This is a genomic window from Streptomyces sp. NPDC021096 (genome assembly GCF_040641275.1).
GTDB lineage: Bacteria > Actinomycetota > Actinomycetes > Streptomycetales > Streptomycetaceae > Streptomyces.
In genome coordinates, this window is sequence record NZ_JBFADG010000034.1 from 1 (window position 1) to 55,309 (window position 55,309).

Below are 55,309 nucleotides of genomic sequence, written 5' to 3' on the forward strand. Positions count from 1 at the left end.
ACGGGCTGCCTTTGCAGCCCGTCCGGCGATTGAGGACCGGGGTCCGGGGCGGCTTCCAGGTCCAGTAGTTCCACCGCCTGGCGGCTCACCCGCTCCACGAGCGGGGCCGGGAGCCAGCCCGGGCCCAGCAGTGCGCTCGCGCCGTCCGGGGCGGCGAGGCGGTGGGCCAGCTCCGCCGGGGCCGGTCTCGCCTCCGGGGCCTTGGCCAGGCAGGACGTCACCAGCTCGCGCAGGGGGCCCGTGAGGGCCGGGCCCAGCACCGGGTCCTCGTGCACGACCTTGTAGAGCAGCGCGGCCGAGCTGTCGCCGGGGAAGGGCGGCTCGCCCGTGGCCGCGTACGCCAGGACCGCGCCCAGGGAGAAGACGTCCGCCGCCCCGGTGACCGGCCGGCCCAGGATCTGCTCGGGGGCCATGTAGCCCGGGGAGCCGATCGAGACGCCGGTGGAGGTCAGGGAGGCCGTGCCCTCGACGGCCCGGGCGATGCCGAAGTCGATGAGGCGGGGGCCGTCGAGGGCCAGCAGGACGTTCGACGGCTTGACGTCGCGGTGCACCAGCCCCAGTCCGTGCACCGCCGCCAGCGCCTCCGCCAGGCCCGCGCCCAGCGCCCGTACCGTCCGCCGCGGCAGCGGGCCCACCTCGGCGACGGCCTGGGTGAGCGAGGGCCCGGCCACATAGCCCGTCGCCACCCACGGCACCGCGGCCTCCGGATCGGCGTCCAGCACGGGCGCCGTCCAGGCCCCGCCCACCCGCCGGGCGGACTCGACCTCCCTGCGGAAGCGCGCACGGAACTGCTCATCGAGGGCGAAATGGGGATGGACCACCTTGACGGCGACCGTGCGCCCGCCCGCGCTGCGCCCGAGGTACACCCGGCCCATGCCGCCCGCGCCCAATCGGCCCAGCAGCCGATATGCGCCTATGACCTGCGGATCTTCCACCGACAACGACTGCATAGGGCCCTTCGCCTCCCCCTGGAAGGGGCCCTTCGCCCCCGAATTCGAGCCTATGACTCAATTCACGGATCGTCCCAGGAACCCCGACCCCTGATTTGCCCATCCCCTAGGACGGAACAAACCGTCATGTCCTTCGGGGCAGCAGCATCATCCGGAGCGACGCGATGACGCACTCACCCAACGGGGGCTACCAGCCCAACGGGGGATACCAGCAGCCGGGCGGCTACCCGCCGCCCCCCAACGGATACCGGCAGCCCCACCAGGGTGGCGGCTACGGCGACCAGGGGGGCCACGGGGACTACGGCGACTACCCGCCCAACGGCTCGTACCAGTCCCAGGGCCGCCAGCGTGCTTCGCGCGCCAAGAAGTGGATGATCGTGGTGGCTTCCATAGCCGTCCTCGGTCTGATCGCCGGCGGCGTCATGAAGTACCTCGAGTTCGGTCCCTTCTCCAAGAAGGGCGACCCGGTCAGCTTCGGCCAGGACAAGAACGCCGGCCAGGCGGGCGGGGCCTCGGGTGAGAAGTCCTCCGACTCCAAGACGCTGATGCCGACGGGGCCGGCCGCCCAGTTCAAGAACGCCAACACCCTCGGTGACGGCACGGAGATCGGCGTCGTCACCCTCGACGGCCCGAAGTCCGGCTTCAAGGGCAAGGTCTGGGTCTGGGCGCCCAAGCAGTACAAGGACCCGAAGTACGCCAAGAGCGGCTTCCCGGTCATGATCGCGCTGCCCGGTGGCCCCGGCTACCCGAACAACTACTGGATGGGCACCGACCTCGGCCTCCAGCAGAGCATCAGCAAGTGGTCCCAGGAGGGCAAGAGCCTGCCCTTCATCCTGGCGATGCCGGTGCTGAACCCGGACGACAAGCACTACTACGACGGCAGTGACATCCCCGGCCAGGCCAAGATGGGCACCTGGCTGACGGAGGACGTGCCGGAACTGGTGAAGCAGAACTTCCGCACCCTGAAGTCGCGTGACGGCTGGGCGTTCATGGGCTCCTCCTCCGGTGGCTTCGCGGGCTTCAAGGCCGTGCTGAAGCACCCGGACAAGTTCAAGGCCGTCATCGCCTCCGGTCCCGACATCGTGCCCGACTCCCCGCTGTGGAAGGGCCACGAGAAGGAGATGGCGGAGAACAACCCCGAGGTCCTGGCCAAGCGGCTGATCGACACCAAGGGCCCGGACGTCTACGTCGCCTTCCAGGTGGGCACGGCGGAGCCGCCCATCGTGATGAGCCAGGTCAAGAAGTTCCAGGCACAGTACGGCAAGGGCCCCGTGCACACGATGCTGCGGGAGATACCCGGCGGCAAGCACAACGCCAAGACCTACGTGCCGAACATGGGCGAAGGCCTGATCCAGTACATCAGTCAGCACATGGAAGGCCCCACGCCCTCCTCCTGACCCGCGCGGCCGGGCCCCGGTGGTTCCACGGGAGCCCGGCGCCGCACTCGCGCAGCCGAAGCCCTGATCCCTCCCCGGGGGTCAGGGCTTCAGCAGTTCCACCCGCACGTCGGCGGGGAAGCCGGTCGTCGGACCGGTGCGGCGGGCGAACTCCGCCACCCCGGCCAGCTGGTCGGGGCCGAAGCGGAAGTCCAGCGTGGTGAAGTAGCGCTCCAGCAGCTCCGCGTCGAACGACTCCCAGCGCGCGGCCTGCTCGGCGACCTTGTCGACCTCCTGCAGGGACAGGTCGCGGGAGGCCAGGAACGCCTCGTGCACCTCGGCGACGATGCGCGGCTCACGGGCCAGGTAGTCGCGGCGGGCGGCCCACACGGCGAAGACGAACGGCAGCCCCGTCCAGTCCTTCCACATCTGCCCGAGGTCGTGGACCTCCAGGCCCAGCCGGGGCGCGTCGTGCAGGGAGGCCCGCAGGGCGGCGTCCCCGATGAGGACGGCGGCGTCCGCCTCCTGCATCATCGCGCCGAGGTCCGGCGGGCAGCTGTAGTAGTCGGGCTCGACGCCGTAGCGCTCGGCGAGCAGGAGCTGCGCCAGCCGCACGGAGGTGCGCGAGGTGGAGCCGAGGGCGACCTTGGCACCGTCCAGCTTCTCCAGCGGCAGCTGCGAGACGATCACGCACGACATGACGGGCCCGTCGCAGCCCACGGCGATGTCCGGCAGCGCGACGAGCTCGTCGGCGTTCTTCAGGAACTCCACCAGGGTCACCGGGGCGATGTCGAGCTCACCCCGTACGAGCCGCTCGCTGAGCTTCTCGGGGGTGTCCTTGGTCAGATCCAGATCGAGCAGCGTGCCGGTCCGGGCCAGGCCCCAGTAGAGGGGCAGGCAGTTGAGGAACTGGATGTGGCCGACGCGCGGGCGGGCACGGAGCGGCTGCGGCACGTCGACGGCGGTCGCTGCGTCTGAGGCTGAATTGTCCACATCCGGAGGCTAGCCCCGGGCTGTGCGGGCCGCCGGGCCGGGGGTCCGCTCGACGGGTGCCCGACCAGCGATCTTTTCCCGTGCGAAGGGTCGGAAAACCCGTCTTCGGCGTGATCTTTGACTCCTTCCGCACGAGAACATCGCGTGCTAGGCTCGCCGCAAGTTGCAGTTTGGTTTCCCTTGCAGTACAGAGCCTGCGGAGCATGTGACCCGCAGGCTTTTGTAGTTTTCAGACTTCTCGCAGGTTCTGGAGCAGGGCAACCCTTTGGGCCCAAGGAGGGCTTTATGGCTACCGGAACCGTGAAGTGGTTCAACGCTGAAAAGGGCTTTGGCTTCATCGCCCAGGACGGCGGGGGCCCCGACGTCTTCGTTCACTACTCCGCGATCAACGCCTCTGGCTTCCGCTCCCTCGAGGAGAACCAGCAGGTCAACTTCGACGTCACGCAGGGCCCGAAGGGTCCGCAGGCGGAGAACGTCACCCCGGTCTGATCCTCGGATCCTTCCGGTACGACGGCTCGACCGATCGCGGTCGACGTGCTGTACCCAAGGTGCCCTGCCTCCCGCTTCGGCGGAAGGCAGGGCTCCTGCCTTTCCCCGGCCATTCCCGTGCCCGGGACCCCGATTCTTAACCTCATTCACTGAGGTCACTTCTTTCACACTGGCACCATTTACCGCTCCCGTTCGTAGAGCGCGTCGATTTCCGCCGCAAAGCGATCACAGATCGCCGCGCGCCGGACTTTGAGGGTGGGTGTCAGCGCCCCGCTCGCGACGCTGAAGTCCTCGTCCAGGACCGTGAACGCACGGATCCGCGAGGGCCGGGAGACCTGCTCGTTGGCCGCGTCCACCGCCTCCTGGCAGAGCGCGCGCACGGCCGGGTGCCGGGCGGCCGGGGCGTCCCCGAGGTCCACGCCCTCCCGGGCGGCCCAGGCGGCGACCTCCTCCCCGTCCAGGGTCAGCAGCGCCACCGGGTACGGGCGACGGTCGCCGACCATGACGGCGCGGGATATCCAGCGGGACTGCTGCAGCGCGAACTCCACCAGCGAGGGCGTGAGGTTCTTGCCGCTCGAGGTGATGATCAGGTCCTTCTTGCGGCCGGTGATGGAGAGGTAGCCGTCCGCGTCCAGCGTGCCGATGTCCCCGGTGCGCAGCCAGCCGTCGGCGTCCACCGCCTCCGCGCTGGCGGCCGGGTTGCCGTGGTAGCCGGCGAAGACGCCGGGGCCCCGGACCAGGACCTCGCCGTCCCCCGCTATCCGCACCTCGTACCCCGCCACCGCCTGCCCGACCGTTCCGGGGCGCACCGCGCCCCGCCGGTTGAGGGAGAGCGCGCCCGAGGTCTCGGTCATGCCGTACCCCTCGTAGACGGCGATGCCGCAGGCGCGCAGGAAGTCCAGGGTCTGCGGCGCGATGGGCGCGGCCCCGGTCAGGGCCCAGCGCAGCCGGCCGCCGAAGACCGCCCGGACCGGCGCGAACACGCTCTCCTCCGCCGCCTCCCACGCCGTGCGCAGCTCCCCGGTGAGCTCCTCGCCCCGTTCGCGCGCCCCGGCCGCCGCCAGCCCGGTCCGTACGGCCGCCGCCAGCCGGCCGGGGCCGTCCGGGCCCCGGGACTCGGCGAGGGAGACGACGCTCGCGTGCACCTTCTCGAACAGCCGTGGCACGGACGGCAGGTGCGTGGGCCTGACCTCGGCCAGCTCGGCGACGACGTTCTCGACCCGGCCCCCGAAGTAGCACAGCGCGCCGCCGCGGCGCAGCGAGGTCAGCTCGATGAGCTGGCCGAGGACGTGGGCGAGCGGGAGGTAGAGGTAGGTGGTGTCGCCCGGGCCGCCCTCGGAGAGGTGGGCGGTGGCGTCCTGGTTGGCGACCATGTTGCCGTGCGTGAGCCGGCAGCCCTTGGGCAGGCCCGTGGTGCCGGAGGTGTAGATGATCGTGCACAGGTCCTCGGCCCTGCGGGCCGCGCCGCGCGCCAGGAACTCCTCCGGCGACGCCAGCGCCGGCAGCCGCCCCAGCACCGGGGCGGTGGAGCCGTCCCCGTCGACGAGCACCACGTGCCGCAGCTCCGGCAGCTTCTCCCGCACCTGCTCCACGCGCGCCGCCTGGGCGGCGTTCTCGCAGATGACGACCGAGGCCCCCGAGTCGCCCAGCACCCAGGCCAGTTCGCCCTCGCCGGCCGTCGGGTAGACCGGCACCACGACCGCCCCGGCGGCCAGCACCGCGAAGTGGGCGTGGGTCCACTCCGGCCGGGTCTCCGACAGGATCGCCACCCGGTCGTCGGGGCGCACCCCGAGGGTGATCAGGCCGCGCCCGACGGTCCGTACGATCTCGCGCAGCCGGTCGTAGCCGGTCTCCGTCCAGCCCTCCCCGGGGCTCCCGCCGGCCCGTGGGCGGTGGCGCAGCGCGGGCAGGTCCCCGTACCGGTCGGCCGTCCATTCGACGAACTGCGCCAGTGTGTCCGGTCGTTGCCGTTCCTGCTGCCGCACGACGCCTCCCTGGTCGGTGCACGGACGAACCGATGACGTACACCGCCGACGCTATGAAGCCCACCCGTCCCGCGGGGATGACCGGAATCGTCAGCCCCACTGACCTGGACGCTCAACGGGAGTTACCGTGCAGGACATGGGCAGGCGGACGATCACCGTGCACTACGTACGGGCCGCGCTCGGTGGCGCGCGCCGGCTCGGCATCGACACCGTGCCGCTGCTGCAGCGGGCGGGCATCCCTCCGCTGCTGCTCGGCGACGACCGGGCGAAGGTGACGCCCGAGCAGTTCGCCCGTCTGGTGCGGGAGCTGCACCGGGCGACGGGGGACGAGTTCATGGGGCTGAGCCCGTCGCCCAGCAGGCCGGGGACGTTCGCGATGATGTGCTACGCCTGCGTGGGCTGCCGTGACCTGGGCGCGGTGCTCGAGCGGGCGGTGCGCTTCTACGGCCTCTTCCCCGACGGCCCGGACCTCGTACTCGAACGCCGGGGCGGCGAGGCGGTGTTCGCGGTCCGCAACGACCTGCGCGGTCATGCGGAGGGACGTTTCCTCGCCGAGTGCATGATGCTCATCTGGCACCGGCTGGCGAGCTGGTTGATCGGCCGCCGCATCCCGCTGCGCTGGGCCGGCTTCGCCTACCCCGCGCCGCCCTACGCCGCCGAGTACGGGCTGATGTTCGGCTGCCCCGTGCGGTTCGGGGCGGGGCCCGCCCCCATGGCGGCCGCCGGGTTCGACGCGCGCTGGCTGGCGGCGCCCGTGGTGCGGGACGAGGACGCTCTGCGGGAGCTGCTGCGGCGGGCCCCGGCGGAGCTGCTGAGCCGGCACGAGTACGGCACGACGGTGGCCGAGCAGGTGCGGCGGGCGTTCCTGCGGGCGCTGGGCGAGGGCCGGCCGGCGCGGCTGCCGGAGGTGGCGCAGCTGGCGGCGCGGCTGGCGGTGAGCCCGGCGACGCTGCGGCGGCGGCTGCAGGAGGAGGGGACGTCCTACCGGCGGCTCAAGGACCAGGTGCGGCGCGAGGTGGCGATCACGGGGCTCGCGGAGGGGCGGGAGCCGATCGCCCAGCTGGCGGCCCGGCTGGGGTTCTCCGAGGACACCGCCTTCCACCGGGCGTTCCGCCGCTGGACGGGCACCACGCCGGGGGCGTACCGGCTCGCCGGCGTGCGGGCCCTGCCCGGCGGAGCGGGGCCCCGTGGCGGCGACGCTCCCGGTCAGGAAAGCTGAGCGTCCCGGCCAACGCCCCCTTACCGGCGGGTCACTACGGTCGGCCCCAGTGCTTCACCTCCATCTGCTTCATCCGGAACAGCTGGGAGAGCCGCATGCACCTGCGCACCAGAGCCCTCGCCGCCGTCGCCGCACTGGCCGTCTCCTTCGGCCTGGCGGGCGGGACCGCCGCCGCCGACGGGCCGGCCGGGGCACCCGGCGACATCGTCAGCTCAGCCCCCACCTCCTTCCACCCCCTGCCGGGCCAGCCCACCCACACCAAGGCCTGGCACATCACCTACCGCTCCACCACCGCCAAGGGCGCCCCGAACGTCGTCTCGGGCACGGTGATCGTTCCCCAGGACGGCCGGACGGGCCCGCGCCCCCTGGTCACCTACGCCGTCGGCACCGTCGGCCTCGCCGACCACTGCGCCCCCTCCGCCGGCTTCCCGCGCGGCACCACCATGGAGGCCAACCTCATCCAGCTGCTGACCGCGCGCGGCTGGGCCGTGGCGGTCACCGACTACGAGGGCCTGGGCACCCCGGGCGACCACACCTACGCCGTCGGCCGCGCCGAGGGGCACGCCGTCCTCGACGCCGCCCGCGCCGCCCAGCGGCTGCCCCAGGCCGGGCTGGGGAAGAAGTCCCCGGTCGGCATCATGGGCTACTCCCAGGGCGGCCAGGCGAGCAGCTGGGCCGCCGAGCTCCACGACTCGTACGCCCCCGAACTGGACCTGCGCGGCACGGCCACCGGCGGCGTGCCCGCCGACCTGCTGAAGACCGCCGACTACAACAACGGCGGCATCGGGGCGGGCCTGGTCCTCATGGCCGCCACCGGCCAGGACGCGGCCTATCCCGAACTGAAACTCGACGGCTACCTCAACGCCAGGGGCCGCTCGTACGTCGACTTCCTCAAGAAGCACTGCGTGGTCGTCGACACCGTCGCGGGGCTCTTCAAGCGCATCGAGGACGTGACGGTCAAGAACCCGCTGTACGAGAGCGACTGGCAGCGCGTGCTGCGCTCCTCGCGCCTGGGCTCGCACGCCCCGGACCGCCCCGTGTACCTCTACCACGGGGTCATCGACGAGCTGATCCCCTACGCGGTCGGCAAGCAGCTGCGTGCGGACTGGTGCGCCGCGGGGGCCACGGTGCAGTGGAAGTCGCTGCCGCTGGGGGAGCACGTCCTGGGCGTGATCAGCGAGTCGGTGCCGGCCGCGAACTGGCTCGCGGACCGCTTCGCGGGCAGGGCGACGGGCGGCAACTGCTAGGTTCCGCCGTGCCGGAGGCGGGTCCCGGGAGCGTCCCGGGGCCCGCCCCTACGCCCGGTACAGCTCGTCGATCTCGGCCGCGAAGTCCCGCTCGACGGCGGCCCGCTTGAGCTTCATCGACGGCGTCAGATGCCCGCTCTCCTCCGTGAACTCCACCGCCAGCACCGCGAACCGGCGGATCGACTCCGCCCGGGACACGGTCCTGTTGGCGTCGTCCACCGCCTCCTGCACACAGGCCAGCAGCGCCTTGTCGCCGACGAGCTCCTGGACGGGCACGTCGTCCAGGCCGTGCATCCCCTGCCAGTGCCCGAGCCCGTCGGGGTCCAGGGTGATCAGGGCGGTCAGGTACGGGCGGTTGTCGCCGATGACCGCGCACTGGGCGACGAGGGGGTGGGCGCGCAGCCGGTCCTCCAGCGGGGCCGGGGCGACGTTCTTGCCGCCGGAGGTGACGATCAGCTCCTTCTTGCGGCCGGTGATGGTGAGGTAGCCGTCCTCGTCGAGGGTGCCCAGGTCGCCGGTGGCGAACCACTCCCCCGGCGCACCTCCACCGTCCGCGGGGAACTCCGCCTCCTGCCGGCCAGCGTCCCAGTAGCCGGCGAAGACGTGGCCGCCGCGCAGCAGCACCTCGCCGTCCGCGGCGATGCGCACCGCGCTGCCGGGCAGCGGCCAGCCGACCGTGCCGGGCCGGGGGCGCAGCGGCGGGGTGAGAGTGCTGGCGGCGGTGGTCTCGGTCAGGCCGTAGCCCTCGAAGACCTCGACGCCGGCGCCGGTGTAGAAGGTGGTGAGCCGTCTGCCGAGCGGGGAGCCGCCGCTGATGACGTAGCGGACCCGGCCGCCGAGGGCGGCGCGGATGCGGCGGTAGACGAGCGCGTCGTACAGAGCGTGGGCGGCGCGCAGGCGGGGGCCGGGGCCGCGGCCGGCGCCGTGCGCGCGGGCCGCGTTCGCCTCGGCGTAGCGGCGGGCGACGTCGGCGGCGCGGTCGAAGGCGGGGGCGCGGCCGAGCTGTTCGGCGGTGGCCCGGGCGGTGTTGTGGATCCGCTCCAGGACGTAGGGGATGGCGAGCAGGAACGTGGGCCGGAATCCGGCGAGGTCCGCGCGGAGTTCGTCGGCCCGCAGGGACGGCGCGTGCCCGAGCCGTACGCGCGCCCGCAGGCAGCCGACGGCGACCATGCGGCCGAAGACGTGCGAGAGCGGCAGGAACAGGAGCGTGGCGGCGGGTTCCCTGCTGACGGCGTGGAAGACGGGGTGCAGCAGTTCGGTCGCGTTGTCGACTTCGGCGAAGAAGTTGGCGTGGGTGAGGACGCAGCCCTTGGGGCGGCCGGTGGTGCCGGAGGTGTAGATGAGGGTGGCGATGTCGTCGGGGGCGCGGGCGGCGCGGCGCTGCGCGACCGCCTCGTCCGGCAGGTCCCGTCCGGCGGCGACGAGCAGGGCGACCGCCCCGGCGTCGATCTGCCAGACGTGGGCGAGGCCGGGTAACGCCGCGCGCTCGGCGCCGACCAGCTTCATCTGCCCGGCGGTCTCGACGACGCAGGCGGCCGCCCGGGAGTCCTCGAGGATCCAGCGGACCTGGGGGGCGGCGGAGGTGGGGTAGACGGGGACGGTGACCAGGCCGGCCGCCCAGGCCGCGAAGTCCAGCAGCGTCCATTCGTAGCGGGTGCGGGCCATGAGGGCGAGCCGGTCGCCGGGGCCCAGGCCGTGGGCGATCAGGCCCTTGGCGACGGCCAGCACCTCGGCGGCGAAGCGGGCGGCGGTGACGTCGCGCCAGAGGCCGTCGGGCTGCTTGCGGCTGAGGACGGTGTCGGCGGGGGCGACGGCGGCGTTGTCGAACGGCAGGTCGCCGAGCGAGCCGTCGTGGACGGGCGGTGCCAGCGGGGGCACGGACGCCTCGCGCACGACGCCGGCGACGGCCGTCGTGCGGGGCGGGACGAGGAGGGAGAGGGCTTCGCTGCGCGGTACGGACACGGTGCGGCTCCTGTTCCAGACCCACAAGAGACCGATAAGTAACCTACTCGGCGGTAAAACTATGGCCGTAAAGGTACGCCTCCGGGCCCCCTCCGGCCAGAGCGCCTCCGCCGTTCACGGCCCCTCCGGTGCCGCCGGCTCCCGACGGCACCGGCGCCCCCGTCGCCCGCCGCACGGCCAGGGGTCATGAACGGGCGTCGGGTGCCCAGCGGTGCCCGTTCATGAGGTTCTCCAGCCCCGTCCAGGCGATGTTCATCAGCGTCGCCGCCGTCTCCTGGGCCGAGGAGACGGCGTCCCCGCGGGCGTTGGCCCAGCAGGCGAGCGACTCGGCGGCGCCCACGAGCGCGTGTGCCAGGCCGGAGGCCTCGTGCCCGGCCGGCGGGTCGGTGCGGCCGGCCGCGGCGGCGGTGGCCGCGATCAGCCCGGTGACGAGACGGATGATCTCCTGCCGCAGCTCCGCGACCACGACCGCGAACGGCTCCCCGTGCGTACGGGCCTGGCAGCTGAGCACGGCCCAGCCCGAGGGGTGCTCGGCGGTGTGCGCGAAGAAGGCGCGCAGCCCGTTCCACAGCCGGGCGTCCGCGGGGGCGTCCGGCTCGCTCGCGACCTCGAGCGCCGCCATCAGCGCCTCGGCCTCGCGCCGGATGCAGGCGCTGAAGAGGTCTTCCTTGGAGTTCAGATAGAGGTAGACCAGCGGCTTCGACGCCCCGGCAAGCTCCGCGATCTCGTCCATGGACGCCGCGCTGTAGCCGCGCCGGGCGAAGACCTCCACGGCGGCGTCGAGCATCTGCCGCTCGCGCACCTCCCGCGGCATGCGCCTGATCTTGCCGCTGCCGCCCCTCCGCTTCCCCTTCGGCTCCGGCGCGGTCCCCATGGTTGGTATCACCTGTGCGTCATCTACGACATTCACGACAAAAATCCCTCCCCCCCGTCACATTACCGGCAGGTAACATCACGGGGAGGAGGGACGTCAAGGGTACCGATCAAGCCGTCACGCGGCGGCGGGCTGCGGCTGCGCCTCCAGGTGCGAGCCGTCCGCGCTCTCGTAGGCCTCCCGGTCGAGGATGTCCTCCCGGGCGGCGACGAGGATCGGAACGACCGACTGGCCGGCCACGTTGGTCGCCGTGCGCATCATGTCGACGATCGGGTCGATGGCCAGCAGCAGGCCCACGCCCGCCATCGGCAGGCCCAGCGTCGACAGCGTCAGGGTCAGCATCACGGTCGCGCCGGTCAGGCCGGCGGTGGCCGCCGAGCCGATGACCGAGACGAAGGCGATCAGGACGTAGTCCTTGATCTCCAGCGGCACGTCGAAGACCTGGGCCACGAAGATCGCGGCGATGGCCGGGTAGATCGAGGCGCAGCCGTCCATCTTCGTCGTCGAGCCGAACGGCACCGCGAAGGAGGCGTACTCCTTCGGCACGCCGAGCCGCTCGGTGACCTTCTGCGTCAGCGGCATCGTGCCCACGGAGGAGCGGGAGACGAAGGCCAGCTGGATGGCGGGCCAGGCGCCCTTGAAGAAGCGCAGCGGGTTGACCTTGGCGACCGTGGCCAGCAGCAGCGGGTAGACACCGAACAGCACGATGGCGCAGCCCACGTAGATGTCGGCCGTGAACGTCGCGTACTTGCTGATCAGGCCCCAGCCGTAGGTGTAGATGGCCTTGCCGACCAGGCCGAGGCTGCCCAGCGGGGCGAGCCGGATGACCCACCACAGGACCTTCTGCAGCAGCTCCAGCACGGACTCGCTGAAGGCGAGCAGCGGCTGGGCCTTCTCGCCGACCTGGAGGACGGCGATGCCGGCGACGGCGGCCATGAAGACGATCTGCAGCACGTTCAGTTCGGTGAACGGCGTGATGACGTCGGTGGGGACGATTCCGGTGAGGAAGTCCAGCCAGGAGCCGTGCTTCTTGGGCTCGGCGCCGTCGGCGGCGGTGAGGCCGGTGCCGGAGCCCGGGTCGGTGAGCAGGCCGATGGCGAGGCCGATGACGACCGCGATCAGCGACGTGATCATGAACCAGAGCAGGGTCCGGGTGGCCAGCCGGGCGGCGTTGGAGACGTTCCGCAGGTTGGTGATCGAGACCAGGATGGCGAAGAAGACCAGGGGGGCGACCACGACCATCAGCAGCTGGACGAAGATGCCACCGATCTTGTCGAGGGTGGTCTGCAGCCAGCCGATGTCACCGCTCTTGGCGGCCCAGCCCAGCAGGGCGCCCAGCACGAGGCCGAGCAGGATCTGGGCCCAGAAGGGGACATTGAGGATGCGCGATATGCGCCCGCGCTGAGCGGACGCCGGGTTGGACGGGGGCGTCGACATGCCGAACACGGTAACACCGATGCTTTGGGGCACTCAAAGGAAATCTTTGAGGCGCACGAGCCCGGAAACGCGCCGACGCCCTGACGCGGAACAGGTGTTCCACGCCAGGGCGTCGGGGGAGTATGAGGGGGCGTGTGAGGAGACTTACACGGCTTGCTCGTGATTGGGGTGATTTACACCCCGTCCTCCTGGCCGGCGTTCGCGTTGATCCGCGCCTTCGCCCGGTCCACGCGCTCCACGATCTGCTCGGACATGGCGTCGCGCTGCTTGCGCAGCAGGACCCAGCTGAGCGGCGCGGAGAGGATGAGCGCGAGCAGCACCATCCACACGAGGTTCGAGCTGCCCACGCCGAGCGGGATGATCCGCGCGTAGCAGAGCACCCATACGAAGGCGAAGCAGGCGATGAGCAGTCCGACACGCGAAGCGGTGTAGCGGAGCGAGGCGTACTTCTGGCTACTCACGGACGGGACCTTCTTCTCAACGGCGACCAGAGGGGGTCTGTTCAGTACAGCACGACCCGAAGTGGATCTCAGAGGCGCATCGGCTGCGGCGACTCCCGCAGCGAGGCGTCCGGGCCCGGGTACTCGCGGATGATCTCGTAGCGCGTGTTGCGCTCGACCGGCCGGAAGCCCGCCTCGCGGATGAGGTCCAGCAGGTCGTCGCGGGTCAGCTTGTTCGGCGTGCCGTAGTTGTCGGCGTCGTGCGTGATCTTGTACTCGACGACCGAGCCGTCCATGTCGTCCGCGCCGTGCTGCAGGGCGAGCTGGGCGGTCTGGACGCCGTGCATGACCCAGAACACCTTCACGTGCGGCACGTTGTCGAACAGCAGCCGCGAGACGGCGAAGGTCTTCAGCGCCTCGGCCCCGGTGGCCATGCTGGTCCGGGCCTGGAGGCGGTTGCGGACCTTGCCGTCCTTCATGTCCACGAAGTCGTGCTGGTAGCGCAGCGGGATGAAGACGTGGAAGCCGCCGGTCTCGTCCTGCAGCTCCCGCAGGCGCAGCACGTGGTCCACGCGGTGCCGCGGCTCCTCGATGTGCCCGTAGAGCATCGTGCACGGGCCCTTGAGGCCCTTGGAGTGCGCCAGGCGGTGGATGCGCGACCAGTCCTCCCAGTGGGTGTCGTGGTCGACGATGTGCTGGCGGACCTCCCAGTCGAAGATCTCCGCGCCGCCGCCGGTCAGCGACTCCAGACCCGCGTCGATCAGCTCGTCGAGGATCTCGTCGGCCGGCAGGCCGGAGATCTTCTCGAAGTGCTGGATCTCGGTGGCGGTGAAGGCCTTCAGGGAGACGTTCGGCAGCGCCTCCTTGAGCGCCTTCAGCGACCGCGGGTAGTAGCGCCAGGGCAGGGTGGGGTGGAGGCCGTTGACGATGTGCAGCTCGGTGAGGTTCTCGTTCTCCATCGCCTTGGCCAGGCGGACGGCCTCCTCGATGCGCATCGTGTACGCGTCCTTCTCGCCCGGCTTGCGCTGGAACGAGCAGTACGCGCACGACGCCGTGCACACGTTGGTCATGTTCAGGTGGCGGTTGACGTTGAAGTGGACGACGTCGCCGTTCTTCCGCGTCCGCACGTGGTGCGCCAGTCCGCCCAGCCAGGCCAGGTCGTCGGACTCGTAGAGCGCGATACCGTCCTCGCGGGTGAGCCGCTCCCCGGCGAAGACCTTCTCCTCCAGCTCGCGCTTGAGCCCAGCGTCCATGGGTGCGCCCGCCTCTCCTGATACTCCAGATGACCGCTTCGAGCGTACTCCCCCGCTTTTACGCGTCCTCGGGCAGCTCGCCCACCCGGTTCTCCCACTTGGTGGAGAGCACGATCGTGGTGCGGGTGCGGCTGACGCCCTTGGTGCCGGACAGACGGCGGATGGTGCGCTCCAGCCCGTCGACGTCGCCCACGCGGACCTTGAGCATGTACGAGTCGTCGCCGGCGATGAACCAGCAGTCCTCGATCTCCTCGAGGTCGCGCAGCCGGCGTGCCACGTCCTCGTGGTCGGCGGCGTCCGAGAGCTGGATGCCGATCAGGGCCGTGACCCCGAGGCCGAGCGACGCGGAGTTGACGGTCGCCCGGTAACCGGTGATGACGCCCGCCGCTTCCAGGCGGTTGATCCGGTCCGTGACGCTCGGCCCGGACAGGCCGACGAGCCTGCCCAGCTCCGCGTACGAGGCCCGGCCGTTCTCCCGCAGGGCCTGGATGAGCTGCCTGTCCACCGCGTCCATTGCCTGGCACCTTTCAATAATCAGCGAACTCGCCGGTTTACGTGTAGAATCTAAGGCATACGGGGTCTCGAACCCCGCAAATCTTTCACCAGATCAGCGAATCAACGACGATCCTTCGATCCTCAGGAGTGAAGCACCCGTGTACTCGATCGAGATGGCCTACGCCCGTATGCGCGAGCTGCAGGACCTGGCCAACCGCTCGCGTGCCCACCAGTCCCCCGACCCGCGCGCCGCCCTGGCGAAGCTCCGCCTGCCGCGCGCGAAGAAGCGCTAGGTCGCATCGCGAGCCCCGCTCGCACTCGCTCCACCGAGCTCTCCTTCCCAACGGCGGTACAGCCGGTGCGGCACTCCTGCCGCGTCCAGCACCCGCCCGGCGACGAAGTCCACCAGATCCTGGATGTGCGTCGCCCCCGCGTAGAACGCCGGCGAGGCGGGCAGCACCACGGCTCCCGCTTCGTCGAGCGCCACGAGCTGCTTGAGCGTCGATCCGCTGAGCGGCGTCTCCCGCACCGCGACGATCAACGGCCGACGCTCCTTGAGCGTCACGCTCGCCACCCGCTGCAGCAGATCCTTCGACAGGCCGAGGGCCACTCCGGCCACGCTCGCCGTGCTCGCCGGCACGATGAGCATCCCCCGCACGGGGTACGAGCCCGACGACGGACCCGCCGCCAGATCGCCCGCCGGCCAGTACCGCACGCCCGAGACGTCGGGGTCGAAGTGCGGCTTGCCGTCCGCCCCCAGCGCCAGCCAGGCCCGCAGGTCCTCCTGCCAGTGCGCGTCCCGGAAGCGGATCCCGGTCTCGTCCAGCAGCGTCAGCCGCGCGGCCCGGCTGACCACGAGGTCCACCGCCTCACCGGCTGCCAGCAGTCCGCGCACCACGGCGGCGGCGTACGGCGTCCCGGACGCACCGGAGACGCCGACCACCCAGGGTCGGCGGGAGGCTCTGTCTTCATACGGCTCCACGCCCCGAGCCTATCCGCAGGCATTCGTCGTCAAGATGTCGCGAAAGCCCTTTGACATGATCGATCGACTTGCACTTAAGTGATCTTTTGTCAAGGACCGTCAAACGGGGAGCGCATCATCCACACCACCCGAAAAGCTCTTGCCGCCGCCGGTGTCGTGGCGCTCGTCGCCGCGGGTTCCACCGCCTGCGACCCGAGCAACAAGCTCAGCACGGCCGCCAAGGTCAAGCAGGCGTTCGACAAGCTCGGCGAGCAGAAGTCGCTCACCACGGAGATAGGCTTCGACGGCGGAGCCGAGAAGATCTTCGCGGCGATGAAGGACGCGGACGACTTCACCCGCCAGGACGCGGACATGCTCGCCGCCATGCGGCTGACCTACGCGTTCGGCGCCGACAAGCCGCTCAAGGACGCCAAGGCCGACGACAAGGCGTTCACCTACGACGTCCGGCTGGCCCGCAAGGACACCAAGCCGGTGTTCGAGGCCCGCCAGGTCGACGGCAAGAGCTACATACGCCTCGACCTCAAGGCGGTCGCCGGCTTCGCCGAGAAGCACGGCAAGGACAAGGGCAAGTCCCGCGGCCCGCAGGCCATGGAGAAGCTGCTCAAGCAGGCCGACGAGCTCCCCCCGTCCCTGGCGAGCGTCAAGAACGCGCTCAAGGGCGACTGGATCAGCATCGATCCCAAGTCCTTCGAAGAGTTCGCCAAGTCCATGGACAAGAGCGGCTCCGGCAAGAGCCCCGCGCCGGACCCGGAGACGCAGAAGAAGGCCTTCGAGGTCCTGCAGCGCGCGCTGACCGACAACGCCCAGGTCAAGGACGCCGGCAAGAAGGACGGCGCCGACCACGTCACGGCCACCCTCCCCGCGAAGAAGATCGCCAAGGACTTCGCCGAGGGCCTCAAGCCGCTGAAGGACAAGCTCGGCGACAAGGCCGGCAAGCTCGACAAGCTCACCCGCGACCTCGACAAGGCCCCGGACAAGGACGTCACCGTCGACCTGGCCATCAAGGACGGCATGCTCGCCGGGATGACCTTCGACATCGCGCAGTTCGACGACGGCAAGGACAAGGACGGGCCCAAGGGCCCGCTGCCCGTCAGCATCGGCTTCAAGAAGGGCGGCGGCGACAACCTCAAGGTTCCCTCCGGCGCGCAGGAGCTCAAGCCGCAGGACCTGATGGGCGCGGCCATGTTCGCCATGGGCGGCGGCCGGGCCGGCGGTGCCGGCGCCGACGGCCCGTTCAAGAGCGCCGACCCGTTCAAGGACGACTCCGCGTCCACGGACGACCCGTTCAAGGGCATCTGAGCACACCCCCGTACGCCGAAGGGCGGCCCCCCCTCCCGGGGTGGCCGCCCTTCGGCGTACCTACGGCGGACGGCCCGTCAGACCGTCAGACCGCGGACCAGCAGATCGAGCAGCGCGCACACGAACAGCGCGATGCCGATGAAGCCGTTGACCGAGAAGAACGCCCGGTTCAGCCGCGAGAGGTCACCCGGCTTGACGATCGAGTGCTCGTACAGGAACGCCGCCGCGACCACCACCAGGCCGCCCCAGAAGAACACCCCGGCGTCGGTGGCCAGCGCGTACCAGACCAGCAGCCCCGTCGTGACGACGTGGCAGCCGCGCGCGCCGTACAGCGCCGCCGCGATGCCGAAGCGGGCCGGGGTGGACTTCACCCCATGGGCACGGTCCGCCGCCACGTCCTGGCAGGCGAAGATCAGGTCGAAGCCGCCGATCCACACGCCGACCGCCAGCCCCAGGATCACTGCGTCCCAGGACCACTCCCCCGTGATCGCCAGCCATGCGCCGACCGGGCCCATGGCCTGGGCCAGGCCCAGGATCGCGTGCGGGAAGTTCGTGAACCGCTTGCCGTAGGGGTAGACGACCATCGGGACGACGGCGATGGGGGCGAGCGCCAGGCACAGGGGGTTCAGCAGCGCGGCGGCCCCGAGGAAGAACACCACGGCCACCCCCGCCCCGGTCCACGCCGAGCGCACCGACACCGCGCCCGTCACCAGCTCACGGCCGGCCGTGCGCGGGTTCCGGGCGTCGATCTCGCGGTCGATGATGCGGTTGCAGGCCATCGCGAACGTCCGCAGGCCCACCATGGCGACGGTGACGAGCAGCAGCCTGACCCAGTGGATGTTCCGGTCCAGCTGGAACATGGCGGTGAGCGCGGCGATGTAGGCGAAGGGCAGCGCGAAGACGGAGTGCTCGATGAGCACCATGCGCAGGAACGACCGGGTCCGCCCCGGCTGCGGCATCGCGGCGGCAGAGGCGCTCACAGCCCGTACTCCGGTTCATCCCCACATGCGTGGGGAGCAGACGCTGCCCCCGCGCTACCCACGAACACCATGCCACGGACACTCACAGCCCGTACTCCTTCCACCGCTTCGTCACCCGATCGGCGACTTCCGGATCCGACTCGACCATCTGCGGCCAGCCCCCGTCGCGCGTGTAGCCCTCCTCGGGCCACTTCGCGGTCGCGTCGATGCCCGCCTTGCCGCCCCAGAACTGCTGGTACGAGGCGTGGTCGAGGTGGTCGACCGGGCCCTCGACGACGGTGAGGTCGCGCGCGTAGTCGGTGTTGCCCAGGGCCCGCCAGGACACCTCGTGCAGGTCGTGGACGTCGCAGTCGGAGTCGACCACGATGATCAGCTTGGTCAGCGACATCATGTGCGCGCCCCAGACGGCGTGCATGACCTTCTGCGCGTGCTTGGGGTACTTCTTGTCGATCGAGACGATCGCGCAGTTGTGGAAGCCGCCGGACTCCGGCAGGTGGTAGTCCACGATGTCGGGGACGATCACCTTCAGCAGCGGCAGGAAGAAGCGCTCGGTGGCGCGGCCCAGCGGCCCGTCCTCCGTCGGCGGCCGGCCCACGACGATCGACTGGAGCAGCGGGCGCCGCCGCATCGTCACGCAGTCGATCGTCAGCGCGGGGAACGGCTCCTGCGGCGTGTAGAAGCCGGTGTGGTCGCCGAAGGGCCCCTCGGGCAGCATCTCGCCGGGCTCGAGCCAGCCCTCGATGACGACCTCGGCGTTGGCCGGGACCTGCAGCGGCACGGTCTTGCAGTCGACCATCTCGATGCGCTTGCCCTGGATGAAGCCGGCGAAGAGGTACTCGTCGATGTCGCCGGGCAGCGGCGCGGTGGAGGCGTACGTGACCGCGGGCGGGCAGCCGAAGGCGATGGCGACCGGCAGCTTCTCGCCACGCTTGGCGGCCACCTGGTAGTGGTTGCGGCTGTCCTTGTGGATCTGCCAGTGCATGCCGATGGTGCGCTTGTCGTGGCGCTGCAGGCGGTAGAGGCCGAGGTTGCGGACGCCGGTCTCGGGGTGCTTGGTGTGGGTGAGACCGAGGTTGAAGAAGGAGCCGCCGTCCTCGGGCCAGGTGAACAGCGCCGGAAGCTGCTCGAGGTCGACGTCGTCGCCGGTGAGCACGACTTCCTGGACGGGCGCGTCCTTGACCTTCTTCGGCGGCACGTGGGCCATCGCGCCCAGCTTGCCGAAGGCCTCGCGCATGCCGATGAAGCCCTGCGGCAGCTCGGGCTTGAGCAGCCCGCCGATCTTCTCGCTGATGTCCTCGTAGGACTTCAGGCCGAGCGCCTTGAGCAGGCGGCGGTCGGTGCCGAAGACGTTCATGGCGAGCGGCATCGCCGCGCCCTTGACGTTCTCGAAGAGCAGCGCGGGCCCGCCCGCCTTGTTCACTCTGTCGACGATCTCCCCGATTTCCAGGTATGGGTCGACTTCCGCCTTGATGCGCTTGAGATCGCCATCGCGCTCCAGCGACCGGAGGAACGAGCGAAGATCGTCGTAAGCCATGCGTTCCAGTATCGAGCACGCACTACCCTGGACACGTCACGGGGGCCGCCGAGCGGCCCGTAGCACCGCACTCCGGGGGCCGCCACCATGCTCAGGTATCTGCCGTTCCTGCTGATCCTGGCATTGTGGATCTACGCCTTCATCGACTGCCTCAACACGCCGGAGAACGAGGTGCGGGGCCTGCCGAAGCTGGCATGGGTGTTCATCATCCTGCTGTTCGGCGAGGTGCTGGTGGGCCCGGTGGCCTGGCTGGTGGCGGGCCGGCCGCGCGCCGCGGCCCGGCGCCCGGGCGGACGGCAGCGCTGGGTGGCGCCCGACGACAACCCCGAGTTCCTGCGGTCGCTGAAGAAGGACGACGAGAAGGACCCGGGCGCCGACGGCCCGAAGGGCTAGCGGAGGTCCCCTCGCTCGTACCGCTCCCGCAGTTCGCGCCAGCGGTCCATCGTCCACCGCGACCAGTCGGCCGGATTCCCGGCGAGGGCCTGCAGCAGGTACTCGAAGTGGTGGTGCCAGCCCGCCAGGCAGTCCAGGCGTACGTCCTCGGGACCGGCCATCTCGTTGGTGAAGTGCAGCAGCGTCCCGCCGACGCCCAGCGGCCCAGCCTCCAGCTCGAAGCGGACGCGCCCGTGGATGTCGACGGTGTACTCCGCCAGCCGCGGCGGATCCCACGCGGTCACCTGTCCGGGCGCGACCGTGGCGTGCCCCTGGGCGTCGGTGTTCTGCCACCGCAGCGTGATCGCCCCGCCCTCGCGCTGCTCGAAGGGATCGGCGACGGCCAGCCACGCCGGCAGGCCCTCGGGCGTGGCCACGGCGGCCCACACCTCGTCGACGGGGTACGGGATCGACAGCTCGTACCGCAGGGTGTGGGTGTCGCCCTTGCTCTCGGACGCGCCGTAGGGGGAGGGGATCTCCATGACTCCACGTCTAGCACGCCGGCCCGCGTCCCGCGCGCCGGAGGCGACGGGACGCGGGCCGTGGGCCGCGGGTCCTGGTGGGCTCACACCCCCGCGTAGGAGTGCTTGCCGCTCAGCAGGATGTTCACGCCGTAGTAGTTGAACAGGTAGCAGGCGAAGGCCAGCAGGGCCAGGTAGGCGGCCTTGCGGCCCTTCCAGCCGGCCGTGGCGCGGGCGTGGAGGTAGCAGGCGTAGGCGACCCAGGTGATGAAGGACCAGACCTCCTTGGGGTCCCAGCCCCAGTAGCGGCCCCAGGCGGCCTCGGCCCAGATCGCGCCCGCGATGATCGTGAACGTCCACAGCGGGAAGACGGTCGCGTTGATGCGGTAGGCGAACTTGTCCAGCGTGGCCGCCGCGGGCAGCCGGGACATGACGTTGCTCCAGGCGCCGCCGCTGTCGCGGCCCTCCGCCAGCCGGGCCTCGTAGCCGTCGCGGAAGAGGTAGAACAGGCTCGAGCACGCGCCCACCCACAGCGCCGCGCCCGAGATGATGGCGCAGGAGACGTGGATCCACAGCCAGTAGGAGTGCAGGGCCGGCACCAGCTGGTCGCTGTCGGTGTAGAGCACCGAGACGGCCAGGCCCAGGTCGAGCAGGATCGAGGTGACCAGCGGCAGGCCCAGCCAGCGGACGTTCTTCTTGGCGGCGAGCAGGCCCAGGTAGACGGCGACGGCGGTCATGCCGAAGGTCGTGGAGAACTCGTACATGTTGCCCCACGGCGCCCGCTCCACGGACAGCGCGCGGGTGAGGACGCCGCCTGCGTGGAGGGCGAAGGCCAGGACCGTCAGCGAGACGGCGATGCGGCCGTACAGGTCGCCCTTCTCGCTGGTGCCGGCGGCGCCGGGGCCGTCGGGGACGTCGCGGCTGCCGGGGGCGGAGCGCGTGACCACCTTCGGGCGGTCCAGGACGGCGGTGCCGCCGCCCTGCGCGGCCTTCTCGGCACCCTTGACCGTGACGGTCACGGCGGGGGCCTCGGCGGTGAGCGCGGCCGCCGTACGGCCGACAGTGCTACGGCTGCCGAAGACCCACTCGGCGATGTGCGCGAGGAAGGCGAGGGTATAGACAGCCATGGCCGAATAGATCAGCACATTGCTGACATGGGCCAGGTTCTCGTTGGCTGCGGCGGCGAGGATCACGCGCGCGCTCCTTCGGACGGTTCGGCTGGGGCTTCGGAGTCGGTCTCCGCCGCGGGTGCGGCGACGGGCGGGGCGTCGGGCTGCAGGGCCACGGCGAGGGAGGCGAGCTCCTCGGGCAGCCGGGCGGACTCGCTGCGGCCGAGGCCGGCCAGCTCCACGACCGTACGCCCCTGGCCGTCCGCCACGGCGCGCACCCAGACCCGGCGGCGCTGGATGAACAGCGAGCCGGCCAGGCCGACCAGCGCGCCGACGGCGCCGGCGAGCGCCAGCTCGTTGCCGGGCTTCTGGGAGACCTGGAAGGTCGCCCACTGCTTGATGCCCTCGAACTTCAGCTCGCCCGCGCCGTCCGGCAGCGTCATGGTCTGGCCGACCGTGAGGAGCTTGGCGAACTTCTGGCCCTTGTCGTCCTTGAACTGCGTCATCTTGGACGTGTTGAGCTGGTAGATGCTCTGCGGCATGCCCGAGTCCAGGCCGAGGCTGCCGCGGTAGGCGGTCAGCACCAGCGCCGGATTGTCCAGGGCGGGGAAGCGGGACAGCATGGTGCCCGACTTCAGGTCCAAGGTCGGCACGAAGTTGCCCTGGAAGCCGAGGTCGCCTTCCTTGCCGTCCTTGTCGCGGTAGTCCGGCACCTTGAGCACGCTGGTCTCGGTGACGTTGTTGTCCAGTGGCAGCGAGGGGATCGGGCCCTTGAAGGCGATGTTGCCCTTGCCGTCGCGGACGGTGACGATCGGGGCGTAGCCGTGGCCGATGAGGTAGACCTTCGAGCCGGCCGTCTCCAGCGGCTCGTTCACCTTGACGGTGGCCTTGCGGGGCGTGCCGTCCGCGCCGTCCCAGTACGTGATGTGGGCGGCGTAGTCGCGCGGGGTGCCCCGCTCGGGCCCGGTGCGCTCGTACGTCCCGGAGAAGCTGTCGAGGGTGAAGCGGAAGGCGTCGAGGTCGTCGGCGCTGAAGAGGGAGCCGGCCTTGAAGTCGTCGTACTGGGTGAGCGTGTTCGCGAAGCTCTCCCCCTCGACGACCAGCTTGCCGCCCTCGGACTTCCACAGCTGCCCGGAGGCGAACGCCACCAGCATGACGATCAGGGAGACGTGGAAGAGGAGGTTGCCGGCCTCGCGGAGGTAGCCCTTCTCGGAGCCGATCGCGTCCCCGGCCCGCTCGGTGCGGAAGCGCCTGCCCTTCAGCAGCTTCTCCGCGGCGTCCAGCACCCGCTCCGGCTCGGCGTCCGTGTGCCAGGTGGCGTGCGCGGGCATCCGGGTCAGCAGGCGGGGGGCGCCCGGCGGGCGGCCGCGCAGCTGGCCGACGAACTGCCAGGTGCGCGGGATGATGCAGCCGATGAGGGAGACGAACAGCAGGATGTAGATCGCGGAGAACCACACCGAGCTGTAGACGTGGAAGAGGCCGAGCTTCTCGTAGATCGGCGCGAGCGTCTCGTGCTGGCTCTTCCAGGTGTCGGCCTTGAGCGGGTCGACCGAGGTCTGCGGCACGAGGGAGCCGGGGACCGTGGCGAGGGAGAGCAGGAACAGCAGGATCAGCGCGACCCGCATCGAGGTCAGCTGGCGCCAGGTCCAGCGCACCCAGCCGGTGATCTCACGGGCCGTCCAGGCCAGCGCCCCGAGGGCGCCGGGCTTGCGCACACCGCCGAAGGAGCCGGGCACGGCCCGGCCGTCGTCGCCCTGGGCGGGGGCCGTGGACAGGGCCGATCCCGCCGCTTCGTCCATCACGGCGGTATCGGTGGAGTCGTTCGTATTGGCCATTGATCAGATCCCGGGGGTGTATCGCGACGACCACGTCTGAAGGTCCTGGACCATGCTGTCCCACATTCCTGTGACCAGGAGCAGGCCGACCACGACGAGCATGCCGCCGCCGACGCGCATGACCCACGCGTAGTGCTTCTTGACCCAGCCGAAGGCGCCGAGCGCGCGCCGGAAGGCGAGCGCGGCGAGGACGAAGGGCAGGCCCAGGCCCGCGCAGTAGGCGACGGTGAGCAGCGCGCCACGGCCGGCGCTGGCCTGGTTGAGCGCCAGCGACTGCACGGCCGCCAGCGTCGGCCCGATGCACGGGGTCCAGCCCAGACCGAAGAGCACCCCGAGCAGGGGTGCTCCGGCCAGGCCCATCGCGGGCCGGGTGTGGAAGCGGAACTCGCGCTGGCCGAAGAGGTTGAAGGCGCCCATGAAGCCCAGGCCGAGCACGATCGTCAGCACCCCGAAGACGAGGTTGATCGTTTCTTTGTAGTTCTGCAGCGTCGTGCCGAAGTAGCCGAACAGTGCGCCGGTGGAGACGAAGACGGCCGAGAAGCCCAGCACGAACAGCGAGGCCCCGGCGAGCATCCGGCCCCGCCGGGCCTCGGCCAGGTCCGCGCCGCTGACGCCCGTGACGTAGGAGAGGTAGCCGGGTACGAGCGGCAGCACGCACGGCGAGAAGAAGGAGACGAGGCCGCCGAGCACCGCCACCGGCAGGGCCAGCAGCAGTGCGCCGGTCAGGACCGTCTGGTTCATGTCGCCCGCGGCGGCCAGCGTGGTGGCCGCGGTCGCGTGCGTGAGGTCGGCCGCGGGGATCACGGGATTCACTTCTCCGCGACCAGCGGGTCGAGGGCCTCGCGCAGCTCGTCCTCGCCCAGCGGCTTGATCGCCCGGGCGGCGATCTTCCCGTCCCGGTCGATGAAGACGGTCGAGGGGATCGCCTGCGGGTTCAGGCTGCCCTTGGGGAAGCGCAGCAGGAGCTTGCCGGAGGAGTCGTACAGGCTCGGGTAGGGAACCTTGAACTCCTTCTCGAAGGCCAGGGCCGGGGCGGGGTCGGGGTCGCGGGTGTTGAGGCCGACGAACTCCACGCCCTTGTCCTTGTAGGCGTTCGCCACGGCGACGAGGTTCTTGGCCTCGGCCCGGCAGGGCGCGCACCACGAGCCCCAGACGTTAAGGACGACGATCTTGCCCTTGTGGGCCTCGGCGACGTCGAGGTCCTTGCCGTCGAGCGTCTTGCCGGAGAGGTCCGGGGCGCTCTTGCGGCCGCCCTTGTCCTTGACCACGTCGACGCCGCCCGCGCCCTGGACGAAGCCGGTCTGGCCGCCTCCGCCGGAGGTGTTACCGGAACCGCACGCGGTCAGCGTCAGTGCCGCGAGGGCGGCTCCGGCGGCCAGCACGGTGGTACGACGGCGGGAATGGGGGCGTCGAAGGGCGCGGCAGGCACTCATGTGAAAAGTTTCGCATGCGCAGTTTAGGGATCTTCTTCACCCCCCTCGCTGTCGTCCTCGGTCTGCCGGGCGGGCTTCGCGGGCCGGGGCGGTGCTTTCGGCGGCGTTTTCGATCCCGCCTTCTGCTGCCACTTCTCGCCCACGTCGAGACCGCGCAGCTGCGCGAGGACATCCGGGGACTGCACGTCCAGCCAGTCGACGAACTGCCGGAACGACACCAGGCGCACGTCCTTGCGCTTGTCGTCGCCCATGTATTTCAGCGCCTCCTCGACGGCGTCCATATAGATCCCCCCGTTCCATTCCTCGAAGTGGTTGCCCACGAAGAACGGCGCCCTGTTCGTCTCATAGGCGCGGTCGAAGCCGGCGATGTACGACTCGGTGGCCTGCCGACGCCACGCCGAGTAGTTGTAGGAGGGGCCGCGGGTGGTGTTCTTCGACTGATTGGCGAGGATGTTGTAGTCCATGGAAAGGACCTCGAACGAGTGACCCGGGAAGGGCATCTGCTGCAGCGGCAGATCCCACACCCCGTGTTTCTTCTTCGGCCACACCTGCAGCCCGCCGGCGGAACTCGCGTCGTACCGCCAGCCGAGTTTCGCGGCGACCGGCAGCAGATTGTCCTGGTTGAGCAGACAGGGGGTGCGGCCGCCGACGAGTTCCTTGCGGTAGTCGAAGGGCAGCGGGTCCAGATCGGTGAATCCGGTGTGGGTGCGCCAGCGGGTGACGAACGAGACCGCCTGCTCGATCTCCGATTCCCAGTCCTGCTGCGTCCAGTGCGCGACCGAGCCGCTCCCCTGGCAGAAGTGCCCGTTGAAGTGCGTGCCGACCTCGTGGCCCTCCAGCCAGGCCGCCCGCATATTGCGCAGCGTCTCCTTGATGTGGGCGTCCGTGAGGTAGCCGATGTCGGAGGCGCCGACGGGATTGTTCGGCGGATCGTAGAGCCGCTTCTTCGACTCGGGCACGAGGTAGATCCCGGACAGGAAGAACGTCATCCGGGCGCCGTGGTCCCGGGCGAGCTTGCGGAAACGGGGGAAGAGGCCGTTGCCGACCTCGCCCGCCCCGTCCCAGGAGAAGATCACGAACTGCGGGGGCTTCTCGCCCATCTCCAGCGGTACCGGCTTCGGAGGCTGGTTGGGCTGGTGCCCGTAGTCGGCCGTCGATCCGTCACCGATCAGCCGGGGCTTGACGGGGGCGTTGGCCTTCGCGCCCGGATCGCCGCCCCGCTCCGGCCCCGCGGTGGCCGAGGAGCACCCGACGGCTCCGCCCAGCGCGGCCGCCACCCCCACCCCCATTCCGAGCAGGCCCCTTCGGGTGATGTCACGACTGTCGCGCATGTCGGCTCCGTCCGTATCGATGCGCCCCCGTACCATATGCCGTCCATATAAATGGACATTAGGTACGAGGGCGCGTCGAACTACGACGGTTGCGCTCTTTTCAGTGCCTTCACGACACTTTCGGTTGCGACCCCGCGGCTCGCTCGCGCGGGCGTACGACCCCCTAGGCGCCGAACGCCTTGGCGCCGCCCTTCACCGGCTTCGCGCCCGCCAGCAGATGAGCCGGCACCAGATCCCGCGCGGGCTCGCTGTAACCCACCGAAACGATCCTGTCCCCCCGGTAGGTGAACGTCGTCAGGCTCGCCAGCGTGCACTGCCGCTTGCGCGGGTCGTGCCACAGCCGCCGCTTCTCCACGAAGCTGCGCACGATCCAGATCGGCAGCTGATGGCTCACCAGCACGGCCTCATGACCGCGCGCCGCGTCCTTCGCCGCGTCCAGCGCACCCATCATCCGCACCACCTGCTCGACGTACGGCTCACCCCAGGAGGGGCGGAACGGATTCGTCAGGTGCTTCCAGTTGGCCGGCTTGCGCAGCGCACCGTCACCGACCCCGAAGGTCTTGCCCTCGAAGACGTTCGCCGCCTCGATCAGCCGCTCGTCCGTCGCCAGGTCCAGCCCGTGCGACTTCGCGATCGGCGTGGCCGTCTCCTGCGCCCGCTCCAGCGGCGAGGCCACGACATGCGTCACGTCCCGCTCCGCCAGATGCTCCGCCACCCGGTCCGCCATCCGCCGGCCCAGGTCCGACAGGTGATAGCCCGACCGGCGCCCGTACAGGACGCCATCCGGGTTGTGCACCTCGCCGTGGCGCATCAGATGGACGACCGTGATGTCGTCCTGCTTCTTCTCCGCGCTCACTTGGTCCCCTCCTCCGTCGCCGCGGCCGCCGCCCGCGCCGCGGCCGGCAGCGCCGCCGCGACCCGCTCGATCGCCGCCGCGTCATGCGCCGTCGAGACGAACCACGACTCGAACGCCGACGGCGGCAGGTACACGCCCTGCGCCAGCATCGAGTGGAAGAAGGCGTTGAAGCGGAACGACTCCTGCGCCTTGGCCCTGTCGTAGTCCGTCACCTGCGCCTCGGTGAAGAACACCGAGAACATGTTGCTCGCCGTCTGCAGCCGGTGCGCCACGCCCTCCTTGGCCAGCGCCTCGGTCACCAGGGAGCCGATCTCCGCCGCGACCGCGTCCACCTTCTCGTACGCCGCGTCGTCCAGCAGCCGCAGCTGCGCCAGGCCCGCCGCCGTGGCGACCGGGTTACCCGAGAGCGTGCCCGCCTGGTAGACCGGGCCCGCCGGGGCCAGGTGCGCCATCACATCGGCGCGGCCGCCGAACGCCGCCGCCGGGAAGCCGCCGCCCATGACCTTGCCGAAGGTCATCAGGTCCGGCTTCACGCCGTCGACGCCGTACCAGCCGGCCTTGCTCGTACGGAAGCCCGTCATCACCTCGTCGGAGATGAACAGCGCGCCGTTCTGCGCACAGGCCGCCTTGAGCCCCGCGTTGAAGCCCGGCAGCGGCGGCACCACGCCCATGTTGCCCGGCGACGCCTCCGTGATCACACACGCGATCTCACCCGGGTGGGCGTGGAAGGCGGCGTGCACGGCCTCCAGGTCGTTGTACGGCAGGACGATCGTGTCCCCGGCCTGGGCGCCCGTGACCCCGGGGGTGTCGGGAAGGCCGAACGTCGCCAGGCCGGAGCCGGCCGCGGCCAGCAGGGCGTCCACGTGGCCGTGGTAGCAACCCGCGAACTTGATCACCTTGGCGCGGCCGGTGAAACCACGGGCCAGCCGGATCGCCGACATCGTCGCCTCGGTACCGGACGAGACCAGGCGCACCTGCTCCACCGGCTCGATCCGCGCGACGATCTCCTCCGCCAGCGCGACCTCGCCCTCACCGGGCGTACCGAAGGACGTGCCGCGCGCGACGGCTTCCTGTACGGCCGCGATCACTTCCGGGTGGGAATGGCCGAGAATCATCGGCCCCCATGAACACACGAGGTCCACATATTCCCGGCCATCGGCGTCGGTCAGGTACGGACCGGAACCGGAGACCATGAACCGGGGCGTACCGCCCACGGCTCGGAAGGCGCGCACCGGAGAGTTCACGCCACCGGGGGTCACGACCGACGCGCGGTCGAATAGCGTCTGCGAGACTGGGGCTTCATATGGGTAGCTCACGCTAGCCATGGTCTCAGAGCCCTCCGGCGAGTCGCGGCCGGGCGTTTCGCACGCTGCCCACGGGGGAGGTCTCTGAGACGATGATCGGGTTGCGCGGCGGGGGCTGTGCCGCCTAGAAATGCGGTCGGGTGGAGATATGCATCGCGGTGGCGGATTGGGCGAGGGCACCGATGACCTGGGGCCCGAGCGCGCCGAGCGGGCCCACAGGGGACGACACCGGCGCGAGGAACAACCCGAGGAATACAGCGCGAGCAGGAGTGGCCGGGTGGGGGTGACCTACAAATACTTCGGGGCACCGAATGGCGCCACCGCCGCCCGCGTGCCCATTTCCATGCGCCCCGAAGAGCTCGGCGGTGATGAGCTGGGCATGGGCGGCATGTTTACGAAGATCAAACCGGAGACGGTGGCCGCGATGGTCCTCACCGGCATCGAAGGCATACCCCTGCACAAGGTTCCCCCTCTCGAGCTGGTCGTTCTCCACCCCGACTACGCCGTCGTCAAGCTCCCCATGACCGTGGTCGACCCGCTGCGCGGCATTGGCGAGGAATCGGTGGGCGCAGCCGCTTTCATCTGGTCCACGGTTCCCGACCGGGGCGGCCCGAGCGACGCGTTCTCCGTCTACCAGCTGCTGCACGAATGGCAGGACTTCTCCCATCGCCTGCACGAGGCCGGCCACCAGCCGTACTGCCTCGTGTGGCCGTAGAAATCCCCCCGGAACGCCCCGGGCCGTAGCCTGCGGCCATGCTCATCGCCCGCTCCACCGCCCTCTTCCTCCTCGCCGCCCTCCTGGAGATCGGCGGCGCCTGGCTCGTCTGGCAAGGCGTGCGCGAGCATCGGGGCTGGGCCTGGATCGGCGCCGGCATCCTCGCCCTGGGCGCCTACGGCTTCGTCGCCACCCTCCAGCCGGACGCCCATTTCGGCCGGATCCTCGCCGCCTACGGCGGCGTCTTCGTCGCCGGCTCCCTGGCCTGGGGCATGGTCGCCGACGGCTACCGCCCGGACCGCTACGACGTGGCCGGCGCCCTGATCTGCCTCGCCGGCGTAGCGGTGATCATGTACGCGCCCCGCAGCCGCTGACCCGGCGCCGCGCGCGGCCTATGCTGCGGCTAGACCACTCCAGCCACAGGAGGCCCAGCATGAGCACCCGCACCGCAGTCATCACCGGCGCGAGCAGCGGCATCGGCGCCGCCACCGCACGTCGGCTGGCCTCCGCCGGATACCGCGTGGTGCTCACCGCCCGCCGCGAGGACCGCATCAACGCCCTGGCCGGAGAGCTGACGGCCGCGGGCCACACGGCCATCCCCTACGTCCTCGACGTCACCGACCGCCCCGCCGTCGACGCCTTCGCCGCCTTCCTCGAGGACCACGGCCCCGTCGAGGTCCTGGTCAACAACGCCGGCGGCGCCATCGGCACCGAGACCGTCGCCACCGCCGACCCCGCCGACTGGCGCACCATGTACGACGTCAACGTCCTGGGCACCCTGCACATGACCCAGGCCCTGCTCCCCCGCCTCGTCGACGCCGAGGGCACCGTGATCGTCCTGTCCTCCACGGCGGGCCTGGCCACCTACGAGGGAGGCGGCGGCTACGTCGCCGCCAAGCACGGCGCCCACGTCATCGCCGAGACCCTGCGCCTGGAACTGTGCGGCGAGCCCGTACGCATCGTCGAGATCGCCCCCGGCATGGTGCGCACCGAGGAGTTCGCCCTCACCCGCTTCCGTGGCGACAAGGACAAGGCCGCGGCCGTCTACAACGGCGTCGCCGAGCCCCTGACCGCCGACGACGTCGCCGACACCATCTCCTGGGCCGTCACCCGCCCCCCGCACGTCAACATCGACCTGCTCGTCGTCCGCCCGCGCGCCCAGGCCTCGAACTACAAGGTGCACCGGGAGAGCTGAGCCACCACCCGGACCGCGGTCGCAGGACCGGCGACCGATGCGCAAACGATCAAGAAACGCTAGTTTCGTCCTTGCAACCGCCCACCAGCGGACCGTAACCAGGGGGGATCCCATGCGCGTCATCGACTTCGACCACCTCGTCCTCAACGTCTCCGACATCGAGCGCTCGCTCGCCTTCTACACCGACGCCCTCGGCCTGGAGCCGGTCCGCGTGGACGAATGGCGCGCGGGCAAGGTCTCCTTCCCCTCGGTCCGGGTCTCCCCCGGCACGATCATCGACCTGTTCGCCCGCGAGCGCGGCGAGTCCAACGTCGACCACATCTGCCTCGTCGTCGAGCCCCTGGACTGGCAGGAGGTCATCGCCTCCGGCACCTTCACCGTCGTCGACGGCCCCGGCCCCCGCTTCGGCGCCCGCGGCACCGCCGAGTCGCTCTACGTCCTCGACCCGGACGGCAACACCGTCGAGCTGCGCTGGTACCCGCAGGGCGCGTAACGCCAACCGGAAGCGGCGCCTACGCGCGTTGCGCGCTCGCGAGTTCGAGTGACGCCCGGTTGTTCAGAACAACCGGGCGTCTGCGGCGGCTGACGATCGAGCCATGACCTTCATGGACCTCGAAGATCCGCGGTACGCGTACATGTTCGGCTTCCTGCAGGCGGATGGGCATTTATCTGCAGGGACGCGCCAGAGAGGGCGGCTGAGCGTCGAGCTCAGCTATCGCGACATCGACATCCTGCGCGCCTTTCAGGAACTGTGCCCCTACAACAGCACGATCACGGAACGCACCCGGGCCACGAACTTCTCGGAGAGCCACCGGTCCGCAATCTGGAACGTGTATTCGCTGGAGGCCAGAAACCGCCTCGTGGAGCTCGGCCTCCCCTACGGCAAGAAATCCACCGGCATCACGCCGCCCCGCGTCCCGTTCTCCCGATCGGACTACCTGCGGGGAGTCATCGACGCGGACGGCGCCGTGGGCTTCACGGCCCAGGGGTTGCCCTTCGTCAGCCTCGCCACAACGAGCACCGCGATCGCCACCTACCTGTGCCGCTACACCAAGCTGACGCTCGGCATCCACAAGCTGACCAGCCGGAACGCTCGCGACCGTGCGTACAACATCATGTACATGCGAGAGGCAGGCGTGGCAGTGGCGGATCACCTGTACCACCCAGGGGGCCTGGCTCTGGAGCGCAAGCGTTCGGCTGCGGCGGAAGTGAGCGCCTGGGTCCGCCCGGCGCACATGGGCGCGTCTCGGCCGACCCGCAGATGGACGCTGACGGAAGACCGCGTCCTGCTCGATGCGCCGACCATCGCAGAAGCCGCTGAGAAGCTGGGCAGATCGGAGCAGTCCTGCAATCTCCGGCGCTGGCGCCTGCGCAAGAAAGCACAAGACCAGGCCGACTGAACGGATCAAGGGGCAGGCGCCCAGCGCCTGCCCCTTGACCGTGTCAGCCCTTTACACAAACGACCTGCTTGAGCTTCGCCACGACCTCGACGAGGTCCCGCTGCTGCTCCATGACCTGCTCGATCGGCTTGTAAGCAGCCGGGATCTCGTCGACCACTCCGGAGTCCTTACGGCACTCCACACCCCGCGTCTGCTCCACCAGATCCTGTGTGGAGAAGCGCTTCTTGGCAGCGTTGCGGCTCATCCGGCGGCCCGCACCGTGCGAGGCGGAGTTGAACGAGTCCGCGTTGCCCAGCCCGCGCACGATGTACGAGCCGGTGCCCATCGAGCCCGGGATGATGCCGTACTCGCCGCCGCCCGCGCGGATCGCGCCCTTGCGGGTGACGAGAAGATCCATGCCCTCGTACCGCTCCTCTGCCACATAGTTGTGGTGACAAGAGATGACCTGGTCAAAGGTGACCTTGGCCTTGCGGAACTCCCTGCGCAGCACATCCTGCGACAGGGCCATCATGATCTCGCGATTGTGCTTCGCGTACTCCTGCGCCCAGAACAGATCGTGCCGGTAGGCCGCCATCTGTGGCGTGTCCGCGACGAAGACCGCAAGGTCGCGATCGATCAGCCCCTGGTTGTGCGGCAGTTTCTGGGCCTGGCCGATGTGGTACTCGGCCAACTCCTTGCCGATGTTTCGGGAGCCGGAGTGCAGCATCACCCAGACCGAATTGTCCGAATCGAGGCATAGTTCCCAAAAGTGGTTGCCCGATCCAAGTGTTCCCATTTGTTTCATGGCCCGCTCATGACGGAACTTGACCGCATCCGCGACCCCGTCGAACCGCCCCCAGAAGTCGTCCCAGCCGGCAGTCGGCAGCCCGTGCAGCCGCCCCGGATCGACCGCGACGTCGTGCATCCCCCGGCCGACCGGGATCGCCTCCTCGATCTTCGACCGCAGCCGCGACAGATCACCCGGCAGGTCGTTGGCCGTCAGCGAGGTCTTCACCGCCGACATGCCGCAGCCGATGTCGACGCCGACCGCCGCCGGGCACACCGCGCCCCGCATGGCGATCACGGAGCCGACCGTGGCGCCCTTGCCGAAATGGACGTCCGGCATCACCGCGAGGCCCTGGATCCACGGCAGCGTGGAGACGTTCCGCAGCTGCTGCATCGCTACGGGCTCGACCGTGGCGGGGTCCGCCCACATACGGATCGGTACCCGGGCGCCGGGCACCTCGGTGTAGGACATACCTTCCTCATTCCCCCGAAAAACATGGATAACGCAAAAGCCGGAACTATCAGCTCATCCACGACAGCGGGACGGCAGACGCGGCAGCGCGTGCGGTACACATTGTGTCCAGTCGCCACCGGGCGACCGCAAAAGGTTTTCGCGCGAAGGGAGCCACGGACAGTGCAGCGAAGGGCGTACGCACCGGCAGCCGCACTGGCCGCGGCGGTGCTCGCGACGGGCCTCGCCGGGTGCGGCGGAGGGAGCGGCGACGGCGGCGGGATCGACGCCAAGGCCGGGCAGTCCGGCTCCTCGGCCCCCGCGGGGCCGCCCGGCAAGTACCACAGCCTCCCCGAGCCGTGCGGCTACGTCAGCCCCGCCACCCTGCGCCGCATGCTGCCCGGCGCCGGCGACGGCGACGAGGAGGAGGCCAAGCGGCTCCTGCGCGGGCAGGCGGCCATCACCTACGACACCGACCGCCGCGTCGGCTGCCGCTGGAAGCTGGAGACGCCCAACGGCACCCGGCACCTGTCGGTGGACTTCGAGCGCGTCGTCTCCTACCAGCCGGGCGTCAGCGACGAGGCCCGGGCGCAGCAGCTCTACGAGCGCCAGGCGACGGCCGCGCACATCCCGAGCGCCACGCCCTCCTCGTCGTCCGCCAAGCCCTCGGCCAAGCCCTCGACCGCCGCCTCGCCGGGCGCGAGCGCGGGGGCGGGCGCGAGCCCGCGCGCCGAGGGTCCGGTGCCGCAGCTCGGTGACGAGTCGGCGGCGCCCTCGGCCCCGTCGTCGCCGCCGGCGTCCGCGTCCTCGGACCCCCGTCTGGCGCCCCGGGTGCTGGACGATCTGGGCGACGACGCGTTCGTGAACGACAAGCTGGCGACGACGGGCACGGGTGTGCACCGGGACGTCACGGTCGTCTTCCGGTCCTCGAACGTGCTGGTGACGATCGCGTACGACCAGTGGACGACGGACAAGCAGCACGTGCCCAGCAGCCAGGATCTGCAGGGCAAGGCCCATGGCCTGGCCCGTGAGCTCGATGCGGGGCACTTCGGCAATTAGCCCGGCGAGTAACGGCCCGCTTCGACCGCGGCCGGGCGCGGGCCGCGTACCGTGCCCGTAGGCACGACCCCATGTCTGACCAAGGCACGACAAGGCGCGGGTGTGTGGGACAGCCGCCACGCCCCGCGACACATACTCCGAATGAGCGAAGGACCCATGCACCGACGAACCGCCCCGCGACTCGCCCGAATCCTCGCCTGCGCCGCAGTACCGGTGATGCTCGTCGCCACCGGCTGCTCGGACGACTCCGGGTCCGAGAAGGAGACGGCCAAGCCCACGAAGTCGGCGGCGCCCAGCGCCGCGCCCACGGTCAAGGCGGCGACGTACGCCAAGCTGCCGGAGGTCTGCAAGACGGTCACCGAGAAGACCGTCGAGAACCTGGTGCCGAAGGCGGACAAGAAGGAGGGCAAGGCCCTGCCCGCCGCCGACACCAATGACTCGGCGAGCTGCTTCTGGAGCGGCCTGAACGACGAGGACGTCAAGAATCTGCAGTTCCGGTCGCTGACCGTGTCGCTGAAGCGATTCGCCTCGGACCCGACGCTGGGTTCGGGCGAGAAGCGTGCGGAGGCGTTCGCCGAGCAGCAGGTCTCGAAGGCGGCGACGGCTGACGGCGCGAAGAACGCGAAGACGGAGAAGGCCGGGGGGATCGGCGACAGTGCGAGCGTGGTGAGCACCGAGTCGAAGAAGGACGACAACGACTTCAAGAACCAGACCGTGGTGGCCCGCACCGCGAACGTCGTGGTGACGGTGAAGTACAGCGGGGCTGGTTACGAGGGTGCGAAGTCGCCGGACGTGGACGACATGAAGAAGGGCGCGCAGGAAGCGACCAAGGAGGCCGTGAACGCGGTCGCCGCGGCGAACAAGTAAGGCGCGGACGACGAAAAGGGCCGCCGCCCGGTGGGTTTCACCGGGCGGCGGCCCTTTCGTGTGCCGGGTGCTTACGCGCCGAGCAGCTTGCGGACGCGGTCGGCACCGACCGCGAGCAGCAGCGTGGGCAGGCGCGGTCCGGTGTCGCGGCTGACCAGCAGCTGGTAGAGCAGGGCGAAGAACTCGCGCTGCGCGACCTTGAGCTCCGGGGTGGGCTTGGCGTCGGGCTCGAGGCCGGCCTGGACCTTGGGGACGCCGTAGACCAGGGTGGTGAGGCCGTCGAGGGACCAGTGCTCGTCCAGGCCCTCCAGGAGGAGGCGCAGGGATTCGCGGCCCTGCTCGTCCAGGGAGGACAGGAGCTCGGTGTCGGGCTCGGCGCGCACGACGGTGCGGGACTCGGCCGGGACCTGGGTGTTGATCCAGTGCTCGGCGCGGTCCAGGCGCGGGCGGGTCTCGTCGAGGGACTTGACCGGGTTGGCCGGGTCGAGGTCGCCGAGGATGCGCAGGGTCTGCTCGTCGTGGCCGGCGGTGATGTCGACGACGGAGGCGAGCGTGCGGTACGGCAGCGGGCGCGGGGTCGTCGGCAGTTCACCGGCGGCGGTGCGGACGGCGCGGCTGTGGGCGGCGGCGTCGGCGGGCAGGACGGTGCCGTCGGCGACCTTGGCGTTCAGCTTGTCCCACTCGTCGTAGAGACGCTGGATCTCCTGGTCGAAGGCGATCTTGAAGGACTGGTTGGGCCTGCGGCGGGCGTAGAGCCAGCGCAGCAGGGGCGCCTCCATGATCTTCAGGGCGTCGCCGGGGGTGGGGACGCCGCCCTTGGAGGAGGACATCTTGGCCATGCCGCTGATGCCGACGAAGGCGTACATGGGGCCGATGGGCTGCTCGCCGCCGAAGATCGGGCCGACGATCTGGCCGCCGACCTGGAAGGAGGAGCCGGGCGAGGAGTGGTCGACGCCGCTGGGCTCGAAGACGACGCCTTCGTAGGCCCAGCGCATGGGCCAGTCGACCTTCCAGACGAGCTTGCCGTGGTCGAACTCGCTGAGGAGGACGGTCTCGCCGTGGCCGCAGGCGCAGGTGTAGGTGAGCTCGGTGCTCTCCTCGTCGTACGCCGTGACCGTGGTGAGGTCCTTGTTGCAGACGGTGCAGTAGGGCTTGTACGGGAAGTAGCCCGCGCCGCCCGCGCTGCCGTCGTCCTCGGCCGCGGCGCCGGAGCCCTCGGCAGCTTCGAGCTCGGCCTCGTCGAGGGGCTTCTGCTGCTGCTTCTTGGCCGGCTTCTGCTTGGTGCGGTACTGGTCGAGGATGGCGTCGATGTCACCGCGGTGCTTCATGGCGTGCAGGATCTGCTCGCGGTAGGCGCCGGCGGTGTACTGCTCGGTCTGGCTGATGCCGCGGTACTCGATGCCGAGCTCGTCCAGGGCCTCGATCATGGCGGCCTTGAAGTGCTCGGCCCAGCTGCCGTAGGGGCTGCCGGGGGGAGCCGGGACGGCGGTCAGCGGCTTGCCGATGTGCTCCGCCCAGGAGGGGTCGATGCCGGCCGGGACCTTGCGGTACCGGTCGTAGTCGTCCCAGGAGAGGACGTGGACGCATTCGTGGCCACGGCGGCGGATCTCGTCGGCGACCAGGTGCGGGGTCATGACCTCGCGGAGGTTGCCCAGGTGGATCGGGCCGGAGGGCGACAGGCCGGAGGCGACGACGATCGGTTTGCCCGGGGCGCGGCGCTCCCCTTCGGCGATGACCTCGTCGGCGAAACGGGAGACCCAGTCGGCCTCGGTGCTCTGAGCCTGAGCCACGGCACTTCCTTCCTTACGGTCCTGGCATGACCATTGTCCCAGACGGAAGGGGTGGCTCGGGGGTTGCCCGTGGCGGGGGAATTCCCCGGGGGCCGTGATAGGCGCATGGGATACTCGGGGTGTCGAAAATGCCGCCTACCGGAATGGCAACCACCTCATGGCTTCGGTTCCCTCCCTCGCTTCCACGCTCCACCAGCGCATCGCGGACGCTCTCTCGGCTGCCCTGCCGGAGGCCGGCGCCGCCGACCCGCTGCTGCGACGAAGCGACCGGGCGGATTTCCAGGCCAACGGCATGCTGGCGCTGGCCAAGAAGCTGAAGGGCAACCCGCGCGAGCTGGCGGCGAAGGTCGTCGAGGGGCTGCCGGCCGGCGATCTGATCCAGGACGTCGAGGTGTCGGGCCCCGGCTTCCTCAACATCACCGTGGCCGACAAGGCGATCACCGAAACGCTGGCGGCCCGTGCGGCCGACGACCGGCTGGGCGTGCCGCTCGCGGAGCGGCCGGGCACGACGGTCATCGACTACGCCCAGCCGAACGTGGCGAAGGAGATGCACGTCGGTCACCTGCGTAACTCGGTGATCGGTGATGCGGTCGTGCGGATCCTGGAGTTCTCCGGCGAGAAGGTCGTGCGCCGTCACCACATCGGCGACTGGGGCACGCAGTTCGGCATGCTCATCCAGTTCCTGATCGAGCACCCGCACGAGCTGGACCACGAGGGCGAGGTCTCCGGTGAGGAGGCCATGTCGTCGCTGAACCGGCTGTACAAGGCGTCGCGGACGCTCTTCGACTCGGACGAGGAGTTCAAGGCCCGTGCCCGGCGCCGGGTGGTGGACCTGCAGGCCGGTGACGAGGAGACCCTCGCGCTGTGGCAGCGGTTCGTCGACGAGTCGAAGATCTACTTCCACTCGGTCTTCGACAAGCTGGACGTGGAGATCCGCGACGAGGACATCGTCGGCGAGTCGGGTTACAACGACATGCTGGCCGAGACCTGCCGCCTCCTGGAGGAGTCGGGTGTCGCGGTGCGTTCCAACGGTGCGCTGTGCGTCTTCTTCGACGACGTCAAGGGCCCGGACGGCAAGCCGTCGCCGCTGATCGTCCAGAAGTCGGACGGCGGCTTCGGCTACGCGGCGACCGACCTGTCCGCGATCCGCGACCGGGTGGGGAACCTGAAGGCCGACACCCTGCTGTACGTGGTGGACGCCCGTCAGTCGCTGCACTTCAAGATGGTCTTCGAGACCGCGCGCCGGGCCGGTTGGCTGACCGAGGGCGTGAAGGCCGTCCAGCTCGGTTTCGGCACGGTGCTGGGCAAGGACGGCAAGCCGTTCAAGACCCGTGAGGGCGAGACGGTGCGTCTGGTCGACCTGCTCGACGAGGCGATCGACCGTGCGACGGCCGTCGTGCGGGAGAAGGCCCAGGACCTGACGGAGGAGCAGATCGCCGAGCGTGGTGCGCAGGTGGGCATCGGCGCGGTGAAGTACGCGGACCTGTCGACGTCGGTCTCCCGCGACTACAAGTTCGACCTGGACCAGATGGTGTCCCTCAACGGCGACACCAGCGTCTACCTCCAGTACGCCTTCGCCCGGATCCAGTCGATCCTGCGCAAGGCGGGCGAGGCCCGGCCGGTCGCGCACCCGGAGCTCGCGCTGGCCCCGGCCGAGCGCGCGCTGGGCATGCACCTGGACCAGTTCGGGGAGAACCTCGCCGAGGTCACGGCCTCCTACGAGCCGCACAAGCTGGCCGGGTACCTCTACCAGCTGGCCTCGCTCTACACGTCGTTCTACGCCGAGTGCCCGGTGCTCAAGGCGGAGACGCCGCAGCAGGTGGAGAACCGCCTCTTCCTGTGCGACCTGACGGCCCGCACCCTGCGTCTGGGCATGTCGCTGCTGGGCATCCGGACGCCCGAGCAGCTGTAGGGCGCGGCGGCGGGCGCCTCATCCGGTGCCCGCCCCGAGTTCGAACCAGATGAGCTTGCCGACCAGTCCCTGGGGCTGGTCGCGCAGCGCGAAGCCGCCCCAGCTGTCGGCGCACCACTGGACGAGTCCGAGGCCGCGGCCCTGTTCGGCGGCTTCGGTCTCGGCGTCGGGCAGGGTGACGCGGTCGAGGGCGGGCAGCCGGGGGTTGGTGTCCCAGACGGCGACGCGCACACGGTTGCCCTCGCGTTTGACGCGCACGGAGGCGGGGCCGTCGGAGTAGCGGTAGGCGTTGGTGACCAGCTCCGAGGTGAGCAGCTCGGCGGTGTCGGCGAGCTCGAGGAAGCCGTGCTCCTCGAAGATGGTGCGGAGCGTGCGTCGCGCGATGCACGGCGCCATGGGGTCGGAGGGGACCTGAAGCGTGTACTCCCAGTCGTCCGTCAGTTCCGGTTCATGGCTCATGCACGCCTCCGTAGCGTAAGCGTCCCTGTACACACGGTAGTCATGGTCCGAGTGCATACCCCGCCCCTCGGTCGTTTCCACGAGAGTCGACCTGTGTGGGTGACGATCGTGAACTATGCGCCCCGTCTTGCGTGAGCTGCGCAAACGCGACGGGCTCGCACAACCGCATACGCCGATGGCGGCGTTCCGGGGCCCAGGGGCCTTGGGAACGCCGCCATCGCGCTGTGTCACGGTCGCGGTCGGGACGCCGTGGGGCGTCAAGCCGGCTTTACAGCTGCCGGGCGACCTCCGTCGCCCAGTAGGTGAGGATCATGTTGGCGCCGGCGCGCTTGATGCCGGTGAGCGTCTCCATGATCGCGCGGTCGCGGTCGATCCAGCCGTTGGCGGCGGCGGCCTCGACCATCGCGTACTCACCGGAGATCTGGTAGGCGGCGACGGGCACGTCCACCGACTCGGCGATCTTGGCGAGGACGTCGAGGTAGGGCAGGGCCGGCTTGACCATGACCATGTCGGCGCCCTCGGCGAGGTCGAGCGCGAGCTCGCGCATCGACTCGCGGAGGTTGGCCGGGTCCTGCTGGTACGTCTTGCGGTCGCCCTGCAGCGAGGAGCCGACGGCCTCGCGGAAGGGGCCGTAGAAGGCGGAGGCGTACTTGGCGGTGTAGGCCAGGACGGTGACGTCCTCGTGGCCGGTCTGGTCGAGGGCGTCGCGGATGACGCCGACCTGGCCGTCCATCATGCCGCTGGGGCCCACGATGTGGACGCCGGCGTCGGCCTGGACCTGGGCCATCTCGGCGTAGCGCTCGAGGGTGGCGTCGTTGTCGACGCGGCCTTCGGAGTCGAGGACTCCGCAGTGGCCGTGGTCGGTGTACTCGTCCAGGCACAGGTCGGACATGATGACGAGCTCGTCGCCGACCTCGGCCTTCACATCGCGGATGGCGACCTGGAGGATGCCGTCGGGGTCGGTGCCGGCGGTGCCGAGCGCGTCCTTCTTGGCCTCCTCGGGCACGCCGAAGAGCATGATGCCGGCGACGCCGGCCTCACGTGCCTCGACGGCGGCCTTGCGCAGGGTGTCGCGGGTGTGCTGGACGACGCCCGGCATGGCGGAGATCGGCACCGGCTCGGCCGCGCCCTCCCGCACGAAGGCGGGGAGGATCAGGTCGGCCGGGTGCAGCCGGTGTTCGGCGACCATGCGGCGCATGGCCGGGGTGGTGCGAAGGCGCCGGGGGCGGGACCCCGGGAACGTTCCGTACGTGGTGCTCAACTCCGTGCCCTTCTGCGCGATCCGGGCCGCCGCTCGCTCGGGCGGGTGACCGGGTCGCCGGCCTCCAGGGCCGCGTCGCGCCGGGCCGCGCCGAACTCCGCGAGCGCCTCGGCCAGCTTGTGCACCGAGGGCTCGGGCGACAGCACGTCCACCCGCAGGCCGTGTTCCTCCGCGGTCTTCGCGGTGGCGGGGCCGATGCAGGCGATGACGGTGACATTGTGCGGCTTGCCGGCGATGCCGACGAGGTTCCGCACGGTGGAGGAGGAGGTGAACAGCACGGCGTCGAAGCCGCCGCCCTTGATCGCCTCCCGGGTCTCGGCCGGCGGCGGCGAGGCGCGCACGGTCCGGTAGGCCGTGACGTCGTCGACCTCCCAGCCCAGTTCGATCAGGCCGGCCACCAGGGTCTCGGTGGCGATGTCGGCGCGCGGCAGGAAGACGCGGTCGATCGGGTCGAAGACCGGGTCGTAGGGCGGCCAGTCCTCGAGCAGGCCGGCGGCGGACTGCTCGCCGCTGGGCACGAGGTCGGGCTTGACGCCGAACTCGATCAGCGACTTGGCGGTCTGCTCGCCGACGGCGGCGACCTTGATGCCCGCGAAGGCGCGCGCGTCGAGCCCGTACTCCTCGAACTTCTCGCGCACCGCCTTGACGGCGTTGACGGAGGTGAAGGCGATCCACTCGTAGCGGCCGGTGACCAGGCCCTTGACCGCGCGCTCCATCTGCTGGGGGGTGCGCGGCGGTTCGACGGCGATGGTCGGCACCTCGCTGGGCACGGCGCCGTACGAGCGGAGCTGGTCGGAGAGCGAGGCGGCCTGCTCCTTGGTGCGCGGCACCAGGACGTTCCAGCCGAACAGCGGCTTGGACTCGAACCAGGAGAGCCTCTCGCGCCGCGCGGCGGCGCTGCGCTCGCCGACCACGGCTATGACGGGCTGGCCGCCGTCGGGCGACGGCAGCACCTTGGCGGCCTTGAGCACCTGCTGGAGCGTGCCGAGGGTGGCGGTCCAGGTGCGCTGGCGCGTGGTGGTGCCGGCGACGGTGACGCTGACCGAGGTGTCGGGCTTGCGGCCGGCGGAGACCAGCTCGCCGGCGGTGGCGACGACCGAGTCCAGGGTGGTGGAGACGACCGCGGTCACCTCGCTCGCGCCGACCTCGGCCCAGCAGGTGGCCGAGGCGGTGCGGGCGTCGACGAACCGCACGTCGCCGCCCTTGCCGTCGCGCAGCGGCACGCCGGCGTAGGCGGGCACGCCGACGGCCGTGGCGACGCCCGGCACCACCTCGAAGGTGATGCCCCCGTCGGCGCAGGCCAGCATCTCGTCGGCGGCGTTGCCGTCGAGTCCGGGGTCGCCGAGAACCGCACGGACGACCCGCTTGCCGCCGCGCGCGGCCGACATGACAAGATTGGCCGTGTCCCTGAGGACCGGAATCCCGGCGTCCTTTGACGACTCATCAGTAACCGTCTGGGCCGGCATGTCCACAGTGCTGCGGGCATGCGTACGCACCACGTCGAGCACCTGCGGATCGGCGATCAGGACGTCCGCGGACGCCAGTGCCTCCACGGCGCGCAGCGTCAGCAGTCCCGGGTCTCCGGGGCCGGCACCGAGGAAGGTGACGTGCCCGTGCGCGGGGTGGTTCGGGGCGGTGGGGTTCAATGTGCTCGCTCCCCCATAAGACCGGCCGCACCCTTGTCGAGCATCTCGGCGGCGAGTCCGCGGCCGAGAGCAAGGGCGTCCTCCTCGGACGCGGGTACGGGACCGGTGGTGGACAGCTGCACCAGCGTCGAGCCGTCGGTCGAGCCGACGACGCCGCGCAGGCGCATTTCGGTGACAGCCTGCCCGTCGACCAAAAGGTCGGCCAGGGCGCCCACGGGCGCACTGCAGCCGGCCTCCAGGGCGGCGAGCAGGGACCGCTCGGCGGTCACGGCGGCCCGCGTGTGCGGGTCGTCGAGCTCGGCGAGCGTGGCGGCGAGCGGTGCGTTGGTCGCGGCGCACTCGATCGCCAGCGCCCCCTGGCCGGGGGCGGGCAAAATCTGGTCGGGGTCCAGGAACTGGGTGACGTCCCCGAGCCGGCCGATGCGGCTGAGCCCGGCGGCGGCCAGCACCACGGCGTCCAGCTCGCCACGGGTGACGAAGCCGACGCGGGTATCGATGTTGCCGCGGATCGGCACAGTCTCGATCTCCAGGCCGAGCTCGCGCGCCCACGCGTTGAGCTGCGCCATGCGGCGCGGCGAACCCGTGCCGACACGGGCGCCCCGCGGCAGCCGCTCGAAGGTCAGCCCGTCGCGGGCGACGAGCACGTCGCGCGGGTCCTCGCGGAGCGGGATCGCGGCGAGGGCGAGCTCGTCCGGCTGCGTGGTGGGCAGGTCCTTCAGCGAGTGCACGGCGAAGTCGATCTCGCCCGCGAGCAGCGCGTCGCGCAGCGCGGAGACGAAGACCCCGGTGCCGCCGATCTGCGCGAGCGCCTCGCGGGAGACATCGCCGTACGTGGTGATCTCGACCAGCTCGACCGGTCGCCCGGTCAGCTGCCGGACGGCCTCGGCCACCTGCCCTGACTGGGCCATGGCGAGCTGGCTGCGGCGGGTGCCGAGCCGCAGCGGCCGCTGGTCGGTGGAGGTGTCGTTCATGCCGACTCCCGTGCTGTGGTGTGCCTGTCGGCACGTGTGTCCGCCCGGCTGACGGCGGCGACCGCCTGCGGGTCGAGGTCGAAGAGTTCCCGCAGGGCGTCGGCGTAGCCGGCGCCCCCGGGGGTGGAGGCCAGCTCCTTGACCCGCACGGTCGGCGCGTGGAGGAGCTTGTCGACGACGCGGCGCACGGTCTGGGTGATCTCCGCGCGCTGCTTGTCGTCCAGGTCGGGAAGGCGGCCGTTGAGGCGGGCCATCTCGCCCGCGACGACGTCCGCGGCCATGGTGCGCAGCGCGACCACGGTGGGCGTGATGTGCGCGGCCCGCTGGGCGGCGCCGAAGGCGGCGACCTCGTCGGAGACGATGGAGCGCACCTGGTCGACGTCGGCGGCCATGGGCGCGTCGGCGGAGGCCTCGGCCAGGGTCTCGATGTCGACGAGCCGTACGCCCTCGAGGCGGTGCGCGGCGGCGTCGATGTCGCGGGGCATGGCGAGGTCGAGCAGGGCCAGGCGTACGTCCGTACGGGCCTGGGCGCCGGCCGGGGCGGCGGCGCAGGGGCCCGGGGCGGTGCCGCAGGGGCCGGGGGCCTCCTTGCGGCCGGCGAGGGCGGCCCGTATGGCGTCGACGGTCAGGACCAGGCCCGTGGCGCCGGTGCAGGACACGACGACGTCGGCGCACGCCAGCTCCTCGTCGACGCCCGCCATCTCCACGGCCGAGGCCGTGAAGCCGGGCGCGCCCGGGGCGCCGGGCTCGGTGAGGATCTGCGCCAGGCGCCGGGCCCGCTCCAGGGTGCGGTTGGCGACGGCCACGTGGGCCACTCCCGCCCGGGCCAGGGTGGCCGCGGCCAGCGAGGACATCGAGCCGGCGCCGATGACGAGGGCGCGCTTGCCGGCGGCCCAGTCGGTGACGGCGGCGCCCTCGGCGAGCTGCTCGAGGCCGAAGGTCACCAGCGACTGGCCGGCCTTGTCGATGCCGGTCTCGCTGTGGGCGCGCTTGCCGACGCGCAGGGCCTGCTGGAAGAGGTCGTTCAGCAGCCGGCCGGCGGTGTGCAGCTCCTGGCCGAGCGCGAGCGCGTCCTTGATCTGGCCGAGGATCTGGCCCTCGCCGACGACCATCGAGTCCAGCCCGCACGCCACCGAGAAGAGATGGTGGACGGCCCGGTCCTCGTAGTGCACGTAGAGGTACGGAGTGAGCTCGTCCAGGCCGACGCCCGAGTGCCGGGCGAGCAGCGTGGACAGCTCGGCGACACCGGCGTGGAACTTGTCCACGTCGGCGTAGAGCTCGATGCGGTTGCACGTGGCGAGCACCGCCGCCTCGGTGGCGGGCTCCGCGGCCAGCGTGTCGTGCACGAGCCTGGCCTGCGTCTCGCGCGTGAGGGCGGCCCGCTCCAGCACGCTGACCGGCGCGCTGCGGTGGCTGAGGCCCACGACCAGAAGACTCATGCCGGCATCACGGCGGGAACGTCCCCGTCCGGTCCCTTGCCGCTGCCCGCGCCCGTACGGGCCGGCGCCGCCGGCCGGGACGCGAGGTCCGGGCGGGGCGCGGCCGCGGCCGCGGCGGGTCCGCTCTCCTCGCCGGCCTTGCGCTGCTCGTGGAAGGCGAGGATCTGCAGCTCGATGGAGAGGTCGACCTTGCGCACGTCGACGCCGTCCGGGACGGACAGCACGGTCGGCGCGAAGTTGAGGATCGAGGTGACGCCGGCGGCGACGAGGCGGTCGCAGACCTGCTGGGCGGCGCCGGCGGGCGTGGCGATGACGCCGATGGAGACGCCGTTGTCACTGATGATCGACTCGAGCTCGTCGGTGTGCCGCACGGGCAGCCCGGCGACCGGCTTGCCGGCCATGGCGGGGTCGGCGTCGATCAGCGCCGCGACGCGGAAGCCACGGGAGGCGAAGCCGCCGTAGTTGGCCAGGGCGGCGCCGAGGTTTCCGATGCCGACGATCACGACCGGCCAGTCCTGGGTCAGGCCGAGTTCCCGCGAGATCTGGTACACGAGGTACTCGACGTCGTAGCCGACACCGCGGGTGCCGTACGAGCCGAGGTAGCTGAAGTCCTTGCGGAGCTTGGCGGAGTTGACCCCCGCCGCGGTCGCGAGCTCCTCGGAGGAGACCGTGGGCACCGAGCGCTCGGAGAGCGCGGTCAGCGCACGCAGATACAGCGGAAGCCGGGCGACGGTGGCCTCGGGGATCCCTCGGCTTCGGGTCGCCGGTCGGTGAGTTCGGCCAGTTGCCACGGTGCTCCTGCGGGTAGAGCGGGGCTGCAGGCGGCGCCTTGTCCCAGGACCGCCCCGTCGAACGCAGGCTATGCCTTTGTGAACGCGTGCACAAAGATGGTGTCCGTTTTGCCCCGGCAAAGTGATGGGTGTCACGCGATGATTCGGCCCGGTCCGGGAACCATCGCCCGCACCACCGCGACCGCCACACCAGTCACAGGAGCACCATAGGCGCGTGGACGGGGACACGGGCGCTCACTCCTCACCGCTATACCCCCGGACACCAACAAATCGCCCACGATGGTAGTCGACTCAGGCACCCAATCCCGCCGCACGAGCGTCCGCGGAGACGGCACAATTGCCCTCATGAGCCCGCTCCTGCGCCGCAATGCCCGCAAGAATCCCGCCGACCGCGTGGTCACGCTGGTCGGCAAGCCCGGCTGCCACCTGTGCGACGACGCCGAGGCCGTCATCGCCGAGGTCTGCGGCGAGCTCGGCGCCCGCTGGGAGAAGAAGGACATCACCGAGGACGAGGAGCTGCACAGGAAGTACTGGGAGCAGATTCCGGTCGTCCTCGTCGACGGCGCCCAGCACGACTTCTGGCGGGTGAACCCGGACCGGCTGCGCAAGGCCCTCGGCGGCTGACGCGCCCGGCGGCCGACCGGAGGGTAACCGGCCCGACGCGCAGAGTTCACGCCATCGCACCGTCCCGACTTCCGGTTACCCCGAACAAACTGGCTATGCTCGCGGCATGGCCGCACTCGGATGGCTCACCCACCGCAGGCGCTCCGCGACCGCACGCAGCGTGCTGGCCGGCGAGGCGGCGGCGGAGGCAGCCCGCAAGTCCGCTCAGGAGAACGAAGAAGCGCTGGCCACGGGCCGGCCGGGGCCCCAGGAGCCCGAGCCGGAGTTCCCCGTCGCGGGCGATGAGAAGGCCGCCGCGTTCTTCGACCTCGACAACACCGTCATGCAGGGCGCCGCGATCTTCCACTTCGGCCGTGGCCTCTACAAGCGGCAGTTCTTCGGCAAGCGCGAGCTCGCCCGCTTCGCCTGGCAGCAGGCCTACTTCCGCCTCGCCGGCATAGAGGACCCCGAGCACGTGCAGGAGGCCCGCGACAGCGTCCTGTCGATCGTCAAGGGCCACCGCGTCTCCGAGCTGATGACCATCGGCGAGGAGATCTACGACGAGTACATGGCCGAGCGCATCTGGCCCGGCACCCGCGCCCTGGCCCAGGCCCACCTCGACGCGGGCCAGAAGGTGTGGCTGGTGACGGCCGCCCCGGTCGAGACCGCCACGATCATCGCCCGCCGGCTGGGCCTGACCGGCGCCCTCGGCACGGTCGCCGAGTCCATCGGCGGCATCTACACCGGCAAGCTGGTCGGCGAGCTGCTGCACGGCCCGGCCAAGGCGGAGGCCGTACGGGCGCTGGCGACGGCCGAGGGCCTGGACCTGACGCGCTGCGCCGCCTACAGCGACTCGCACAACGACATCCCGATGCTCTCCCTCGTCGGCCACCCCTACGCGGTCAACCCCGACACCCGGCTGCGCAAGCACGCGCGCGAGCGCGGCTGGCGGCTGCGCGACTACCGCACGGGCCGCAAGGCCGCCAAGATCGGCATCCCGGCCGCGGCCGGCCTCGGCGCCCTGGCGGGCGGCGCGGCCGCCGGCATCGCCCTGCACCGCCACCGCCGCCGCTGAGCCCCCGGGCCCCCACCCGAAGCACCGGCCGGCTCCGCCCCACGGCGGGGCCGGCCGACGGCTTTCCCCGCCCGTGCCCGCCCTCTCCGCGGCCCGCGTCCGTCAGCGGGCCCATCACCGGAACGGGCGACAGCTACGGCGCGCCTCCTCGCCACAGCCCGTAACCGAACTGGCCGCACAGGCAATCCTGTTGTCATACCCCCACATGGCCCCCGACAGTCCTGCGGTGTCCGGATTGCCACAACACGCTGCCCAATCGGCCACACCATCGGCAAATTCGGTCAACTTCCGTTCGTAGTTCGATATTTGATCGGCCATGAATGGTGCCGAGATCGAACGGAAACGATGATTTGAGCAACTCGGTGTAGCGCTGCCTGTACGAAGGGTTATTCTCCTCAGACGCAAGCCGGTACCCGCTTGTCCCTACGACGAGTGAACGGTCTGGCACTGCACGTGATGGAAGCTCTGCCTCTGGGAGTCCCGTGTACCCACACGTCGGGGTTGACGCCTCGGGCCTGGCTACGCTGCGCGCAGCGGTCGTCGACCGTCTGCGCGGCTTCGTCCCCACCGCGTACGCCGTCCCCGCCTTCGCCACGCTCGCCCCTGCCGTAGCGGGGGGGCCTGTCGGACCCTGCTACGCCCTCGCCGAGAGCAGCGCGGCCGTCGGCAGACGCGCCCGCCGAGGGGCCGGCACCGGTACGTCCACCACCACCCGCCGTCCGAGCGCGGACAGCGACAGCGCCCGCATGCTCGACCTGGTCGAGCGCGCCCAGGCCGGCGAGGCCGAGGCATTCGGCCGCCTCTACGACCAGTACGCCGACACCGTCTACCGCTACATCTACTACCGCGTGGGCGGCCGGGCCACGGCGGAGGACCTCACGAGCGAGACGTTCCTGCGCGCCCTGCGCCGGATCGGCACCTTCACCTGGCAGGGCCGCGACTTCGGCGCCTGGCTGGTGACCATCGCCCGCAACCTCGTCGCCGACCACTTCAAGTCGTCAAGGTTCCGGCTCGAAGTGACCACCGGGGAGATGCTCGACGCCAACGAGGTCGAGCGCAGTCCCGAGGACTCGGTCCTCGAATCCCTTTCCAACGCCGCCCTGTTGGAGGCGGTGCGCAAGCTCAATCCACAGCAGCAGGAGTGCGTCACCCTCCGCTTCCTGCAGGGCCTGTCGGTCGCCGAGACCGCCCGTGTCATGGGGAAGAACGAGGGCGCCATCAAGACGCTCCAGTACCGGGCGGTGCGCACTCTTGCGCGACTCCTCCCGGACGACGCACGCTGATCTTGCGCCGACCCGATGCCTGATTTCACTCACCAGCGGCCACCTCGCCCCGGCCGCGTAACCCGACTGCCGCGCCGCTCGTTGTCCGGGATGCAGACTTCCCCATGCCGCGTCATGCCCGTATTCACTCACTCGATCGAGTGGATGCTCTCAAGGCATGCAACTCTTCAGGTGCCCAGGGGAGTCGACCGTCATGACGAGAGGAGGTGCCGCCTGTGATCGCGAACGTATCGGCGCACCGGCGGGCGAACGCCTTCGCCCAGGCCCTGGAGGACCAGGACGTCCAGGGTGCTGCGGCCGCACAGTCCGGCCCATCGGCGGAAGACGCCGAGCAGGCAAAACTGTTGACCCTGGCGGGCGGGCTCGGTGCGCTGCCGGCTCCCGAGCTGGACCCCGAGGTCAAAACCGTGCAGCGGGCGCAGCTGATCGCCGCCATGGAGGCCCAGTTCGCCGGAGCCGCCGTCCCGGAGCAGCGCTCCGGCCGGGGGACCCACCGGGCGAGCGCGCTGAGCCGGCTCCGGCCGCGCTCACGCTGGTCCAAGGGGCTGGCGGCCGGCGGCCTCACGGTGGGCGTGGCGGCGGGCGCGTTCGGCGGTGTCGCCGCGGCGAGCTCCAACGCCCTGCCCGGCGACACGCTGTACGGGCTCAAGCGCGGCATGGAGGACCTCAGGCTCGGCATGGCCGACGGGGACTCCACCCGGGGCGGGCTCTTCCTCGACCGGGCCACCACACGGCTGCAGGAGACCCGCCGCCTGATGGAGCGCGGCCGGTCCGGTGAGCTCGACCAGGAGTCCCTGGCGGAGATCCGCAAGACCCTCTCCGGGATGCGGCACGACGCCTCCGAGGGCCACCGGCTGCTGCACGGCGTCTATCAGCGCGACGGCTCCCTCGGGGCGATCGAGCGGCTGTCGACGTTCGCCTCCTCCCAGCGCGAAGGGTGGAGCCGGCTGCGCGACCGGCTGCCCCACCAGCTCACCGACGTCGCCGACGACGTCAGCTCGGTCTTCGCCGCCATAGACGATGAGGTCGAGCCGCTGCGGTCCCTGCTCCCCGACGACAAGAGCGGCAAGAAGGGCTCCGGCAGCCGCGAGGGCGGCTCCTCGCACGGCTCCCCCGAGAGCGCGGGCCACTCCGCGCCGGCGTCCAAGGCCCCCGCCACGGCCGACGGCAAGCACCCCGGCAGCAAGCCCCCGCAGTCCTCCCAGGGCACCGGCGACGAGCGCGAGGGCCTCCTGGGCGGTACGGGCCTGCTGCAGCCCGCCCCGAGCTCCGAGGGCACCGGCACGGACCGTCCCTCGCACGGCAAGGACGGCAAGCCGTCCAAGCAGCCGGACATCACCATCCCGCCGCTGCTCCCGGACATCCTCCCGGGCCTCGGCATCCACGGCGAGGACGACAAGTAGCGGCACCGGGCACGCGACACCAGAGGCGGTCGGTGGTTCTTCCGGGGAGACCCCCGGAAGAACACCGGCCGCCTCTGTCGTGGCCGGTCGGACGGGGGCCGGTCAGAAGAACACGGACCGCCTCTGCACGAGCAGCTTGTACAGCGTGTGCTGAATCGTTTCCCGGACCTGATCCGTGAGGTTGAACATCAGCATCGGGTCGTCCGCCGCCTCCGGCGGGTAGCCGTCCGTGGAGATCGGCTCCCCGAACTGGATCGTCCACTTCGTCGGCAGCGGCACCAGGCCCAGCGGCCCGAGCCAGGGAAAGGCCGGCGTCAGCGGGAAGTAGGGGATGCCCAGCAGCCGCGCCACCGTCCGGGAATTGCCGAGCATCGGGTAGATCTCCTCCGCCCCGACGATCGAGCACGGCACGATCGGCGCCCCGGCACGCAGTGCCGTCTGGACGAAGCCGCCCCGCCCGAAGCGCTGCAGCTTGTAGCGCTCGGAGAAGGGCTTCCCGATCCCCTTGAAGCCCTCCGGCATCACGCCCACCACCTCGCCGCGCTCGAGCAGCCGCTGGGCGTCCTCGGCGCAGGCGAGGGTGTGCCCGAGCTTGCGGGAGAGCTCGTTGACGAGCGGCAGCATGAAGACGAGGTCCGCCGCGAGCATCCGCACGTTCCGGCCGGCCGGGTGATGGTCGTGCACGGCTACCTGGAGCATCAGGCCGTCGATGGGCAGGGTGCCGGAGTGGTTGGCGACGATCAGCGCCGCCCCCTTCTCCGGGATGTTCTCGATGCCCTTCACCTCGACCCGGAAGTACTTCTCCTTGAAGGGCCGCAGCAGAGACAGGATGACCTGGTCGGTGAGCTCCTGGTCGTACCCGAAGTCGTCGACGTCGTACTCGCCGGTGATCCGCCGCCGCAGGAAGCTCAGCCCGTGCGCGATCTTGCGGTCCCAGCCGCCCTGGCCGGCCGGCTCCCCGGCGGCGGGGTCGTGGCCGGGCTGTCCGTCCGTGGCCCCCGCGGGCTGCGGCTTCTCCTCGCGCGGAACCGGTACGGGGGCCAGCGACGCCGGTGAACGGTTCGTACGGCCCGGGCCCGTGCGCTTCGCCCGCCTCTTGGACCGGGGCTCCTCGCCGAACGGAATGACCTTCGCATCGGCCATGGTGCGTGCGCTCCTCAGTTCTGGCCGCGGCCGGCAGGCATCAGCGCGGCGATCCGGTCGACGGTACGGGCGAGGGTCTCGGGCGGCAGCAGGCCCGCGGGGCGGCTGCGGACGAAGTCCGCGAACGCCTCGGCGGTGGTGTACGTGGGGTGGAAGCCCAGGGTCTCGCGCATCTGCGTGGTCTGGACGACACGGCCGTGCGTGAGCAACCGGATCTGCTCGGGCGAGAAGTCCAGCGCGCCGACCGACCGCAGCGCGGACCCGACCCAGGTCACGGTGGGCAGAAAGAAGGGGAGAGTGGGGCGCCCGAGGCGCCTGGCGGCCTGTGAGAGCAGCAGGACGCCATCGCCCGCGATATTGAACGTGCCGCTGTTGAGCGTGCCCCGGCGGGGCTCCCCGGTGGCGATCCGCAGCACCTCGATCGCGTCGTCCTCGTGCACGAACTGCAGGCGGGGATCGAAGCCGAGGACGCTGGGCAGCACGGGCAGGGAGAAGTACTCGGCGAGCGGCGAGTCGGCACAGGGCCCCAGGACGTTCGCGAAGCGCAGGACGCACACGGCCACGTCGGGCCGACGGCGGGCGAAGCCGCGCACGTACCCCTCGACCTCGACGGCGTCCTTGGCGAAGCCACCGCTGGGCAGCGACTTGGGCGGCGTGGTCTCGGTGAAGACGGCGGGGTCGCGGGGCGCCGAGCCGTACACGCTCGTGGTGGACTTCACGACCAGCCGCTTGACGCTGGGCGTCTTCTGGCAGGCGCCGAGCAGCTGCATGGTGCCGATGACGTTGGTCTCCTTGACCAGTGCCCGGCTGCCGCGCTTGCCCAGGGGGGTGCCGTTGACGTCCATGTGGACGACGGTGTCGACGGACCGCTCCGCCAGGACCCTGCCGATCGTGGGCTGGCGAATGTCCGCCCGTATGAATTCGGCCCCGCCGAGGTGGTGCTCGGGTGGCACTGCGTCCACCCCGATGACCCGGTCGACGTCGGGCTCGCGCTGGATGCGGCGTACGAAACGACCGCCCAGCTGCCGTGCGACTCCGGTGACGAGCACGACCTTGCCCAAGATCAGCGCCTTCCTTCCCACCCTCGACCGACGAGTGGTGCGCTCGTCGAGCGGTGCCCTGTGGCGGCCACCGTAGCGGGTCGTTGTTGCACTGTGATGACCGCCGGGCGGGTCGGGCGTCATTTCAAGCCGTAGCGAGGGCTTCACTCCCCGCAACGCACCGCAGCCCTCCCACCGACGAGCGGTGGGAGGGCTGCGGGATGTTCACAGCGGCGCTGCTTACTTCTTGTTGCGACGCTGAACACGCGTGCGCTTGAGCAGCTTGCGGTGCTTCTTCTTGGCCATCCGCTTGCGCCGCTTCTTGATAACAGAGCCCACGACTACCCTCGCTTACATCGATTCACTCGGTGCGGGGCGTCCGAGCCCACACGACCTACATCGGGCCAGCCTACCCGGCACCGGGCGATCAGCGTAATCCGAGGTGCCCGTCAGGCGGTTTCCACCCCCACGTAGGACTCTCGGAGGTACTCGTGCACCGCTTGTTCTGGGACCCGGAACGACCTGCCCACCCGGATCGCCGGCAGATGACCACTGTGCACCAACCGGTACACGGTCATCTTGGAGACTCGCATCACCGAGGCGACTTCCGCCACGGTAAGGAACACGACCTCGTTGAGAGGCCTTTCGCCAGCAGCCATGACACACCTGAACCTTCCGCACATGACGCGCACCGGCTTCCCCTCCGGTGACTCCTCGTCGCTGCGCGCTCACTCCCCAGGTTAGGGGCGGGTGATGCGAGTGGGGAAGAGGAGCAGCCATCGGCCGCCTACTGTGACAGACACGCTCGATTGAGTACATAGCGAGTAAGCGGTCGGTAGTAATCAGACCGCACAGTGTCATCAAGCGGAACGGCGACGGACACCCGGCCCTCGGCCTCTCCGACGAACAGCGCGGGGTCGTCCGAGTCGGCCAGCCCGATGGCCTCAATGCCCAGCTGACCTGCCCCGCAGACCCACCCGTGGTCCCCGATGACCAGGGCGGGCAGGGGTCCGCCGGCCTCCGCCTGGGCCGCCAGGACGGTACGAACCGGGAGGGGTGAATGGGTATGCGCGCCGGGCTCACTTTCTGCGGCCCGTGCGCCGGGTTCGCGCACCATCGCTACTCCACGAACGTAGTCGAGGCGGTAGGTGCGTACGCCGAACCGGGTCGTTATGTCGACACTTTGCCCCTGCGCCGGGGTGAGGACACCGCATCCCGCCGCCGAGAGACCAGCGGCCAAAGCGGCGTAGAAGCCAAGGAGCCGATGCGGATGACCGGTGCCGATCAGCACCGGCGCCCCGGTCGCGGCGACCGTCGCCAGACGGTCCGCGAAGGCATCGAGTGCCACCAGCGTGCGATCGGGGTCGATCACATCATGCCCGGAAGTGTGCTTGGGATCGTCCGAAACTCCACACCTCTCCCCCATCAGTCGCAACAAGTCGACGAAGCGCCAGTCATATTTCGGCTCCAGACCGATCAGCACCCGAGGGTCCCGCGCGGCGAACAACCGGTAGCGACTCAGGCTCCGTTCCCGGGGCGTTGCCACGGGACCCGCCAGACGGGTGGTCAACAAGTGGGCACGGAGGGCACTTCGGGTGAGCACGGGGACGGTGGGGACAGAGGTGGAGACGGGACCAGGGGTGGGGCCGGGAGTGGCGCCAGGGGTCAACACGAGCCCGATGCTGACGCAATGGGGTGCCGGCCGCCGGGATTCGCGACCGACATCCCACGCGTGGGCTAACACCCCTTTCCCGTGGACCACTTACGGCAGCAGACCGTGGGAGGGAAACACCGCGCGCCGGGTGGCGAGGATCGCCTGGTCGAGCCGGTCGGCCGGGTCGTAGCCGGAGCCGGTGAAGTCCCGCCACTGCGGCTTGCGACCGTCCGTCATCCGCAACGGACCCAACTGACGCGTCCGCCGGAAGACTTCACTGCGCCAGTCCTCCGGCACCGGCGACTCCGGCTCGACTGGCCGCCCGGCGGCGATGCCCACCAGATGGGTCCACGACCGCGGCACCACGTCCGTGACGGCGTAGCCACCGCCTCCCAGGGCCAGCCAGCGGCCGGCGGCATGTTCGTGCGCCAGATCGTGGCAGGCGGCCGCCACGAGCCGCTGCGCGTCCACGGACACGGTCAGGTGCGCCAGCGGGTCCTCGAAGTGGGTGTCGGCGCCGTGCTGGGTCACCAGCACCTGCGGCCGGAAGGCCGCCAGGAGCTCCGGTACGACCGCGTGGAAGGCCCGCAGCCACCCGGCGTCCCCCGTCCCCGCCGGCAGCGCCACATTGACCGCACCGCCCTCCGCGCCCTGGCCGCCGGTCTCCTCGGGCCAGCCGGTCTGCGGGAAGAGCGTGCGGGGGTGCTCGTGCAGAGAGATCGTCAGGACTCTGGGGTCCTCCCAGAACGCGGCCTGCACGCCGTCCCCGTGGTGGACGTCCACATCCACGTATGCCACGCGCTCGACGCCGAGTTCGAGCAGCCGGGCGATGGCGAGGGCGGCGTCGTTGTACACGCAGAAGCCGGAGGCGCTGCCCGGCATCGCGTGGTGCAGCCCGCCCGCGAAGTTCACCGCGTGCAGGGCGTCCCCGCGCCACACCGCCTCAGCGGCGGCCACCGACTGCCCGGCGATCAGCGCGGCCGCGTCGTGCATGCCCGCGAACGCCGGATCGTCGGCCGTCCCGAGGCCGTAGGACCCGTCGGCGGACCGGGGGTCGGCCGAGGCGGCCCGCACGGCCGCGATGTAGTCCTGCCGGTGGACGAGCCGCAGTGTGGAATCCCCGGCGGGTGGGGCCGCCACGGTACGGGCCACGCGGTCCAGCCCGAATGCCTCGATCAACCGCATGGTGAGCGCGAGGCGCACGGGGTCCATCGGATGTCCGGGGCCGAAGTCGTAGCCCGTTACTGCCTCGTCCCACATCAGCTGTGCGCGGCCGCTCATGGGCGACACCGTAATGGATGACTCATACGAGAAAGGCAGAGAGTTCCGTCATATCGGCGAAGTGGCCGGTCGCGCCGGTCAGGCGCTCGGCGGGCGTCATGGCCGTGAAGGCGTAGACGTCGATGTCTGCCGCGACGGCCGCCTGAATGCCGAGCGGGCTGTCCTCGACCACGACGCACCGGTCCGGCTCCACCCCCATCGACCGTGCGGCGTGCAGGAAGAGATCCGGCGCCGGCTTTCCCCGGCCGACGTCCTCGGAGCTGAATATCCGTGCCTCGTCGAACCACTCGGTGAGGCCGGCCGCCCGATGTCCGGTCCGGATGCGCTCATGGCTGCCGGAGGACGCGACGCAGTACGGAATGCCGGTGCCGGCCAGAAGCTCCAGGACCTGTGCGACGCCCTTCACGGGCTGGAGTTCACGGGCGAAGGCGGAGAAGGTGCGCGAGTGAAGGGTGTCGTCGAAGTCCTCGGGGAGGCGCCGGCCAGTCCGCTCGAGAACGAGGTCGTGCACACGGTGGACCGCACCGCCCATGAAGTCCCTAATGGAGTCCTCATAGCTGGTGGGATGGCCGAGCTCCGTGAGGTACTCGGCGAGAATCCGGTTGGCAATGGGCTCGCTGTCGACGAGTACACCGTCGTTGTCGAAGATGACGAGGTCATAGCGCATGACGTCACCCTAAACGCAAAAATGCCGCAGGCCCCGAGTCAAAGACTCGGGGCCTGCGGCTTCACAATTTGTTCGGCGGCGTCCTACTCTCCCACAGGGTCCCCCCTGCAGTACCATCGGCGCTGAAAGGCTTAGCTTCCGGGTTCGGAATGTAACCGGGCGT

54 protein-coding genes and 1 rRNA gene are annotated in these 55,309 nt (G+C 70.7%); 19 read left to right on the plus strand and 36 right to left on the minus strand.

The window, feature by feature from the left end:
• Positions 1-950: serine/threonine-protein kinase (locus tag AB0G59_RS26925; protein ID WP_360916648.1), on the minus strand; the 950-nt coding region annotated here is incomplete at its 3' end.
• Between the two features lie 164 nt (positions 951-1,114).
• Between AB0G59_RS26925 and AB0G59_RS26930 the strand changes: the two genes are divergently transcribed.
• Positions 1,115-2,347 carry an alpha/beta hydrolase-fold protein gene (locus tag AB0G59_RS26930; RefSeq protein ID WP_360916651.1) on the plus strand — a complete coding sequence of 411 codons (1,233 nt, stop codon included), beginning with the start codon at positions 1,115-1,117 and terminating at the stop codon, positions 2,345-2,347.
• 81 nt (positions 2,348-2,428) lie between these two features.
• On the opposite strand, the gene AB0G59_RS26935 is transcribed toward AB0G59_RS26930, so the two are convergent.
• Positions 2,429-3,319: a menaquinone biosynthesis protein gene (locus AB0G59_RS26935; protein WP_360916654.1), complete on the minus strand. Its 891-nt coding sequence runs from the start codon at positions 3,317-3,319 to the stop codon at positions 2,429-2,431.
• Between the two features lie 285 nt (positions 3,320-3,604).
• Between AB0G59_RS26935 and AB0G59_RS26940 the strand changes: the two genes are divergently transcribed.
• On the plus strand, positions 3,605-3,808 hold the full coding sequence (locus AB0G59_RS26940; RefSeq protein ID WP_003984261.1) for a cold-shock protein: 204 nt from the start codon (positions 3,605-3,607) through the stop codon (positions 3,806-3,808).
• A 179-nt stretch (positions 3,809-3,987) separates the two neighbouring features.
• Here the strand turns inward: AB0G59_RS26940 and AB0G59_RS26945 are convergent, their stop codons facing one another.
• Positions 3,988-5,793: a long-chain fatty acid--CoA ligase gene (locus AB0G59_RS26945; RefSeq protein WP_360916657.1), complete on the minus strand. Its 1,806-nt coding sequence runs from the start codon at positions 5,791-5,793 to the stop codon at positions 3,988-3,990.
• Between the two features lie 136 nt (positions 5,794-5,929).
• Here AB0G59_RS26945 and AB0G59_RS26950 point away from each other — a divergent pair, with 136 nt between their 5' ends.
• Together AB0G59_RS26950 and AB0G59_RS26955 are read left to right on the plus strand one after the other, a co-directional pair.
• Positions 5,930-7,012 (plus strand): AraC family transcriptional regulator, encoded by a 1,083-nt coding sequence (locus AB0G59_RS26950; protein ID WP_360916660.1) that lies wholly within the window; start codon positions 5,930-5,932, stop codon positions 7,010-7,012.
• A gap of 95 nt (positions 7,013-7,107) precedes the next feature.
• Complete coding sequence (locus tag AB0G59_RS26955) at positions 7,108-8,259, plus strand: lipase family protein (protein WP_360916663.1); 1,152 nt, start codon at positions 7,108-7,110, stop codon at positions 8,257-8,259.
• Between the two features lie 48 nt (positions 8,260-8,307).
• Here AB0G59_RS26955 and AB0G59_RS26960 read toward each other — a convergent pair whose 3' ends face one another.
• The 6 genes from AB0G59_RS26960 to AB0G59_RS26985 form a co-directional block, all read right to left on the minus strand.
• Positions 8,308-10,221 carry an AMP-dependent synthetase/ligase gene (locus AB0G59_RS26960; protein WP_360916666.1) on the minus strand — a complete coding sequence of 638 codons (1,914 nt, stop codon included), beginning with the start codon at positions 10,219-10,221 and terminating at the stop codon, positions 8,308-8,310.
• A 184-nt stretch (positions 10,222-10,405) separates the two neighbouring features.
• Positions 10,406-11,095, minus strand: coding sequence for a TetR/AcrR family transcriptional regulator (locus AB0G59_RS26965; RefSeq protein WP_360916669.1), 690 nt, complete (start codon positions 11,093-11,095; stop codon positions 10,406-10,408).
• Positions 11,096-11,212: 117 nt separating this feature from the next.
• Positions 11,213-12,532, minus strand: coding sequence for a dicarboxylate/amino acid:cation symporter (locus tag AB0G59_RS26970; RefSeq protein ID WP_360916672.1), 1,320 nt, complete (start codon positions 12,530-12,532; stop codon positions 11,213-11,215).
• A 173-nt stretch (positions 12,533-12,705) separates the two neighbouring features.
• Complete coding sequence (locus tag AB0G59_RS26975) at positions 12,706-12,993, minus strand: DUF4229 domain-containing protein (protein ID WP_071965545.1); 288 nt, start codon at positions 12,991-12,993, stop codon at positions 12,706-12,708.
• 68 nt (positions 12,994-13,061) lie between these two features.
• The gene (mqnE, locus tag AB0G59_RS26980) at positions 13,062-14,225 is read right to left on the minus strand and encodes an aminofutalosine synthase MqnE (protein WP_071965544.1); all 1,164 of its coding nucleotides are present in this window, start codon (positions 14,223-14,225) and stop codon (positions 13,062-13,064) included.
• A 58-nt stretch (positions 14,226-14,283) separates the two neighbouring features.
• Positions 14,284-14,739 (minus strand): Lrp/AsnC family transcriptional regulator, encoded by a 456-nt coding sequence (locus AB0G59_RS26985; protein ID WP_071965543.1) that lies wholly within the window; start codon positions 14,737-14,739, stop codon positions 14,284-14,286.
• A gap of 139 nt (positions 14,740-14,878) precedes the next feature.
• Here AB0G59_RS26985 and AB0G59_RS26990 point away from each other — a divergent pair, with 139 nt between their 5' ends.
• Positions 14,879-15,013, plus strand: coding sequence for a hypothetical protein (locus tag AB0G59_RS26990; RefSeq protein ID WP_360916677.1), 135 nt, complete (start codon positions 14,879-14,881; stop codon positions 15,011-15,013).
• Here the strand turns inward: AB0G59_RS26990 and AB0G59_RS26995 are convergent.
• Positions 15,010-15,702, minus strand: a complete 693-nt coding sequence (locus AB0G59_RS26995; RefSeq protein WP_360916680.1) for a UbiX family flavin prenyltransferase — start codon at positions 15,700-15,702, stop codon at positions 15,010-15,012. The two genes, AB0G59_RS26990 and AB0G59_RS26995, sit on opposite strands and share 4 nt — an antisense overlap.
• Positions 15,703-15,858: 156 nt before the next feature.
• Between AB0G59_RS26995 and AB0G59_RS27000 the strand changes: the two genes are divergently transcribed.
• Positions 15,859-17,001, plus strand: coding sequence for a hypothetical protein (locus AB0G59_RS27000; protein WP_360916683.1), 1,143 nt, complete (start codon positions 15,859-15,861; stop codon positions 16,999-17,001).
• Positions 17,002-17,078: 77 nt separating this feature from the next.
• Here AB0G59_RS27000 and mqnP read toward each other — a convergent pair whose 3' ends face one another.
• Both mqnP and AB0G59_RS27010 read right to left on the minus strand, forming a co-directional pair.
• The gene (gene mqnP / locus AB0G59_RS27005) at positions 17,079-17,981 is read right to left on the minus strand and encodes a menaquinone biosynthesis prenyltransferase MqnP (protein ID WP_360916686.1); all 903 of its coding nucleotides are present in this window, start codon (positions 17,979-17,981) and stop codon (positions 17,079-17,081) included.
• A gap of 82 nt (positions 17,982-18,063) precedes the next feature.
• Positions 18,064-19,515 (minus strand): menaquinone biosynthesis decarboxylase, encoded by a 1,452-nt coding sequence (locus AB0G59_RS27010; protein ID WP_360916689.1) that lies wholly within the window; start codon positions 19,513-19,515, stop codon positions 18,064-18,066.
• Between the two features lie 87 nt (positions 19,516-19,602).
• On the opposite strand from AB0G59_RS27010, the gene AB0G59_RS27015 reads away from it, so the two are divergent.
• Positions 19,603-19,908 (plus strand): PLD nuclease N-terminal domain-containing protein, encoded by a 306-nt coding sequence (locus tag AB0G59_RS27015; protein WP_360916692.1) that lies wholly within the window; start codon positions 19,603-19,605, stop codon positions 19,906-19,908.
• Here AB0G59_RS27015 and AB0G59_RS27020 read toward each other — a convergent pair.
• The 8 genes from AB0G59_RS27020 to hemL all read right to left on the minus strand — a co-directional run bounded on the left by AB0G59_RS27020 (position 19,905) and on the right by hemL (position 28,297).
• Positions 19,905-20,429 carry an SRPBCC domain-containing protein gene (locus AB0G59_RS27020; protein ID WP_360916694.1) on the minus strand — a complete coding sequence of 175 codons (525 nt, stop codon included), beginning with the start codon at positions 20,427-20,429 and terminating at the stop codon, positions 19,905-19,907. The two genes, AB0G59_RS27015 and AB0G59_RS27020, sit on opposite strands and share 4 nt — an antisense overlap.
• Before the next feature lie 83 nt (positions 20,430-20,512).
• On the minus strand, positions 20,513-21,601 hold the full coding sequence (gene ccsB / locus AB0G59_RS27025) for a c-type cytochrome biogenesis protein CcsB (protein ID WP_360916697.1): 1,089 nt from the start codon (positions 21,599-21,601) through the stop codon (positions 20,513-20,515).
• Entirely contained in the window at positions 21,598-23,352 is a 1,755-nt protein-coding gene (locus AB0G59_RS27030; protein WP_360916700.1) for a cytochrome c biogenesis protein ResB, read from the minus strand. The genes ccsB and AB0G59_RS27030 overlap by 4 nt, the downstream gene beginning before the upstream one ends.
• 3 nt (positions 23,353-23,355) lie before the next feature.
• Positions 23,356-24,093 (minus strand): cytochrome c biogenesis protein CcdA, encoded by a 738-nt coding sequence (locus AB0G59_RS27035; protein ID WP_360916772.1) that lies wholly within the window; start codon positions 24,091-24,093, stop codon positions 23,356-23,358.
• A gap of 68 nt (positions 24,094-24,161) precedes the next feature.
• Positions 24,162-24,785: a TlpA disulfide reductase family protein gene (locus tag AB0G59_RS27040; RefSeq protein ID WP_360916703.1), complete on the minus strand. Its 624-nt coding sequence runs from the start codon at positions 24,783-24,785 to the stop codon at positions 24,162-24,164.
• Positions 24,786-24,808: 23 nt separating this feature from the next.
• Positions 24,809-26,116 (minus strand): hypothetical protein, encoded by a 1,308-nt coding sequence (locus AB0G59_RS27045; protein WP_360916706.1) that lies wholly within the window; start codon positions 26,114-26,116, stop codon positions 24,809-24,811.
• Positions 26,117-26,279: 163 nt separating this feature from the next.
• The gene (locus AB0G59_RS27050; RefSeq protein WP_360916775.1) at positions 26,280-26,927 is read right to left on the minus strand and encodes a histidine phosphatase family protein; all 648 of its coding nucleotides are present in this window, start codon (positions 26,925-26,927) and stop codon (positions 26,280-26,282) included.
• Between the two features lie 41 nt (positions 26,928-26,968).
• Positions 26,969-28,297 carry a glutamate-1-semialdehyde 2,1-aminomutase gene (gene hemL / locus AB0G59_RS27055; protein WP_360916709.1) on the minus strand — a complete coding sequence of 443 codons (1,329 nt, stop codon included), beginning with the start codon at positions 28,295-28,297 and terminating at the stop codon, positions 26,969-26,971.
• A gap of 127 nt (positions 28,298-28,424) precedes the next feature.
• Between hemL and AB0G59_RS27060 the strand changes: the two genes are divergently transcribed.
• From AB0G59_RS27060 to AB0G59_RS27080, 5 genes are all read left to right on the plus strand, one after another.
• A complete protein-coding gene (locus AB0G59_RS27060; RefSeq protein ID WP_079274286.1) occupies positions 28,425-28,991 on the plus strand; it encodes a hypothetical protein in 567 nt (188 codons plus the stop codon).
• Between the two features lie 38 nt (positions 28,992-29,029).
• The gene (locus AB0G59_RS27065) at positions 29,030-29,365 is read left to right on the plus strand and encodes a YnfA family protein (RefSeq protein ID WP_071965511.1); all 336 of its coding nucleotides are present in this window, start codon (positions 29,030-29,032) and stop codon (positions 29,363-29,365) included.
• A gap of 59 nt (positions 29,366-29,424) precedes the next feature.
• Positions 29,425-30,186 carry an SDR family oxidoreductase gene (locus tag AB0G59_RS27070; RefSeq protein WP_360916714.1) on the plus strand — a complete coding sequence of 254 codons (762 nt, stop codon included), beginning with the start codon at positions 29,425-29,427 and terminating at the stop codon, positions 30,184-30,186.
• Positions 30,187-30,298: 112 nt separating this feature from the next.
• A complete protein-coding gene (locus tag AB0G59_RS27075; protein ID WP_360916717.1) occupies positions 30,299-30,679 on the plus strand; it encodes a VOC family protein in 381 nt (126 codons plus the stop codon).
• A gap of 103 nt (positions 30,680-30,782) precedes the next feature.
• Positions 30,783-31,586 carry a hypothetical protein gene (locus AB0G59_RS27080; protein ID WP_360916720.1) on the plus strand — a complete coding sequence of 268 codons (804 nt, stop codon included), beginning with the start codon at positions 30,783-30,785 and terminating at the stop codon, positions 31,584-31,586.
• 43 nt (positions 31,587-31,629) lie between these two features.
• Here AB0G59_RS27080 and AB0G59_RS27085 read toward each other — a convergent pair whose 3' ends face one another.
• Complete coding sequence (locus AB0G59_RS27085) at positions 31,630-32,823, minus strand: RtcB family protein (RefSeq protein WP_360916723.1); 1,194 nt, start codon at positions 32,821-32,823, stop codon at positions 31,630-31,632.
• Between the two features lie 162 nt (positions 32,824-32,985).
• Between AB0G59_RS27085 and AB0G59_RS27090 the strand changes: the two genes are divergently transcribed.
• Together AB0G59_RS27090 and AB0G59_RS27095 are read left to right on the plus strand one after the other, a co-directional pair.
• Positions 32,986-33,861 (plus strand): hypothetical protein, encoded by an 876-nt coding sequence (locus AB0G59_RS27090; RefSeq protein WP_360916726.1) that lies wholly within the window; start codon positions 32,986-32,988, stop codon positions 33,859-33,861.
• A gap of 156 nt (positions 33,862-34,017) precedes the next feature.
• On the plus strand, positions 34,018-34,728 hold the full coding sequence (locus AB0G59_RS27095) for a hypothetical protein (RefSeq protein WP_360916729.1): 711 nt from the start codon (positions 34,018-34,020) through the stop codon (positions 34,726-34,728).
• A gap of 71 nt (positions 34,729-34,799) precedes the next feature.
• On the opposite strand, the gene lysS is transcribed toward AB0G59_RS27095, so the two are convergent.
• The gene (gene lysS, locus AB0G59_RS27100; protein WP_360916732.1) at positions 34,800-36,518 is read right to left on the minus strand and encodes a lysine--tRNA ligase; all 1,719 of its coding nucleotides are present in this window, start codon (positions 36,516-36,518) and stop codon (positions 34,800-34,802) included.
• 157 nt (positions 36,519-36,675) lie between these two features.
• Between lysS and argS the strand changes: the two genes are divergently transcribed.
• Entirely contained in the window at positions 36,676-38,430 is a 1,755-nt protein-coding gene (gene argS, locus AB0G59_RS27105) for an arginine--tRNA ligase (protein WP_360916735.1), read from the plus strand.
• 18 nt (positions 38,431-38,448) lie between these two features.
• Here argS and AB0G59_RS27110 read toward each other — a convergent pair whose 3' ends face one another.
• From AB0G59_RS27110 to AB0G59_RS27135, 6 genes are all read right to left on the minus strand, one after another.
• The gene (locus AB0G59_RS27110; protein ID WP_071965504.1) at positions 38,449-38,889 is read right to left on the minus strand and encodes an ATP-binding protein; all 441 of its coding nucleotides are present in this window, start codon (positions 38,887-38,889) and stop codon (positions 38,449-38,451) included.
• Positions 38,890-39,157: 268 nt separating this feature from the next.
• The gene (gene hemB, locus AB0G59_RS27115; RefSeq protein WP_071965503.1) at positions 39,158-40,150 is read right to left on the minus strand and encodes a porphobilinogen synthase; all 993 of its coding nucleotides are present in this window, start codon (positions 40,148-40,150) and stop codon (positions 39,158-39,160) included.
• Positions 40,147-41,796, minus strand: coding sequence for a uroporphyrinogen-III synthase (locus AB0G59_RS27120; RefSeq protein WP_360916739.1), 1,650 nt, complete (start codon positions 41,794-41,796; stop codon positions 40,147-40,149). The genes hemB and AB0G59_RS27120 overlap by 4 nt, the downstream gene beginning before the upstream one ends.
• Entirely contained in the window at positions 41,793-42,767 is a 975-nt protein-coding gene (gene hemC / locus AB0G59_RS27125) for a hydroxymethylbilane synthase (protein ID WP_360916742.1), read from the minus strand. The genes AB0G59_RS27120 and hemC overlap by 4 nt, the downstream gene beginning before the upstream one ends.
• Entirely contained in the window at positions 42,764-44,206 is a 1,443-nt protein-coding gene (locus tag AB0G59_RS27130; protein ID WP_360916745.1) for a glutamyl-tRNA reductase, read from the minus strand. The genes hemC and AB0G59_RS27130 overlap by 4 nt, the downstream gene beginning before the upstream one ends.
• Positions 44,203-44,997: a redox-sensing transcriptional repressor Rex gene (locus tag AB0G59_RS27135; protein WP_360916748.1), complete on the minus strand. Its 795-nt coding sequence runs from the start codon at positions 44,995-44,997 to the stop codon at positions 44,203-44,205. Before AB0G59_RS27135 ends, AB0G59_RS27130 begins: the two co-directional genes overlap by 4 nt.
• A gap of 345 nt (positions 44,998-45,342) precedes the next feature.
• Between AB0G59_RS27135 and AB0G59_RS27140 the strand changes: the two genes are divergently transcribed.
• From AB0G59_RS27140 to AB0G59_RS27155, 4 genes are all read left to right on the plus strand, one after another.
• A complete protein-coding gene (locus AB0G59_RS27140; protein WP_071965498.1) occupies positions 45,343-45,621 on the plus strand; it encodes a glutaredoxin family protein in 279 nt (92 codons plus the stop codon).
• A 106-nt stretch (positions 45,622-45,727) separates the two neighbouring features.
• Positions 45,728-46,675 carry an HAD-IB family hydrolase gene (locus AB0G59_RS27145; RefSeq protein ID WP_360916751.1) on the plus strand — a complete coding sequence of 316 codons (948 nt, stop codon included), beginning with the start codon at positions 45,728-45,730 and terminating at the stop codon, positions 46,673-46,675.
• Positions 46,676-47,157: 482 nt separating this feature from the next.
• Complete coding sequence (locus AB0G59_RS27150) at positions 47,158-47,958, plus strand: ECF subfamily RNA polymerase sigma factor, BldN family (protein ID WP_360916753.1); 801 nt, start codon at positions 47,158-47,160, stop codon at positions 47,956-47,958.
• Positions 47,959-48,173: 215 nt separating this feature from the next.
• Positions 48,174-49,361 carry a DUF5667 domain-containing protein gene (locus AB0G59_RS27155; protein ID WP_360916756.1) on the plus strand — a complete coding sequence of 396 codons (1,188 nt, stop codon included), beginning with the start codon at positions 48,174-48,176 and terminating at the stop codon, positions 49,359-49,361.
• Positions 49,362-49,463: 102 nt separating this feature from the next.
• Here AB0G59_RS27155 and AB0G59_RS27160 read toward each other — a convergent pair whose 3' ends face one another.
• The 8 genes from AB0G59_RS27160 to rrf form a co-directional block, all read right to left on the minus strand.
• The gene (locus tag AB0G59_RS27160) at positions 49,464-50,504 is read right to left on the minus strand and encodes a lysophospholipid acyltransferase family protein (RefSeq protein WP_071965495.1); all 1,041 of its coding nucleotides are present in this window, start codon (positions 50,502-50,504) and stop codon (positions 49,464-49,466) included.
• Between the two features lie 14 nt (positions 50,505-50,518).
• Positions 50,519-51,565, minus strand: a complete 1,047-nt coding sequence (locus AB0G59_RS27165) for an NAD-dependent epimerase/dehydratase family protein (protein ID WP_360916760.1) — start codon at positions 51,563-51,565, stop codon at positions 50,519-50,521.
• 219 nt (positions 51,566-51,784) lie between these two features.
• A complete protein-coding gene (locus AB0G59_RS27170; protein ID WP_003948845.1) occupies positions 51,785-51,883 on the minus strand; it encodes an AURKAIP1/COX24 domain-containing protein in 99 nt (32 codons plus the stop codon).
• A gap of 110 nt (positions 51,884-51,993) precedes the next feature.
• On the minus strand, positions 51,994-52,203 hold the full coding sequence (locus AB0G59_RS27175) for a helix-turn-helix domain-containing protein (protein WP_031145511.1): 210 nt from the start codon (positions 52,201-52,203) through the stop codon (positions 51,994-51,996).
• Positions 52,204-52,331: 128 nt separating this feature from the next.
• Entirely contained in the window at positions 52,332-53,147 is an 816-nt protein-coding gene (locus AB0G59_RS27180) for a phosphatase (RefSeq protein WP_360916764.1), read from the minus strand.
• 159 nt (positions 53,148-53,306) lie between these two features.
• Positions 53,307-54,479 (minus strand): acetoin utilization protein AcuC, encoded by a 1,173-nt coding sequence (locus AB0G59_RS27185; protein WP_360916766.1) that lies wholly within the window; start codon positions 54,477-54,479, stop codon positions 53,307-53,309.
• Between the two features lie 22 nt (positions 54,480-54,501).
• The gene (locus AB0G59_RS27190; RefSeq protein WP_360916769.1) at positions 54,502-55,146 is read right to left on the minus strand and encodes an HAD family hydrolase; all 645 of its coding nucleotides are present in this window, start codon (positions 55,144-55,146) and stop codon (positions 54,502-54,504) included.
• A 70-nt stretch (positions 55,147-55,216) separates the two neighbouring features.
• A 5S ribosomal RNA gene (gene rrf, locus AB0G59_RS27195) occupies positions 55,217-55,309 on the minus strand; the annotation flags it as partial.

What these genes read in the sequence shown, in the direction of transcription:
- AB0G59_RS27175 (WP_031145511.1), bottom strand. Translation starts at nt 52,203, where the DNA reads ATGGCTGCTGGCGAAAGGCCTCTCAACGAGGTCGTGTTCCTTACCGTG.
- AB0G59_RS27145 (WP_360916751.1), top strand. Translation starts at nt 45,728, where the DNA reads ATGGCCGCACTCGGATGGCTCACCCACCGCAGGCGCTCCGCGACCGCA.
- AB0G59_RS27035 (WP_360916772.1), bottom strand. Translation starts at nt 24,093, where the DNA reads ATGAACCAGACGGTCCTGACCGGCGCACTGCTGCTGGCCCTGCCGGTG.
- AB0G59_RS26955 (WP_360916663.1), top strand. Translation starts at nt 7,108, where the DNA reads ATGCACCTGCGCACCAGAGCCCTCGCCGCCGTCGCCGCACTGGCCGTC.
- AB0G59_RS27190 (WP_360916769.1), bottom strand. Translation starts at nt 55,146, where the DNA reads ATGCGCTATGACCTCGTCATCTTCGACAACGACGGTGTACTCGTCGAC.
- AB0G59_RS26985 (WP_071965543.1), bottom strand. Translation starts at nt 14,739, where the DNA reads ATGGACGCGGTGGACAGGCAGCTCATCCAGGCCCTGCGGGAGAACGGC.
- AB0G59_RS26965 (WP_360916669.1), bottom strand. Translation starts at nt 11,095, where the DNA reads ATGGGGACCGCGCCGGAGCCGAAGGGGAAGCGGAGGGGCGGCAGCGGC.
- AB0G59_RS26950 (WP_360916660.1), top strand. Translation starts at nt 5,930, where the DNA reads ATGGGCAGGCGGACGATCACCGTGCACTACGTACGGGCCGCGCTCGGT.
- AB0G59_RS27040 (WP_360916703.1), bottom strand. Translation starts at nt 24,785, where the DNA reads ATGAGTGCCTGCCGCGCCCTTCGACGCCCCCATTCCCGCCGTCGTACC.
- mqnE (WP_071965544.1), bottom strand. Translation starts at nt 14,225, where the DNA reads ATGGACGCTGGGCTCAAGCGCGAGCTGGAGGAGAAGGTCTTCGCCGGG.
- AB0G59_RS27045 (WP_360916706.1), bottom strand. Translation starts at nt 26,116, where the DNA reads ATGCGCGACAGTCGTGACATCACCCGAAGGGGCCTGCTCGGAATGGGG.
- AB0G59_RS27130 (WP_360916745.1), bottom strand. Translation starts at nt 44,206, where the DNA reads ATGAGTCTTCTGGTCGTGGGCCTCAGCCACCGCAGCGCGCCGGTCAGC.
- AB0G59_RS27110 (WP_071965504.1), bottom strand. Translation starts at nt 38,889, where the DNA reads ATGAGCCATGAACCGGAACTGACGGACGACTGGGAGTACACGCTTCAG.
- AB0G59_RS27185 (WP_360916766.1), bottom strand. Translation starts at nt 54,479, where the DNA reads ATGAGCGGCCGCGCACAGCTGATGTGGGACGAGGCAGTAACGGGCTAC.
- hemC (WP_360916742.1), bottom strand. Translation starts at nt 42,767, where the DNA reads ATGAACGACACCTCCACCGACCAGCGGCCGCTGCGGCTCGGCACCCGC.
- AB0G59_RS27080 (WP_360916720.1), top strand. Translation starts at nt 30,783, where the DNA reads ATGACCTTCATGGACCTCGAAGATCCGCGGTACGCGTACATGTTCGGC.
- AB0G59_RS27030 (WP_360916700.1), bottom strand. Translation starts at nt 23,352, where the DNA reads ATGGCCAATACGAACGACTCCACCGATACCGCCGTGATGGACGAAGCG.
- AB0G59_RS26940 (WP_003984261.1), top strand. Translation starts at nt 3,605, where the DNA reads ATGGCTACCGGAACCGTGAAGTGGTTCAACGCTGAAAAGGGCTTTGGC.
- AB0G59_RS26930 (WP_360916651.1), top strand. Translation starts at nt 1,115, where the DNA reads ATGACGCACTCACCCAACGGGGGCTACCAGCCCAACGGGGGATACCAG.
- hemL (WP_360916709.1), bottom strand. Translation starts at nt 28,297, where the DNA reads ATGGCTAGCGTGAGCTACCCATATGAAGCCCCAGTCTCGCAGACGCTA.
- AB0G59_RS27060 (WP_079274286.1), top strand. Translation starts at nt 28,425, where the DNA reads ATGCATCGCGGTGGCGGATTGGGCGAGGGCACCGATGACCTGGGGCCC.
- AB0G59_RS27065 (WP_071965511.1), top strand. Translation starts at nt 29,030, where the DNA reads ATGCTCATCGCCCGCTCCACCGCCCTCTTCCTCCTCGCCGCCCTCCTG.
- AB0G59_RS27070 (WP_360916714.1), top strand. Translation starts at nt 29,425, where the DNA reads ATGAGCACCCGCACCGCAGTCATCACCGGCGCGAGCAGCGGCATCGGC.
- AB0G59_RS27160 (WP_071965495.1), bottom strand. Translation starts at nt 50,504, where the DNA reads ATGGCCGATGCGAAGGTCATTCCGTTCGGCGAGGAGCCCCGGTCCAAG.
- argS (WP_360916735.1), top strand. Translation starts at nt 36,676, where the DNA reads ATGGCTTCGGTTCCCTCCCTCGCTTCCACGCTCCACCAGCGCATCGCG.
- AB0G59_RS27015 (WP_360916692.1), top strand. Translation starts at nt 19,603, where the DNA reads ATGCTCAGGTATCTGCCGTTCCTGCTGATCCTGGCATTGTGGATCTAC.
- AB0G59_RS27085 (WP_360916723.1), bottom strand. Translation starts at nt 32,823, where the DNA reads ATGTCCTACACCGAGGTGCCCGGCGCCCGGGTACCGATCCGTATGTGG.
- AB0G59_RS27075 (WP_360916717.1), top strand. Translation starts at nt 30,299, where the DNA reads ATGCGCGTCATCGACTTCGACCACCTCGTCCTCAACGTCTCCGACATC.
- AB0G59_RS27140 (WP_071965498.1), top strand. Translation starts at nt 45,343, where the DNA reads ATGAGCCCGCTCCTGCGCCGCAATGCCCGCAAGAATCCCGCCGACCGC.
- AB0G59_RS27010 (WP_360916689.1), bottom strand. Translation starts at nt 19,515, where the DNA reads ATGGCTTACGACGATCTTCGCTCGTTCCTCCGGTCGCTGGAGCGCGAT.
- AB0G59_RS27020 (WP_360916694.1), bottom strand. Translation starts at nt 20,429, where the DNA reads ATGGAGATCCCCTCCCCCTACGGCGCGTCCGAGAGCAAGGGCGACACC.
- AB0G59_RS26970 (WP_360916672.1), bottom strand. Translation starts at nt 12,532, where the DNA reads ATGTCGACGCCCCCGTCCAACCCGGCGTCCGCTCAGCGCGGGCGCATA.
- AB0G59_RS27095 (WP_360916729.1), top strand. Translation starts at nt 34,018, where the DNA reads ATGCACCGACGAACCGCCCCGCGACTCGCCCGAATCCTCGCCTGCGCC.
- AB0G59_RS27050 (WP_360916775.1), bottom strand. Translation starts at nt 26,927, where the DNA reads ATGCGCCACGGCGAGGTGCACAACCCGGATGGCGTCCTGTACGGGCGC.